Annotated in this window: 45 protein-coding genes, 2 tRNA genes and 3 pseudogenes (2 of these 50 only partly in view); 41 read left to right on the top strand and 9 right to left on the bottom strand. The window is 75.1% G+C overall.

Going from position 1 to position 57671, the window contains the following annotated elements; translation table 11 throughout:
• Positions 1–749 carry the 5' portion of an ATP-dependent DNA ligase gene (locus tag QE405_RS09475; protein WP_307200060.1) on the bottom strand. Its footprint begins 457 nt before the window's first position, so only the first 749 of its 1206 coding nucleotides appear in the window; the start codon lies at positions 747–749; its stop codon lies off the left edge, out of view.
• A 44-nt stretch (positions 750–793) separates the two neighbouring features.
• Here QE405_RS09475 and QE405_RS09470 point away from each other — a divergent pair, with 44 nt between their 5' ends.
• Positions 794–1819 carry a hypothetical protein gene (locus QE405_RS09470; RefSeq protein WP_307200058.1) on the top strand — a complete coding sequence of 342 codons (1026 nt, stop codon included), beginning with the start codon at positions 794–796 and terminating at the stop codon, positions 1817–1819.
• A 239-nt stretch (positions 1820–2058) separates the two neighbouring features.
• Here the strand turns inward: QE405_RS09470 and QE405_RS09465 are convergent.
• Positions 2059–2133: transfer RNA gene (locus QE405_RS09465), tRNA-Gln, on the bottom strand.
• Between the two features lie 77 nt (positions 2134–2210).
• Between QE405_RS09465 and glmU the strand changes: the two genes are divergently transcribed.
• The 8 genes and pseudogenes from glmU (at position 2211) to QE405_RS09425 (ending at position 14113) form a co-directional block, all read left to right on the top strand.
• Positions 2211–3719: a bifunctional UDP-N-acetylglucosamine diphosphorylase/glucosamine-1-phosphate N-acetyltransferase GlmU gene (gene glmU, locus QE405_RS09460; RefSeq protein ID WP_307200056.1), complete on the top strand. Its 1509-nt coding sequence runs from the start codon at positions 2211–2213 to the stop codon at positions 3717–3719.
• Positions 3720–3843: 124 nt separating this feature from the next.
• The gene (locus QE405_RS09455; protein WP_444939683.1) at positions 3844–4827 is read left to right on the top strand and encodes a ribose-phosphate diphosphokinase; all 984 of its coding nucleotides are present in this window, start codon (positions 3844–3846) and stop codon (positions 4825–4827) included.
• 215 nt (positions 4828–5042) lie between these two features.
• Positions 5043–7907, top strand: coding sequence for a hypothetical protein (locus tag QE405_RS09450; RefSeq protein ID WP_307200054.1), 2865 nt, complete (start codon positions 5043–5045; stop codon positions 7905–7907).
• A 5-nt stretch (positions 7908–7912) separates the two neighbouring features.
• Positions 7913–9202, top strand: coding sequence for an ABC transporter substrate-binding protein (locus QE405_RS09445; RefSeq protein ID WP_307200052.1), 1290 nt, complete (start codon positions 7913–7915; stop codon positions 9200–9202).
• Positions 9199–11250, top strand: a complete 2052-nt coding sequence (locus QE405_RS09440) for a serine/threonine-protein kinase (RefSeq protein WP_307200050.1) — start codon at positions 9199–9201, stop codon at positions 11248–11250. The genes QE405_RS09445 and QE405_RS09440 overlap by 4 nt, the downstream gene beginning before the upstream one ends.
• A 414-nt stretch (positions 11251–11664) precedes the next feature.
• Positions 11665–12327 (top strand): 50S ribosomal protein L25/general stress protein Ctc, encoded by a 663-nt coding sequence (locus tag QE405_RS09435; protein ID WP_307200048.1) that lies wholly within the window; start codon positions 11665–11667, stop codon positions 12325–12327.
• Between the two features lie 61 nt (positions 12328–12388).
• Positions 12389–12990: pseudogene (gene pth, locus QE405_RS09430) on the top strand (aminoacyl-tRNA hydrolase).
• 229 nt (positions 12991–13219) lie between these two features.
• Positions 13220–14113 (top strand): hypothetical protein, encoded by an 894-nt coding sequence (locus QE405_RS09425; RefSeq protein WP_307200046.1) that lies wholly within the window; start codon positions 13220–13222, stop codon positions 14111–14113.
• Positions 14114–14143: 30 nt separating this feature from the next.
• Here QE405_RS09425 and QE405_RS09420 read toward each other — a convergent pair whose 3' ends face one another.
• Positions 14144–14902: a TetR/AcrR family transcriptional regulator gene (locus QE405_RS09420; protein WP_307200044.1), complete on the bottom strand. Its 759-nt coding sequence runs from the start codon at positions 14900–14902 to the stop codon at positions 14144–14146.
• 327 nt (positions 14903–15229) lie between these two features.
• Between QE405_RS09420 and QE405_RS09415 the strand changes: the two are divergent.
• The 25 genes and pseudogenes from QE405_RS09415 to QE405_RS09300 all read left to right on the top strand — a co-directional run.
• A pseudogene (locus QE405_RS09415) lies at positions 15230–16180 on the top strand (sugar transferase); the annotation flags it as partial.
• Between the two features lie 55 nt (positions 16181–16235).
• Entirely contained in the window at positions 16236–16484 is a 249-nt protein-coding gene (locus tag QE405_RS20945) for a sugar transferase (protein WP_373459454.1), read from the top strand.
• Positions 16484–16987 carry a UDP-N-acetylglucosamine--LPS N-acetylglucosamine transferase gene (locus tag QE405_RS09410; protein ID WP_307200040.1) on the top strand — a complete coding sequence of 168 codons (504 nt, stop codon included), beginning with the start codon at positions 16484–16486 and terminating at the stop codon, positions 16985–16987. The genes QE405_RS20945 and QE405_RS09410 overlap by 1 nt, the downstream gene beginning before the upstream one ends.
• A complete protein-coding gene (locus QE405_RS09405; RefSeq protein WP_307200038.1) occupies positions 16984–17550 on the top strand; it encodes a glycosyltransferase in 567 nt (188 codons plus the stop codon). Before QE405_RS09410 ends, QE405_RS09405 begins: the two co-directional genes overlap by 4 nt.
• Positions 17547–18131 carry an acyltransferase gene (locus QE405_RS09400; RefSeq protein WP_307200037.1) on the top strand — a complete coding sequence of 195 codons (585 nt, stop codon included), beginning with the start codon at positions 17547–17549 and terminating at the stop codon, positions 18129–18131. Before QE405_RS09405 ends, QE405_RS09400 begins: the two co-directional genes overlap by 4 nt.
• The gene (locus tag QE405_RS09395) at positions 18128–19405 is read left to right on the top strand and encodes an O-antigen ligase family protein (protein WP_307200035.1); all 1278 of its coding nucleotides are present in this window, start codon (positions 18128–18130) and stop codon (positions 19403–19405) included. Before QE405_RS09400 ends, QE405_RS09395 begins: the two co-directional genes overlap by 4 nt.
• Positions 19398–20753, top strand: a complete 1356-nt coding sequence (locus QE405_RS09390) for a hypothetical protein (protein ID WP_307200033.1) — start codon at positions 19398–19400, stop codon at positions 20751–20753. The genes QE405_RS09395 and QE405_RS09390 overlap by 8 nt, the downstream gene beginning before the upstream one ends.
• Positions 20746–21729 (top strand): glycosyltransferase family 2 protein, encoded by a 984-nt coding sequence (locus QE405_RS09385; protein ID WP_307200030.1) that lies wholly within the window; start codon positions 20746–20748, stop codon positions 21727–21729. Before QE405_RS09390 ends, QE405_RS09385 begins: the two co-directional genes overlap by 8 nt.
• 4 nt (positions 21730–21733) lie before the next feature.
• Positions 21734–23314, top strand: coding sequence for a lipopolysaccharide biosynthesis protein (locus tag QE405_RS09380; protein WP_307200028.1), 1581 nt, complete (start codon positions 21734–21736; stop codon positions 23312–23314).
• Complete coding sequence (locus QE405_RS09375; protein WP_307200026.1) at positions 23311–24216, top strand: sulfotransferase family protein; 906 nt, start codon at positions 23311–23313, stop codon at positions 24214–24216. The genes QE405_RS09380 and QE405_RS09375 overlap by 4 nt, the downstream gene beginning before the upstream one ends.
• Positions 24217–24221: 5 nt before the next feature.
• Positions 24222–25484 (top strand): YncE family protein, encoded by a 1263-nt coding sequence (locus QE405_RS09370; protein WP_307200024.1) that lies wholly within the window; start codon positions 24222–24224, stop codon positions 25482–25484.
• 17 nt (positions 25485–25501) lie between these two features.
• The gene (locus QE405_RS09365; RefSeq protein WP_307200023.1) at positions 25502–26815 is read left to right on the top strand and encodes a hypothetical protein; all 1314 of its coding nucleotides are present in this window, start codon (positions 25502–25504) and stop codon (positions 26813–26815) included.
• Positions 26816–26846: 31 nt separating this feature from the next.
• Positions 26847–27692: a 3'(2'),5'-bisphosphate nucleotidase CysQ gene (locus QE405_RS09360; protein WP_307200021.1), complete on the top strand. Its 846-nt coding sequence runs from the start codon at positions 26847–26849 to the stop codon at positions 27690–27692.
• A 293-nt stretch (positions 27693–27985) separates the two neighbouring features.
• Positions 27986–28996: a phosphate ABC transporter permease subunit PstC gene (gene pstC / locus QE405_RS09355; protein ID WP_307200020.1), complete on the top strand. Its 1011-nt coding sequence runs from the start codon at positions 27986–27988 to the stop codon at positions 28994–28996.
• Complete coding sequence (pstA, locus tag QE405_RS09350; RefSeq protein WP_307200018.1) at positions 28993–30144, top strand: phosphate ABC transporter permease PstA; 1152 nt, start codon at positions 28993–28995, stop codon at positions 30142–30144. The genes pstC and pstA overlap by 4 nt, the downstream gene beginning before the upstream one ends.
• The gene (locus QE405_RS09345; protein WP_307200016.1) at positions 30144–31775 is read left to right on the top strand and encodes a phosphate ABC transporter substrate-binding protein PstS; all 1632 of its coding nucleotides are present in this window, start codon (positions 30144–30146) and stop codon (positions 31773–31775) included. The genes pstA and QE405_RS09345 overlap by 1 nt, the downstream gene beginning before the upstream one ends.
• Positions 31772–34351 carry a hypothetical protein gene (locus tag QE405_RS09340; protein WP_307200015.1) on the top strand — a complete coding sequence of 860 codons (2580 nt, stop codon included), beginning with the start codon at positions 31772–31774 and terminating at the stop codon, positions 34349–34351. Before QE405_RS09345 ends, QE405_RS09340 begins: the two co-directional genes overlap by 4 nt.
• A complete protein-coding gene (locus QE405_RS09335) occupies positions 34348–35256 on the top strand; it encodes a sortase (RefSeq protein ID WP_307200013.1) in 909 nt (302 codons plus the stop codon). The genes QE405_RS09340 and QE405_RS09335 overlap by 4 nt, the downstream gene beginning before the upstream one ends.
• 95 nt (positions 35257–35351) lie before the next feature.
• Positions 35352–37199, top strand: coding sequence for an Ig-like domain repeat protein (locus QE405_RS09330; RefSeq protein WP_307200011.1), 1848 nt, complete (start codon positions 35352–35354; stop codon positions 37197–37199).
• A gap of 91 nt (positions 37200–37290) precedes the next feature.
• Entirely contained in the window at positions 37291–38217 is a 927-nt protein-coding gene (locus QE405_RS09325) for a phosphate ABC transporter ATP-binding protein (RefSeq protein ID WP_307200009.1), read from the top strand.
• Positions 38214–39173, top strand: a complete 960-nt coding sequence (locus tag QE405_RS09320; protein ID WP_307200007.1) for a lytic murein transglycosylase — start codon at positions 38214–38216, stop codon at positions 39171–39173. The genes QE405_RS09325 and QE405_RS09320 overlap by 4 nt, the downstream gene beginning before the upstream one ends.
• Positions 39174–39407: 234 nt before the next feature.
• Entirely contained in the window at positions 39408–42965 is a 3558-nt protein-coding gene (mfd, locus tag QE405_RS09315; protein ID WP_307200005.1) for a transcription-repair coupling factor, read from the top strand.
• 47 nt (positions 42966–43012) lie between these two features.
• Positions 43013–43642 carry a hypothetical protein gene (locus QE405_RS09310; RefSeq protein ID WP_307200004.1) on the top strand — a complete coding sequence of 210 codons (630 nt, stop codon included), beginning with the start codon at positions 43013–43015 and terminating at the stop codon, positions 43640–43642.
• Entirely contained in the window at positions 43639–43881 is a 243-nt protein-coding gene (locus QE405_RS09305; RefSeq protein WP_307200002.1) for a hypothetical protein, read from the top strand. The genes QE405_RS09310 and QE405_RS09305 overlap by 4 nt, the downstream gene beginning before the upstream one ends.
• 47 nt (positions 43882–43928) lie before the next feature.
• The gene (locus QE405_RS09300) at positions 43929–45890 is read left to right on the top strand and encodes a beta-propeller domain-containing protein (protein ID WP_307199999.1); all 1962 of its coding nucleotides are present in this window, start codon (positions 43929–43931) and stop codon (positions 45888–45890) included.
• Positions 45891–45912: 22 nt separating this feature from the next.
• Here the strand turns inward: QE405_RS09300 and QE405_RS09295 are convergent, their stop codons facing one another.
• From QE405_RS09295 to QE405_RS09285, 3 genes are all read right to left on the bottom strand, one after another.
• The gene (locus QE405_RS09295; RefSeq protein WP_307199997.1) at positions 45913–46470 is read right to left on the bottom strand and encodes a DUF2867 domain-containing protein; all 558 of its coding nucleotides are present in this window, start codon (positions 46468–46470) and stop codon (positions 45913–45915) included.
• The gene (locus QE405_RS09290; RefSeq protein ID WP_307199995.1) at positions 46467–47129 is read right to left on the bottom strand and encodes a MazG family protein; all 663 of its coding nucleotides are present in this window, start codon (positions 47127–47129) and stop codon (positions 46467–46469) included. Before QE405_RS09290 ends, QE405_RS09295 begins: the two co-directional genes overlap by 4 nt.
• A gap of 422 nt (positions 47130–47551) precedes the next feature.
• Positions 47552–51304 (bottom strand): esterase-like activity of phytase family protein, encoded by a 3753-nt coding sequence (locus QE405_RS09285; protein WP_307199993.1) that lies wholly within the window; start codon positions 51302–51304, stop codon positions 47552–47554.
• Positions 51305–51601: 297 nt separating this feature from the next.
• Here QE405_RS09285 and eno point away from each other — a divergent pair, with 297 nt between their 5' ends.
• The 7 genes from eno (at position 51602) to QE405_RS09250 (ending at position 56262) form a co-directional block, all read left to right on the top strand.
• A complete protein-coding gene (gene eno / locus QE405_RS09280; RefSeq protein WP_307199991.1) occupies positions 51602–52879 on the top strand; it encodes a phosphopyruvate hydratase in 1278 nt (425 codons plus the stop codon).
• 70 nt (positions 52880–52949) lie between these two features.
• The gene (locus QE405_RS09275) at positions 52950–53573 is read left to right on the top strand and encodes an FtsB family cell division protein (protein ID WP_307199989.1); all 624 of its coding nucleotides are present in this window, start codon (positions 52950–52952) and stop codon (positions 53571–53573) included.
• On the top strand, positions 53570–54103 hold the full coding sequence (locus QE405_RS09270; RefSeq protein WP_307199987.1) for a DUF501 domain-containing protein: 534 nt from the start codon (positions 53570–53572) through the stop codon (positions 54101–54103). The genes QE405_RS09275 and QE405_RS09270 overlap by 4 nt, the downstream gene beginning before the upstream one ends.
• Complete coding sequence (locus tag QE405_RS09265; RefSeq protein WP_307199985.1) at positions 54100–55011, top strand: Ppx/GppA phosphatase family protein; 912 nt, start codon at positions 54100–54102, stop codon at positions 55009–55011. The genes QE405_RS09270 and QE405_RS09265 overlap by 4 nt, the downstream gene beginning before the upstream one ends.
• 61 nt (positions 55012–55072) lie before the next feature.
• Entirely contained in the window at positions 55073–55591 is a 519-nt protein-coding gene (locus QE405_RS09260) for a glycine cleavage system protein R (protein WP_307199983.1), read from the top strand.
• Complete coding sequence (locus tag QE405_RS09255) at positions 55588–56172, top strand: peptide deformylase (protein ID WP_307199981.1); 585 nt, start codon at positions 55588–55590, stop codon at positions 56170–56172. The genes QE405_RS09260 and QE405_RS09255 overlap by 4 nt, the downstream gene beginning before the upstream one ends.
• A gap of 16 nt (positions 56173–56188) precedes the next feature.
• Positions 56189–56262: transfer RNA gene (locus QE405_RS09250), tRNA-Leu, on the top strand.
• Positions 56263–56264: 2 nt separating this feature from the next.
• Here QE405_RS09250 and QE405_RS09245 read toward each other — a convergent pair.
• The 3 genes and pseudogenes from QE405_RS09245 to QE405_RS09235 all read right to left on the bottom strand — a co-directional run.
• Complete coding sequence (locus QE405_RS09245) at positions 56265–56597, bottom strand: hypothetical protein (protein ID WP_307199979.1); 333 nt, start codon at positions 56595–56597, stop codon at positions 56265–56267.
• 160 nt (positions 56598–56757) lie between these two features.
• Positions 56758–57264: pseudogene (locus QE405_RS20940) on the bottom strand (cobalamin B12-binding domain-containing protein); the annotation flags it as partial.
• Positions 57265–57289: 25 nt separating this feature from the next.
• On the bottom strand, positions 57290–57671 hold the 3' portion of the coding sequence (locus QE405_RS09235; RefSeq protein WP_307199975.1) for a PP2C family protein-serine/threonine phosphatase. Its footprint extends 974 nt past the window's final position; 382 of the gene's 1356 nt are visible here — the last part of the coding sequence; its start codon lies beyond the right edge, outside the window; it ends in the stop codon at positions 57290–57292.

Raw genomic sequence — 57671 nt, 5'->3', positions numbered from 1 at the left:
AGCAGGGGCTGCTCCGGGGTCGAGGTCTTGTGCTCGCGGTACCCCGCGACGACGACGTCGGCGGTGCGCGCGTGCTTGATCTTGAACATGGTGCGGCCGTTCTCGGTGTACGGCGCGTCGAGCGGCTTGGCGATGACGCCGTCCAGCCCGGCTCCCTCGAACTGCTCGAACCAGGCGCGGGCCTCGTCGGGGTCCGTGGTCGTGCGGACGAGGTGGCAGCCGGTGAGACCGGCGCCGGGCTGGTCGGTGGTGACGTCGGCGCGGCCGACGAGGTGCGCCAGGGCCTCCTCGAGCGCGGCGCGGCGCTCCGCGAACGGCCGCTCGACGTACGACTCGTCGCCGAGGGCGAGCAGGTCGAACGCGACGAAGCCGGCGGGCGTCGTCTCGGCGAGCATCCGCACGCGCGAGTCGGCCGGGTGGATGCGCTCCTGGAGCACCTCGAACTCGAGCCGGGGGAGACCGGTGCCGCCGGCGCCGGCGGGCGTCGCGACGTACAGCTCCCCGTCGAGGACGCACCGCTCCGGCAGCTGCGCGCGGGCGGCGGCGACCACGTCGGGGAAGTAGCGCGTCAGGGGCTTCGTGTTCCGCGACGTCAGCTCGACCTCGTCGCCGTCCTTGAAGACGAGGCAGCGGAAGCCGTCCCACTTGGGCTCGAAGGACAGGCCGCCGGGGTGCCGCGCGGGGTCGGGGACGCCGGCGACCGACTTGGCCAGCATCGGCCGCACGGGCGGCATCACCGGAAGGTCCACGGGACGACCCTATCCCCGTCGCCCGACCGCCCTATGCTGCGCGGATGGTCGCCACCGACAAGCAGGCCCCCACCCCCGCGGACCGGCTCCTCGACGCCCAGGTCGCATGGGTGCTCGACGAGCTCACCGGCGCCGACGCGGCGCAGCGCCTGCCCGCCTACGTCGACGACGTGCTCGCCGTCGCCGCCGTCGTGCGGGTCGAGCAGGTCGTCGAGCCCGAGGAGCTGGCGGCCGCGGTCCACGCGCTGACCTCCACCGTCCCCGGCAGTGCCTTCGTCAGCACGGTCGTCGAGGCCGTCGCCGACGCCGTGCACGAGGGGCCCTCGGGTCCCGTGACCCTCGACGACCTCGCGGACCGCGAGCAGCTGGTGGCGGTCCTCGACGCCCTCCTCGCGCGCACCGACGAGCTCGAGGCCCTCCTCGACGACCTGACCCGCAGCCCCGAGGCGGCGGGGCTGGCCGCGACGTTCCTGACGCGGGTCGTGGCCGAGGTCGTGCAGGCCAACCGGGCCGTCGCCGAGAAGATCCCCGGCGTCGGCTCGCTCGTCTCCTTCGGCGCCAGCGCGGCCGGCAAGGTGATGGGCGCGGCGGACCGCCAGGTCGAGCAGCTGGTCGGCGGCACCGCCGGCAAGGGCGCCGTCATCGCGATGCGGCGGCTCAACGCCGTCCTGCTCGCCACCCTGCGCGACCCCGGCACGCGCGACGCGCTCGTGGGCGTCCTCGAGACCTACGCCGACCGTCCGCTGCCGCGGCCGACCGGTGACGTCGAGGAGGTACGCCGCGTCGCCGGCACCGTCCAGGACCTCGTCATCGGCGTGCTCGCCTCCGAGCCCGCGCGGGAGCTGACGGACGGGGTGGTGCGGAGCCTCGTGGCGACGTACGGACCCCACACGCTCGCCGAGGTGCTCGACGACCTGGGCGTGGGCCGCGACGAGATCGCCGCCGTCGTCACCACCGCCGGCCCGCGGTTGCTGGCCGTCGCCCGCGAGAGCGGGGAGCTCGAGCGGATCGTGCGGGCGCGGCTCGCGCCGTTCTTCGCCTCGGACGAGGTCGCCGAGATCCTCGGCTGAGCGCTCGGGGCCAGGCCGCTGCCCGGAGGAAGAAAACGCGGACGCCGAGAAGGAAAGTGCGCGGGGCCCGTGGCCCGGAGAAGGAAAACGCGGACCGGACGGGCCCGAGGGCCGGGCGTGTCGCATCCCGAGTCCGCGCGTTCTTTTCCCGGCGAAGGACCCGGTCCGCGTTTTCTTTCCCGGCGGAGGGCCGCCCCCCGGCCCGGGCCAGGCGCGCCGGAACGCGCGACGACGAGGGGCTCCCCGGGTTGGAATCGAACCAACGAAAGACGGATTCAAAGTCCGCCCGCCCGTGCCAGCAGAGCAACCGGGGAACGCCCGCGCGCAGGGCGGGGCGAGGCACCACCTTAGGTGACCCTCGCGTCGTCCGGGCCGTCTAGGGTGTCCCCCCATGAGCCAGGTGACCGTCATCGTCCTCGCCGCCGGTGGCGGTACCCGCATGCGGTCCAAGACGATGAAGGTGCTCCACCGGGTCGGGGGGCGCACGATGGTGGGCCACGTGCTGGCCGCCACGCGGGCCGTCGCGCCCGCCCGGGTGGTCGCCGTGGTCGGCCACCAGCGCGAGGCCGTGGGCGCCCACGTGCGCGAGCTCGAGCCCGACGCGGTGCTGGCCGTCCAGGAGTCGCAGGACGGCACGGGGCACGCGGCGCGGATCGCGGTGGAGGCGCTCGGGGGCAGCGTCGACGGCACGGTCGTCGTGCTCACGGGGGACACCCCGCTGCTGCGCGGCGAGAGCCTGGCGGCGTTCGTCGCGGACCACGAGGCGGCCGAGCGGGCCGTCAGCATCCTGTCGGCCGAGATCGACGACCCGACGGGCTACGGCCGCATCGTGCGCGACGAGGAGGGCGACGTGGTCGCCATCGTCGAGCAGAAGGAGGCCGACCACGTCCAGCGCGAGATCCGGGAGATCAACTCCGGGATCCTGGCCTTCGACGGCGCGTTCCTCGGCGAGGCCCTGGCGGCGATCCGCAACGACAACGCGAAGGGCGAGTACTACCTGACCGACGCCGTCGGGATCGCCCGCGACACCGGCCTCACCGTGGGGGCCTACTGCATCGACGACGAGACGCAGACGCGCGGCGCGAACGACCGGGCCCAGCTGGCGGAGCTCGGCCGGCTCCTCAACCGCCGCATCCTCGACCACTGGATGACCGAGGTCGGCGTCACGATCATGGACCCGGACACCACCTGGATCGACAGCGACGTGGTGCTCGCGCCCGACGTGACGATCCTCCCGGGCACCCAGCTGCTGGGCGCCACCGTCGTCGCGGAGGACGCCGTCATCGGCCCCGACACGACGCTCGAGGACTGCGAGGTCGGCGCCGGCGCCCGCGTCGTGCGCACCCACGGCCAGCTGGCCGTCGTCGGGGACGGCGCGACGGTGGGTCCGTACTCCTACCTGCGGCCCGGCACCCGCCTCGGGGCGGCCGGCAAGATCGGCGCCTTCGTCGAGACCAAGAACGCCGTCATCGGCGACGGTGCCAAGGTGCCCCACCTGTCCTACGTCGGGGACGCCGAGATCGGCGACGGCACCAACATCGGCGCCGGCACGATCGTCGCGAACTACGACGGGGTCGCCAAGCACCGCACCGTCGTCGGCAAGCACGCGCGCACCGGGTCGAACAACACCTTCGTGGCGCCCGTCACGATCGGCGACGGGGCCAGCACCGGCGCGGGCACCGTGGTCCGCTCGGACGTCCCCGCGGGCGCCCTGGCCGTCTCCGCCGGACCCCAGCGCGACATCGAGGGGTGGGTGGCGCGCCGCCGCCCCGGTACGGCGCAGGCCGAGGCGGCGGCCGCAGCCCGGGGCGCGTCGGACGAGGCGGCGTACCCCGGCGCCGCGGACACCGGCCACGACGTCGGGAACGAGCCCGCGGACGGGCAGCCCCCGCTCTCCTGAGGTGACCACGGTGTGAGCACGGGCCGACCCTGAGTTGGCGTCACCGGTGGGGTGCGCGAGAATCCCCGAGGCCGACGCAGGGAAGCCGGCCGTGACGGCATCGAGCGGTAGGAGCGCATCCGGCGTGAGCGGAATGAAGCTGGTAGGCGAGAAGAACCTCATGGTCTTCAGCGGGCGGGCGCACCCCCGGCTGGCCGAGGAGGTCGCCGAGCTCGTCGGCACGGGGCTGGTGCCCTCGTCGATGTACGACTTCGCCAACTCGGAGAAGTACGTGCGCTACGAGGAGTCGGTGCGCGGCTGCGACGCGTTCGTGCTGCAGAGCCACACGGCGCCCATCAACGAGTGGATCATGGAGCACCTGATCATGGTCGACGCGCTCAAGCGCGCCTCGGCCAAGCGGATCACGGTGGTCATGCCGTTCTACGGCTACAGCCGCCAGGACAAGAAGCACCGGGGCCGCGAGCCCATCTCGGCCCGCCTCGTGGCGGACCTCTTCAAGACGGCCGGCGCCGACCGGCTCATCTCGGTCGACCTGCACGCCGACCAGATCCAGGGCTACTTCGACGGCCCCGTCGACCACCTCATGGCGCTGCCGATCCTGGCGGACTACGTCCGCGACAAGTACGGCGCGGAGTCCGAGCTCGCCGTCGTGTCGCCCGACGCGGGTCGCATCAAGGTGGCCGAGCGCTGGTCGGCCCGCCTGGGCGGGGTCCCGCTCGCGTTCATCCACAAGACGCGCCGCACGGACCGCCCCAACGAGAGCGTCGCGAACCGCGTCGTCGGCGAGGTCGAGGGCCGCACCTGCGTGCTCGTCGACGACATGATCGACACCGGCGGCACGATCGTGAAGGCCGCCGAGGCCCTCATGGAGCAGGGCGCCAAGGCCGTCATCATCGCGGCGACCCACGGCATCCTGTCCGACCCCGCGGTCGAGCGCCTCAAGAACAGCCCCGCGGTCGAGGTCATCCTCACCAACACGCTGCCGCTCGCCGAGGAGAAGAGCTTCGACAAGCTCACCGTGCTGTCCATCGCGCCGCTGCTCGCACAGGCGATCCAGGCGGTCTTCGAGGACGGCTCCGTGACGTCGATGTTCGACGGCCACGCCTGAGCGCGACGGCCCCACCGGCACCACCCGCCCCGGACCCCGGCCCGGACCAGGAGGACTCCTGGTCTAGACCGGGGTCCGAGTGGTTTGGACCACTGTCGAACTTGGGCGAAGGTACCCCCGTCGCCCCGCAGCCGACCTAGGCTGCCGGGGACACCGTCACGTCCACGGCCCCGGGGGGAGCGCCGCCCGGGGCGGAGCCTCTCGGAGGTCGCCGCATGGCACCCACGCATCGCGCACCGTCGCGCGGTCGCCTCGTCACCCCCGCCGTGCGGCGTGTCGCCCTCCTGGGGTCGGTCGCCCTGGTGGCCGCGGGCCTGGTGTCGGCGCCTCAGACGGCCCTGGCCGACGAGCCGCGCAGCCTCCGCACCATCGACGTCACGCTCACCGGCGACGGCGGCGTGGCCGGGGTGGCGAACCGGCTCGTCACCGAGAGCGACGGCGAGGTGACGACCACCGAGGAGTCGGTCGACCCCGCCGACGCCGACCTCCCGGTGCGCGTGCTCACCGCCTACCGGGCCGACGGCCGCTCCGGCACCGACCTGGCGGACCTCGCCGGGCACGACGGGCGCGTCACCATCGACGTCACCGTGCAGAACACGACCGTGCGCCCGGCGCAGGTCGCCTACTCCTCCGAGGGCCGCCAGTACGACGAGTTCGCGCTCGTCGGCAGCCCGCTCACCGTCGTGGGGGGCGTGGCCCTCGACGAGGCCACCCGGGTCGTCACCGCGGCCGCCGACGGTGACGACGTGACCAACGGCGTGCTGGGACGCGACGCGGACGGCGCCCCCGTGGTGCAGTGGGCGGCCATGCTCGCCCCGCCGCGCCTCGCGACGACCGCGACGTTCCGCCTCGTGCTCGAGGCCGAGGACTTCGCGCCGCCGACGTTCGACCTCAGCGTGCAGCCCGGCCTCGTCAGCGACCCGTCGATCGACGGCCTCGTGCAGGCGGCGTTCGTGGACCGTGCCGGCAGCGCCCGGCGTCTCCAGCAGGACACCATCACGACGATCGACGCCGTGAACCAGGTGCTGACCGGTGCCAGCACCGTGCTCACCGACATCCGTGCCGACCTGGAGAGCACCGCGAGCGGCGTCGGCGCCGATGCCGTCGGGCAGCTGCAGGGCTCCCGCGGCGACATCCCGGCCCAGATCGCGACCATCGTCGCCGACCTCGGCGCGAAGAGCGCCGAGATCGACCGCACCCTGGAGGCCGCGGGCCGCTCCGGCGCGACCGACCTCGACACTGCCCTCGGCGACCTGGGGGCGCTCGTCGGACCGTCGGACGTCGCGCCGCGCGAGCTCATCTCGGTGCGTCCGGTGGGCGGGAGCTGCGCCGTCGACGCGTCGCTGGCCGCCGGCGGCGACGCCACGCTCCGCGACCTCTTCGCCTCCGTCGGGGGCCTGCTCGCGGCGTACGCCGACGCGTCGGGCGAGTGCGCGGCACTCACCACCGAGGCGCTCACCGCCCTCGTCGGCACCCGGGCGGAGGCCGAGTCCCCGGCGACGGCCTGCCCGACCCCGGCGCAGGTGGCGGCCGGCACGCCCCGCTCCGTCACCTGCCAGCTCGCCGCCACCGGCCAGGCCCTCGAGGGCACCGCGGCCGAGCTCGCGACCCTCGCCGCCGACCTCGCCGGCCAGGTGCGCCCCGCCGGGTTCGGTGACGTGGCGACCGAGCTCGGCGACGTCCAGACCGCCGTCTCCTCGCTCAACGGGCTGCTCACCGCCCTCAGCACGGCCGGGGTGTCGACCGAGGTGGAGGAGCTGCGCACGCAGCTGACCACCGCCCTGGCCACGCTGCGCGGCGAGCTCGTCGACCTCCAGGCGCTCGTCGCCGACGGCGGCGCGCTGGCCGGCAGCATCACGACCCTCCAGCAGGTCGCCGCCGAGCAGCTCGACGGCACGGGGACCGTGCCGAGCCCGCTCGCGTCGCTCGGCTCGGGCATCGACGACCTCCTCGGCGTCGTCTGCGCGCCGCTGTGGGACGGCACCTGGACGCCCGGCAGCGGCGTCGGGGGCCTCCTCGACGAGGTGCTCGGCGGTGTCAGCGGCCTCGACCTCTGCCCGGCGACGCCGGACGGGACGTCGGTGCTCGAGACGCAGCTCGAGGAGCTGACGGCCGCGTGGACCGAGGTGCGCGGCCTCGTCGAGGGCGACGTGCCCGGCGCCCTCGCGGGCATCAACGAGCAGGTCGGCCTGCTCGGGGACGCGCTCGACGCGGTCGACGAGGCCCTCGCCGCGGGCACGGACGGCAGCGACGACGTCGTCGCCGCGGTGACCGCGCTCCAGACCGAGATCGACGCGGCGCGCACGGCCGGTGGCGGCATCGGCGCCACGGCACCGACGACGGACTGCGCGACGCTCCCCGAGCCCGGCACGTCCGCGGGCACGACCGCGCTCGACCTGCTCGCCGCCGCGTGGGCCGCGCTCGACTGCCAGAACCTGGCGCTGACGCAGGACGTCGGGGACTACTTCGATGCCGCCGACGACGCGCTCACCACGGTCGGTGGGGACCTCGACGGCAACCTCCTCGACCTGGCGGACGCCCAGGAGTCGGTCGACGGCCTGCTGCAGGAGTTCATCGCGGAGTACGCCGCGGGCCTGGAGACCGACGGCGGGGCCGTGGAGGCCTGGGGGTCGCGGGTCGCCGGCGACCTCGAGGGTCGGGCCGACCGGCGCCTGACCGGTGCGGCGGAGCTGCTGCAGGGTCGGCTCGGCGCCGCGGGCGATGCGCTGGTGGCCGACATGGGTGCCACCGGGACCGACCTCGGCGGCACCAGCACGGCGCTCGTCTCCTCGCTCGACGAGGCGCTGCGGCAGTTCGGCTCGGCCGCCTCCGGGCGCGGCATCCTCGGCGCGCTCTCGTCCAACGCCTCGTCGGCGGGCCAGTCGCAGCGCACCGTCTTCGAGGAGCTGGGCAGCACGACCGGGTTCGCGGCGGTGCGACGCCTCGACCTCCGTGACGTCGCCCGGCAGCAGCGGCAGTTCGAGCTGGGCGTCGACCGCCAGGAGGAGCTCAACACCGCCGGCGTCGACGCCGACGGCAGCGTGCTCACCGTCTACACCCTCCACGTGGTGCCGCAGTGAGGTCCGTGGCGCACGGGTCCCGGCACCGGCGTGCCGTGGCCGCGCTGGCCGCGACGCTCCTCGTGCTGCCGCTGGCGGCCTGCAGCGACGACGAGGGCGAGGACGACGCGGTCGAGGTGGAGCCGGTGCCGCCGGCCCAGGTCGCGCTCGCGGCCGAGGTCGACGGGCCGGTGCGCATCGGCGTCGTGGTGAGCTCGGTCGGCTCCGGCGCCGAGGGCACCGACGTGCTGCCGCTCGCGCAGGGCGCGATGGTCGCCCAGCGTCGCCTGGCGGACGGCGGGGTCGACGTCGAGGTGCTCGGCCGTGACGACCGCGGCACCGCCGAGGGGGCGGTGGCCGTCGTCGAGGAGCTCGTCGACGCCGGCGTCAGCGGGATCGTGCTGGGCACGTCCGGCAGCCACACGACCGCCGCGCTCGAGCGGGCCGCCGAGGCCGGCGTGCCGGTCGTCGCGCCGTACCTCGGCGGGAGCGGCCTGCCCGCGACCACCTGGAGCACGGCGCCGTCGACGAGCGCCGTCGACGCGGGGATGGGCGAGGCGCTCGCGGCGGTCGCGGCCTCCCGTCCCCTCGTGCTCACCATCGGTGACGCGGAGGAACCCCAGGTGGAAGGGGCGCGCGCCGCCACCTTCGGGGCCGACGGCGTCGGGGCCGCCGTCACGGCGGTCGCCGACGCCGTGGACGAGCGGGCGATCGACAGCGTCGTGCTGGCGGGCGCCGCGGCCGACCAGGCGCGGTTCGTCCAGGGCATCCAGACGGTGGCCGACGTGCCCGTCGTGCTCACCCCCGACGCGCTCAGCCCGGTCTTCGCGGACGTGCTCGCCGACAGCGGCGGCGTGCTGTCCGCCCCGTTCCTCACGGTGGGTCCCGACGCCGGCGACGCCACGACGCTGGCCGAGGGTGCGGCGGGGGAGAGCGCGGCGGCGTACTTCGCCGCGCTGCGGTCCCTGACCGCCGACACCGACGCGGTCGACGTGCTCGGCCGTCCGTTCGACGTCAACGGGGCCGACGCCGACCTCGCGAGCCATGACGCGGTCGTCGCCCTCGTGCGCGCCGTCGAGGCCGCCGGCAGCGGCGCCCCCGCGGACGTCGCGGGGGCACTGCCCGCGCTGTGGCTCGACCCGGGTGACGGCCTGGCCGGGCCCGCCCTGTCCTTCGCCACGCAGCAGGCCCTGCCCGACGACGCCGTGGTGGCCCTGACGTCGACGACCCAGGACCCGGGCGTCCGCAGCGTCGTCACCACCGGGGCCCCCGAGACGCAGCACCTGTACTGGCTCGCCGTCCCCACGGGGGCGTGAGGTCGGTGGAGGAGGGGAGCCCGCGGGCTCTGGGCAGCCGCTACGAGCTGCGCGAGCGGCTCGGCGCGGGAGCCATGGGCGAGGTCTGGCGCGCCGTCGACCGCACGACGGGCCAGCACGTCGCGGCGAAGCTGCTGCGCGAGACCTACGTGTACGACGCGGACATCGTCGGTCGCTTCATCCAGGAGCGCTCGATCCTGCTCAACCTGAGGCACCCGCGGATCGTGCAGGTGCGCGACCTCGTCGTCGAGGGCACCGACCTCGCGATCGTCATGGACCTCGTCGAGGGACGCGACCTGCGGCGCCACCTCCGCGAGGTCGGCACGCTGCCGGCGCGGGAGGCCGTGCTGGTCACCTGCGCCGTGCTGGACGCCCTCGCGGCCGCCCACGCGGCCAACTTCCTGCACCGCGACATCAAGCCCGACAACGTGCTGCTCGAGGGCGGCGTGCCGGGCGACGGGAGCGGCGTGCGGCTCTCCGACTTCGGCATCGCCCGCCTCGCGCAGGAGTCGACCGTGCAGGCCACCGGGCTCATCGGCACCCCGGGCTACATGCCGCCGGAGCTGTTCCAGTACGGCCGGTTCAGCCCCGCCTCCGACGTGTACGCCGCGGGCGTGCTGCTCTACGAGCTGCTCGCGGGCCGCACGCCGTTCGCCGGCAAGGGCACCGTCCACACGATCGGTAACCGCCACGTCACGGTCGAGCCGCCCGCGCTCCCGGTGCACCCGTTGCTGTGGACGGTCCTCGCCATCACCCTGGCGAAGGACCCCGCCACGAGGCTGTCGGCCGCCGCCACCGCCCAGGCGCTGCGCGACCTGCCCGACGACGCGCTCGACGCCCCGGCCCTGCCCGCCCAGTCCGAGCCGGTGTCGTGGAACACCGCGCAGCGCACCGTGGTGCGGCACCACGTCGGCCCGGCCGTCGTGGACGACGGCCGGGGGGCCACGGGCGAGGATGCCGTGGAGACGCCGGCCGGTGTCCCCACCGGAGGCACCGAGCTGCGGCCGGTGCTGCCCGGTCCGGTGCCCGCAGCGGCTGCGGCGGCCGTGTCGGCCCCTCCCGGCGCCGCGGCGGCGCCGCCGACCGTCGGCCTGCCCCCGACCGCCGGCCTGCCCCCGGCGGAGCGGTCGGCCGGTCGTCGGGCCCACGCCGCCGGGTCCCGGGTGCCGACCTGGGCCCTCGTGCTGGTCGTGGCCGTCTCGCTCGTCGTCGTCGCGGGCCTCGTCCTCCAGATCGTGCGGAGCGGCGGCGAGCCCGACCCGGGCGCCGGGACCGAGGCACGGGCCGCGCTGCCCGTGCAGCGGGAGCAGTCGCCACCCGCGTCGTACCCCAGCGGTCTCACCACGAGCCGCGCCGCGGCGTACGACCCCCAGAACCGCACGGTCGACGTCGAGCTCACGGTGACCCTGCCGACGCGTCCGGGGGAGTCGCGCGACGCGGTGACCCTGCTGACCTTCCTGCCGGCCGCGGCGTCCGGCGGCTGCCCGCGCTCGGGGGTGAGCTGGGACCCCGGCGTGGAGGCCGACCTCGCGCCGACCGACGCCGGCGTGCAGCAGGCGTGTGCCTGGCGGGTGCAGGTGCCGCTCAGCGGGTCGCAGACCACGGTGGCGGCGGAGCTGGAGCTCGACCTCGGGACGGAGGCCGACGCCCTGCAGCGGTGGGAGGAGGAGGCCCGGTCGGACCTGGACGCCGCGCTGGCCGACGCGTCCAACAACCGGCTGGCGTTCCCGCTGCAGCAGACCCGTGGGATCGAGCTGCGGGTGGACCGCGGGGCGGTCACGCAGGGGGAGTCGGTCGACGTGCTCGTCGACGTCGTGTTCGCGGGGGGCGCGGAGCCGGTCTACGACAGCGGCGCCACCGGCACGGCCGCCCTGACGGACGCCGCGCGCCAGCTCGGCGGCGGACCCCCGACCCTCCGCGCCTGTGCGGCGCTCGCGCCCCAGGCCTCGGGGGGCCTGCTCGCCGAGCAGCCCTCCGCCCGGTGCGAGGTGTCGGCCGTCCTCGGTGCGCTCGAGAGCGCTCCGGCCGTCGTGACCGTGAGCCGCTGAGGGGTACGGCGCGGGACCGTCCGTGCGGCACCGGGGGGACGAGCGCGCGGGCCGGGCGCACCGGGCGCACCGGGCGGGCCGGGCGCACCGGGCGGGCCGGGCGCACCGGGCGGGCCGGGCGCACCGGGCGGGCCGGGCGCACCGGGCGAGGAGAACGCGGAACGATCGGCTCCCGGGTTCGGCGTGTCGCGGCTCCGGGTCCGCGTTTTCTCCCACCGGGTCTCGGCCCGGTCCGCGTTTTGCCCCGCCCGCCGCGACGTCGCTACACTCCTGCGGTTGCCTCGGCGAGGGAACCTCCGGGTTCCGTGATCGACAGGGCCGGCCGGACCTCTGGTTCGCCGCGCTGTGCTGCCGTGGCGCGACCGACCTGGCACCTCGCGGTGCCGCAGACGAAGTCCGACGAGGAGTCACCCCATGTCCAGCGAGAAGATCGCCGCCGAGGTCCGCAGCGAGTTCGGCAAGGGCGCCGCGCGCCGCATCCGTCGCGAGAACAAGATCCCGGCCGTGGTCTACGGCAACGGGATCGACCCCATCCACGTGACCCTCCCGGGCCACCAGACGATGCTCGCCCTCAAGCACGGCGGCGCCAACGCGCTGCTCGAGCTCGACGTCGACGGCACCGTGCAGCTGGCGCTCACCAAGCACATCCAGGTGGACCCGCTGCGTCGCGTCATCGAGCACGTCGACTTCGTGGCCGTCAAGCGCGGCGAGAAGGTCACCGTCGACGTCCCCGTCACCGTGGTCGGCGAGGCCGCTCCGGAGACGCTCGTCGTCACGGAGAACGCCACCGTCCAGCTCGAGGCCGAGGCCACCCACATCCCCGAGGCCATCGAGGTCTCCGTCGAGGGTGCCGAGGCGGGCACGCAGATCACCGCCGCCGACCTCCAGCTCCCGTCCGGCTCGACGCTCGTCACCGAGGCCGACGTGCTCGTCGTCAACGTGACGGCTGCGGCGACCGCCGAGGAGGTCGAGGCCGAGCTGGCCGAGGCCGAGGCCGAGGTCGGCATCGAGCGCGACGAGCCGGAGGCCGACGCCGAGGGCGACGCCGACGCCGACGCGTCCACCGACGAGGAGTGATCCCCGCCGGCCCGTCACCACGGGCCGGCACCAGCACGACACGAGAGGCCGGGGTTGCCGCATGTCCGACACGTCCACCGAGGTGTGGCTGGTCGTCGGGCTGGGCAATCCCGGCCCTTCGTATGCCGGCAACCGGCACAACGTGGGCTACCTCGTCGTCGACGAGCTCGCCCAGCGGTGGGGGAGCCGGTTCCGCGCCCACAAGACGGGGCGCGCCGACGTCGTCGAGGGACGCGTCGGTGCCCCGGGGAGCCCCGGCCCCCGGGTCGTCCTCGCGAAACCGCGGTCCTACATGAACGAGGTCGGCGGCCCGGTCAAGGCGCTCACCACGTTCTACAAGATCGCGCCGGAGCGCGTCGTCGCCGCGTGCACGACGAGCTCGACATCGCCTTCGGCACCCTGCGCCTCAAGCTGGGTGGCGGCGACAACGGGCACAACGGCCTGAAGTCGATGCGGTCGTCGCTCGGCACGGGTGACTTCCACCGGGTACGTGCCGGGATCGGTCGCCCTCCGGGCCGCCAGGAGGTGGCCGACTTCGTGCTCGCGGACTACTCGCGCACGGAGCAGAAGGAGCTGCCGTTCCAGGTCGGTGACGCCGCGGACGCGGTGGAGTGCCTGGTGACGGAGGGCCTCGAGCAGGCCCAGCAACGCTTCAACCGTTGAGTATCATCGCGAGCGAGTGATCTGCGCCGCACTTTCTTTCGAGATGGTGACGCGGTAGCGGAACTCTCGTTCATCAGGTGGCCGTCCCCCGATCGGTGGCGGCTGGCTCGGTTCTCGGCGTTCAGCTGAGCCCTGCGCTCCCACCACGGGCGCGGTGCGACAGCCCGGACGGAGCCGACGGTCGGCGGAACAACCGCCGGAGGCGCGAGAACGGCAGGAGAGCACCACCGTGAGACAGAGCAGGACGACGCCACGTCGCGTCACGGAGTGGGCGGGCCTCGTCGAGCGCACGCTGCGCGGAGCGCTCGAGGTCGACCACGTCGTGGTGCTGACGCGGTCGTCGCCGGACCCCGCGCCCCCCGCCGGGAGCCCCCCCGACGCACCGCCCGTGCAGGTCCGTCCCGGAGGTGCCCCACCCGAGGCCGAGGCCGGCGACCTGCTCGTGGTGCGGCACGTCGACCCGGCGGGGCGGCCCGTCGACCTGGTGCTGCGTCGGGTCGGGCGTGACTTCACGACCCTCGAGCGGCGGCTCGCCGTCGGCATCCTGGAGGCCCTCGAGCGTGCATCCCGGGACGAGGTCCGACCCGCGCCGGCGCCGTTGCCCCAGGCCGATGTCGTCGACGCCCTCGAGCGCAGCCTCCACGACCTCGACGACATGGTCGTCGCGCCGCTCGTGGACCGTCTGGCCATGGTCGGCAACCGCTTCGCCTCGCGGCTCGACGCGGCGGCCTGGTGCCTCGGTCGCCGGACGGGTGACTGGGCCATGGAGACCGTGACGAGCAGCGTCCGCCGGCGCGAGAGCGTGGCGGGCGCCCGGGGCTGGCTGCGCCGCACCGGTGCCTCGCCGGAGATCACCTGGCGCTCGTCCCTGACCTCCACGGCCCTCGAGGGCGGTTCGGTCGTCGCGTGGCGTGGTGAGGACTCCGAGGTCGCACAGATCCTGGAGTCCTGGGGCGACCTCGAGACGCTGGTCGCGGCGGGCGGCTACGACCTCGACGCGCGTCAGTGGCTGCTCACCCTGGTCGGCGACGAGACCTCGCCCGACCTCCGCCAGGCGCAGGCCGCCCTCTCCGCGGCCGTGCAGGTCGCCCTGGGCTTCCCCCGCGCGCCGCGCCACCACTGACCGGAACGGTCAGGCTCCCCGACCGGCCCGTCAGCAGTCGAAGGCGAGCACCGACCGCAGCACGAGGCGCACGTGGTGCTCGAACGCGTCCTCGGGGTCCTCGAGGATGGCCGGCACGTGTCCGAACAGCTCGAGGCAGACGAAGCCGTGGACGGCGGCCCACACCGAGACGAGGTAGATCATCGTCGCGGGCTCGATGCCCTCGGGGGCCAGGTTGGCGGCGAGCTCGAGCACGTCGGGCCGCGCCGTCGGCAGCGCGTCGGTGTGCTCGGGGATCCGGATGCGGTCGGCCCGGAGCTCCTCGGACAGGACCTGCAGCGGCACGCTGTAGAAGGCGATCGTGTCGACGCGGAGGGCGTCCGTCTGCTGGCCGTCGCGGAACACCAGCGCGAACTCGGCCCGGTGGTCGAGGCACCAGCGTCGGTAGGCCGAGGCCAGCGTGACGGCCCGCGCGAACGCGCTCGCGCGCGAGTCGGCCTCGTCAGCGACCCGGAGCGCGGCGCCGGCCGACTCCAGCGCGTCGCGGGCGAGCGCGTCGATCAGGTCCTGACGTGACTCGAAGTAGCGGTAGATGGCCGAGGGCGTCATGCCGATCTCGCGTGCCACGGCCCGCAGCGACAGGTCGGCACCGCCCGGCGGGGGGAGCAGCAGGTCACGGGCCGCCGCCTTGATCTCCTCGATCGTGGCCATCCGGAGGCGGTCCCGGCGCGACAGCCCAGCAGCGCCGTCGGGCGCGGCCGAGGATCCGGTCGCCACCTCTCCGGGCGAGTGGTCGGTGCTGGTGTCCATCCCCCTCACCCTACGGGGCCGGGCCGGCTCCGCGCGGGGTGCCGAGCCGGTCGGTGCCCGACGAGAAAGGTAAAAGAAACACGCATCACGTTTGCGCCTCCTGTTCGTTTGGGAGAACGGTGTTCGCTGGACCGGTCTAGTCCAGTGGATCGACATCCCGAGGAAGGAGCCGCCGTGCCTCGCGCACTCGCACCGTCGGCCGACGTCGCCTCGTCGCGCCCGAGGCCGGGCCCGACCGGGACGCGCGTCGGCACGTCCCCCGCCGCAGCCGTGGCGCTGCGGCGGCGGGTCGCCCTCCCGCGATGCGCGGAGGTGGCGTCGGTCGCGATGGTGCTCGTCGGGGTCCTCGCGGCCGGGGGTGGTGCGGACGAGGTGCTCGTGCTGGGAGCCGCGTGGGCCGTCGCGCGCGGCATCGTCGGTGTGACCCGTCCCCACCCCGCGCTGTCGAGCACCGACCTGGCGGGCGTCGCGACGTCCGGGCTGGTCGCGCTGGGCGTGCTGGTGCTGGTCGACCTGGCCGTGCCCGGTGCGCAGCTGGGCGAGCCCGTGGCCCCCCTCGTCGTGCTCGTGGCGGCGGTCGTGCTGGCGCGTGCCGTCGCGGGTGTCCTCCGCGGTCGGCCCCGGGCCGTCGTGCTCGTGGACCCGGACGACCTGGACACGGTCACCACCACCGAGCACGACGTGCGCGTCGTGGGTCGGCTCCCGGTCGAGCGCCGCACGGGCCGGGTCGTGGGCAGCGCCGCGCGCTTCACCGACGCCCCGCTGGCGCACGAGGTCGCCGAGAAGCACGCCGACATCGTGCTGGTCGACCCGGGCCTCGGCCTGGGCACGGACGGCCTGCGCCGGCTGACGTGGGAGCTGCAGCCGACGGGTGTCCCGCTCGGCTTCCCGGCGCCGCCGGTGGCGCCCCACCGCATGGGCGTCGGTCGGCTGGCGGGGCGCGGGATCGTGTCCGTGGCGCCGCCCCAGGCGTCGCGGGCGCGCGCGGTCGCCAAGGGCGTCCTCGACCGTGTCGTCGCCGCGCTCGCGCTGGTGCTCGTGGCCCCGGTCCTGCTCGTCCTCGCCGTCGCGGTCCGCGCGGACAGCCCCGGCCCGGCGTTCTTCCGCCAGCTCCGCGTGGGGCGGGACGGCGTGCCCTTCGTCATGCTGAAGCTCCGCACCATGACCGTCGACGCCGAGGTCGTGCGGGCGGACGTCGTGCACCTCAACGACTCCGACGCCGTGCTCTTCAAGATCCGAGCCGACCCCCGTGTCACCCGCCTGGGGCGCGTCCTGCGCCGTACGTCGCTGGCTGGACGAGCTCCCCCAGCTCTGGAACGTCGTGCGGGGGCAGATGTCCCTCGTCGGCCCGCGCCCCGCGCTGCCGGAGGAGGTCGCGGCGTACGACGCGACGGAGCGCCGGCGCCTGCGGGTGAAGCCGGGCCTCACCGGGCTGTGGCAGGTGAGCGGCCGTTCCGACCTCTCGTGGGCGACCAGCGTCGACCTCGACCTGACCTACACCGACAACCACACCATCGCGGGTGACCTCGTCATCTGTGCGCGCACCGTCTCCGCGGTGCTGCGCGGGAAGGGAGCGTACTGATGTCCGAACTCCTCGCCGAGGCCGCGCGAGCGCGTCCCGGGGACGGACCGCGGGGGAAGGCCCTGCTGGTCAGCACCCAGGGCGGCCACCTGGCGCAGCTCCTGGCCCTCCGTCCGTGGTGGACGATCCGCGACCGCGTGTGGGTCTGCCCCGACACGCCGGACGTGCGCGACCGTCTCGCCGACGAGCGGGTCGTCACGTCCTACTCGCCGACCACGCGCAACGTCCCCAACCTCCTCCGCAACCTCGTGCTCGCGTGGCGCGTGCTGCGGCGTGAGCGGCCCGCCGTGGTCGTCAGCGCCGGCGCGGGTGTGGCCGTGCCCTTCTTCGTGCTGGCCTGGCTGCTCCGCGTCCCGACGGTGTTCGTCGAGGTCTACGACCGAGTGGACTCGCCGACGATGACGGGCCGGCTCGTGGGCCCGTTCACGACCCGTCGGGTCGTGCAGTGGGACACGCAGCTCGACGTCTACCCGGACGCCGTCGTCGTGGGACCGCTGCTGTGAGCGCGCCGCTCGTCGTCGCGATGGTGGGCACCGACCACCACCCGTTCGACCGGCTCGTCGGCTGGCTCGACCGCCTGGCCGCGACCCTGGGGCCGCGGGTGGAGGTCGTGGTGCAGCACGGCCACAGCGCACGGCCGGAGGTCGCGCGCGGTGTCGAGTTCGTCGGCCAGGCCGAGCTGACGGACCTGCTCGACCGCGCCGCGGTCGTGGTGTGCCACGGCGGTCCGGGCACGATCATGGACGCGCGACGGGCCGGGCACGTGCCCGTCTGCGTGCCGCGCGACCCGTCCCGTGGCGAGCACGTCGACGGGCACCAGGAGCGCTTCGCCGCCGTCGTCGAGGACGCCGGTGTCGTGCGGCTCGCCACCGACTTCTCCACGCTGGCCGACGGCGTCGCGGCAGCGCTCCGCGACAGCGGCCCCCAGGCGGACGCGGTCGGGATCGAGAGGGCCGCCGGTGAGTCCGCCGAGCGGTTCGCGCGCCAGATCGACCCCGTCGTGGGTCGGCGTGTCCGACGCGTGCGCTCGGTCCGGCGTGCCCTGCTGTCGCGGGTGACCCGGTGACGCGCCCGGGGCTCGTCGGGCGCGCGCTGGGCGCGCTCCGTCTCGACCTGGCCATCGCGCTGCGTCACGTGCTGCTCGACCTGCTGGCGGGGTCCGCGCTGGTGCCGCGGCCGCTGCGGTGGGCCGTCTACCGGGCGGCCGGCCTCGACGTCCAGACCGCCAACGTGTTCAGCGGTGTGCGCATCACGGGCCGGGGCCTCCGCATCGGGCGGCGCACCTTCGTCAACCACGACTGCTACCTCGACGTCGCGCGCGGCCGCGTGGAGATCGGGGAGGACTGCCACCTGGGTCCCGGCGTCATGGTGCTGACCGCCACCCACGGGCGGGACGAGGGCGGCCGGGCGGCCAAGGTCGCCGACTACCTGACGACCCGGATCGAGGACGAGGTCTGGCTGGGCGCGCGCGTCACCGTGCTGCCCGGTGCCGTCGTCGAGCGCGGCGCGGTCGTCGCCGCCGGCGCGGTCGTGCGGGGGCGCCTCGCCTCCGGTGGCACCTACGCGGGCGTCCCGGCCCGCCGGGTGGACGGCTCCCCCTCCACGGCGGTGCACGCCGTGACGACCGGGGGGACGGCCCGCCCGTGAACGAGACCGCCGAGCTCCGCCGCGCCCTGCGCCCGGTCGCCGCGCTCTTCCTGCTCTACCCGTTGTGGTGGGCGCTGGGGGTGCAGGTGCCGGCGTGGGCGCTGGTCGCGGTGCCCGTCGGGATGTGGCTGCTGCTCAACCGTCGCGTCCTCGTGCTGCCGCCCGGGTACCTGGCACTGCTGCTCTTCCTCGGCTGGGTCGGCATCTCGGCGGTGATGCTCTCGGGACCGCGCTACCTCGCGGCGTACGGGTTCCGGCTCGTGCTCTACACGGCCGTGGTCGTCATCGCCGTCGCGGTGTGGAACGTGGTGCACCGCGGCCTGCCCGGCCGCACGGTGGTGCGGTGGGTGGTGGCCCTCTGGGGCGCAGCGGTGCTGCTCGCCTATCCCGGGATCCTCGTCAACAACCTCGAGTTCACGAGCCCGCTCGAGGCGCTGCTGCGCGTCGTCGGGTTCTCCGACCCGTTCGTGACGGCGCTGACCCACCCGGAGTTCTCGGAGTACGACGGTCTCTACGGCTCGCCCCGACCGAGCCCCCTGTTCGCCTACACCAACGACTGGGGCGCGGCCGTCGGCATCGGGTTCCCGGTCGCCGTCCACGCCCTCGTCACGGCCCGCGGCCGCGGTGAGCGGCTCCTGCTGGGCGGTCTCGTGCTCGCGTCAGTCCCGCCGATCCTCGTCTCGCTCAACCGCGGGTGCTGGATCACGATCGGTGTGGCGGTGGCCTACGTGGTGGCGCGCCGCGCGGCGGCCGGGGACTTCCGGGCCCTGGCCGCGGTCGTGGTCGGCGTCGTCGGCATCGTCGGCTCGGTGCTGGCCATCGAGCCCGTTCGCCGGGTCATCGCGGCGCGGTTCGAGTACGGCAACACGAGCACCCGCGCGACCCTTTACGAGGCGTCGTGGTCGCTCGCCCTCCGCTCGCCCCTCTTCGGCTGGGGCGCGCCGCAGTCCTCGGCGGGCCTGGCGGACAGCAACGACGTCTCCATCGGGACCCACGGCCAGCTCTGGACCATCCTGGTCTCGCAGGGCATCGCCGGTGTCGTGCTCTTCATCGGTGCCGTGCTGCTCGTCTGGTGGCACGCCCGACCGCTCTCCGGCCGCGACCCCGACGTCTGGCTCCACGCCACCGGCGTCGCGCTCCTCGTGCAGATCGCGTTCTACGAGGTGCTGCCCGTCCCGCTGGCCGTCACCCTCCTCGCTCTCGCCGTCGCCGGCGTGCACCGGCGTCGTGCTCTCGACCACTCGCACACCAGAAAGGTGATCACCCATGCATGACGACACCGAGCTCGCCTCGGAGACGCGACCCGGCTCCGAGCTGCGTCGTCCGCCGAGCCTGGCCGGCGCCGTCCGCAGGCGCTGGATCCACGTGGTCGTCGGCCTCGCCGTCGGCCTCCTCCTCGGCGTCGCCGTGGCTGCGACGTCCGCGCCGGCCTACCACGCCCAGGCCACGGTCCGCGTCGGCGGCGGCCTCGTCGCGGTGGGGGACTTCACCTCCGACACGCTCTGGGCGGACGACCAGGTCGCGCTGACCCGCACCGACCCGGTCCGCCGCGCGGTCGCCGAGCGCATCGGCGACGGCACCGACCTCGACGACGTCGCGGACCGGCTGTCGGTGACGGTCGAGGAGAGCAGCAACTACCTCGTCTTCACCTGGACCGACGACACGGCCGCCCGCGCCGAGTCGCGGGCGGAGACGGCGGCCGAGGTCTACCTGGAGCAGGCCGAGGCGCAGGCCGTCGAGCGCTGGCGCGCCCACGACACGCGTCTCGCCGGCCTGCAGGACGAGACGGACCCCGAGGGCAACCGCGGCCAGCAGCTCGTCCTCGAGCGCATGCGGCTCGAGGAGACGGTGATCGACCCGGGCAGCGTGGCGAGCGAGGCCGCGGGCACGGCGGAGCAGTCGTCGCTGCCCACCGCCGCCCACGTGGTCGCCGGCGGTGCCGGCGGTCTCCTGGTCGGCATCGCCTCGGCGTACCTCGCCCAGGTCCGCAACCCGCGCCGTCCCACCCCCGCGGCGGCCCCGGCCGCCGCCGTCGCCGCGGCGGCCCCGCCGCTGCCGACCACGCCGCGCGCCAGCAAGCCGGCGACCGACGCGGCGCGCAACCGCCACGACCGCCCCCGCGAGGAGCGCGGCGAGGCGGCGACCACGCGGCGCCCGACCGGCGGTCTCGCGACCTTCTTCCGCGAGCGGGGCGGCAACGGCGGCGAGCCGCTCGACGACACGGGTCTGCCCGTGCTGGCCGAGGTGCGCGACACCCGGAGCGACGGCAGCGACGTCGTCGCCGTCGGCGTGGCCATCGCGCCGTGGCTGCTCGAGCGCGAGGCCGAGGACCCGGGGGAGGAGTTCCGCCTCGGTGTCTACGTGACGCCGGACCTCCCGGAGGACGCGGCCGAGATCGTGCGGCGCGGCCTGCGCGTCGTGGGCGCCGAGAACCGGCTGCAGGTCGAGACCGTCGACCTCGGTCGACCCACCTGGCGGGTGGACTTCGAGGCCTGCGACGCGGTCGTCGTGCTCGTCGGCTCGACGAGCTGGTCCAACGACGCCCTCCGCGTGGCGCGCCTGCACCTCGCGGCCGTCGACGTCGAGGTGCTCGGCCTGGTGCGGGTGGCGACCGATGCCTGAGGCCACCACGACCAGCCAGGTCAGCACCGCCGTCGCGGATCGGGCGCGCCCCGAGCGCTCCCTGCCGCCGGTGTCCGTCGCTATCGCGACGCGGGGCCGCACGGTGACGCTGCGGCGGGCCCTCGACGCGATCTGGGCGCAGACCTACCGGGGACGGATCGACGTCGTCGTCGTCATCGACGACGCCCGGGCGCCGGCCGACCTGGGCCTGCCCGCTCCGCTCGACCCGTCGCGGCAGTCCCTGCGGGTCGTCGTCAACGACCGGCGGCCGGGGGTCGCGGGCGCGCGGAACACGGCGCTCGCGCTCGCCGAGCACGACCTGCTCGCGACCTGCGACGACGACGACGCGTGGCTGCCGGGACGCCTCGACTGCCAGGTGCGCGCGCTCGAGGCCGACCCGGCGGTGCTCGCCGTCGGCGGCAGCGTGCGCATCGTCCGCGGCGACGTCCACACGGTGCGTCGGGCGCCCCGGCACCGCGTGCACCTCCAGGACCTGCTCGACTCCCGCGTCATGGAGCTGCACCCGTCGGCCCTGCTCTACCGCACGCGGCCGCTCCGGGTCGTCGGCGGCTGGAACGAGGACATCCCCGGCGGCTACGCCGAGGACTACGAGCTGCTGCTGCGGCTCGCGCGCGGCGGCCCCCTCGGGCTCGTCGACGACGTCGTCGCCGACGTCCACTGGAACGGTGGCTCCCACTTCTTCAGCCGGTGGCGCACGGTCTCCGCGGCGCTCGCGACCCTGCTCGGCGCGTTCCCCGAGTTCGCGGCGTCCCCCCGGGGCCGCGCGCGGATCAGCGGGCAGATCGCGTTCGCGCACGCGGCGGCCGGCGAGCGCGCCGAGGCGCGCACGTGGATGCGCCGGGCCTGGAGCGACAACCGCCGCGAGCCGCGGCTCGCGCTGACCGCCCTCGTGCTGGCCGGTGTCACGCCGGACCGCATCCAGGACGCCCTCCACGCCCGCGGGCGGGGCATCTGAGCCGATGTCCGCCCCGTCCGTCCTCTCCGGTGCCGAGCCGGTCGCGCCCGTCGCGACCGGCGGCCGGCGCGACCTCGCGCGCAGCGGCGCGGTCTCCCTGGTGGGTGCCGTGTTCGCCGCCGCGGGCGGGTTCGCGCTCACGGTGCTGGTCGGACGGCTCTTCGGTGCGCACGTCGCGGGTCTCTACTACCAGGCCGTCGCCGTCTTCATGATCCTCAACGGCGTCGCCCTCGCCGGCAGCGACACCGGCATCGTCCGGTCGGTCTCCGGCCACCGCGCCGTGGGCCACCACGTCCGCGCGTTCTCCGCGATGCGCTGGACCCTCACCCCGGTGCTCCTGTGGAGCCTCGTGGTGGCGCTGGCCCTCGGCGTCTCGGTCGAGCACGTCGTGGCCACCTTCCCCGCCGACGACCGACCGGCGGTGGCGGCGTTCCTCTGGGTGCTCGTCGGGACGCTCGTCGTCTCGGCCGTCGGCCAGGCCTCGCTCAACGGCACCCGCGCGCTCGGCTCGGTCCTGCCCTTCGTCTGGCTCTACCAGGTGGCGCTGCCCGTCACCCGCCTCGTGGGCGTCGCGCTCCTGTGGCTGCTCGAGGCCCCGGTCGAGTGGCTGCTGCTCAGCTACGCGCTGCCCCTCGTGCTCCTCGACGTCGTCGCGACCACCCTCCTGGTGCGCGGCCTGGCGCGGGCGCGCCGTACGGCGGGGGAGGTGGGCCCGGTGGAGCCCGAGGTGCCGGTGCGCGCGGAGCTGCGCGAGCTCTGGGGGTTCAACCTGCCGCGGGGCGTCGCGTCGTGCCTCGAGCTCGCCATCGTGTGGGCCGACGTCATCATCGTGGGCGTGCTGCTCGGGCCGGCCGCGGCGGGCGCCTGGGCTGCCGCGAGCCGGTTCGTCACCACGGGCACGATGGCGATGGAGGCCCTGCGCCTGCAGAGCGCCCCGGCCATGGCGGCGGCCTGGGCGCGGGGCGACCGGCGGGGCTACGACGAGGTCTACCGCGTGACGGCGGTGTGGCTGGTGCTCGTGTCCTGGCCGTTGTTCCTCGGCCTCGCGACGTGGTCGCCGCTCGTGCTCGGGCTCGTGGGCCCGGAGTTCGCGGAGGCTGCCCCGGCGCTGACCGTCATGGCGCTCGGGATGCTGGCCTACGTCGCGATGGGCAACGTGAACGCGGCGCTGCTCATGGCCGGGCGCAGCGGCGTCACCGCCGGCAACACGGCGGTCGCCCTGGCGCTCAACGTCACGCTCAACCTGGCCCTGGTGCCGTGGCTCGGTCTGGTGGGGGCCGCCGTCGCCTGGGCCAGCTGCCTGGCCCTCGACTCCGCGCTCTGCCTCCTCCGCGGGCGACGCCTGGGGCTCGGCCTGCCGGTCCGCCAGGTCGCGCTCGCCGGTGCGGCCGCCCTCGTGGCCTTCGGGCTCCCGGGGCTGGCCCTGCACCTCCTGGCCGCGCCGACCGTGGCGATGCTCGGGCTCCACGTGGTGGGCGGGCTCGTCGTCTACGGCGTGCTGCTGCAGCTCCTGCGGCGCCCGCTCGACCTCCCCGACGTCCGTTCCCTGATCCACCGACCCCGTCCGAACCGGAGAAACCGATGAGCAGTCTCGACGACACCCGTCTCGTCCGCCGAGCGAAGGACCTGGTGCCGGCGCCGGCGAAGGCCGGCGCGGCGGGCCTCGTGCGCCTCGCCGGCCAGGCGACCGCGCCCCTGCGTCCCGGGCCGGACCTCCTCGTCGTGGGCGCCAAGCGCAGCGGCACCACGTTCCTGTGGTCCTCGCTCCTGGCGCACCCCCAGGTGCTCCCGCTCGTGCCGGCGGCGCAGCACATCAAGAGCCCGCACTGGTTCACGCGGCACGCGGGCCGGCCGGAGAGCTGGTACCGGGGACACTTCCCGACGCAGCAGACGCGCCGGCGGCACGCGGCCCGCACCGGTGGCGCGTTCACCGTGGAGGCCGACCCGCTGCTCCTGCACGACCCGCGGGCCGCGGGCCGGGCGCGCGCCGTGCTGCCCGACGCCCGCGTCGTCGTGCTGCTCCGCGACCCCGTCGCGCGGGCGCACTCGCACTACCGCGAGCGCGTCAAGGCCGGCGTCGAGGGCCTGGGCTTCCCCGAGGCCCTCGCCGCCGAGGCGGGCCGCACGGCGGGCGAGCTGGACCGCCTGCGGGAGCGCCCGGCGTACTACGCCCGGGCGTGGGACTGGTACGCGTACCGCGCCCGCGGCGAGTACGCCGGCCCCGTCGCGGCCTGGACGGCCGCATACGGCGAGGACCGCGTGCTCGTGCTGCGCAGCGAGGACCTCTACGCCGACCCGACGGGCACGCTCCGCCGGGTCACCGACTTCGCCGGGATGGACCCGGTGGCGGCCGGACCCTCGTCGACCCGGCGCAACCGTGCGCCCGGGGTCGACCTCGACGGCGACGTCGCCGAGGAGCTGAGGGCTCACTACGAGCCGCACAACAAGGACCTGGCACGACAGCTGGGGACGGAGATCTGGTGGTGAGCACGATGACGAGACGATGGTGGACCGCCCTGGCTGCGCTGTGCGTGGCGCTGGGCATGCAGCTGGTGACCCCGCCGGCGCAGGCGCTGGTGTCGACGACACCGGCGCCGATGGAGCAGACGAACGGCCCCGTGTGGGCCTCGGAGATCGCCGGGGGCCGCATCTACGTGGGCGGTGCGTTCACCTCGACGCGGCCCGCGGGCGCCGCGGCGGGCACGAACGAGTCCGGGCAGGCGCACCTCGTGGCAATGGACGCCTCGACGGGTCGGCGCATCACCGGCTTCGCGCCGGTGCTGCGCAACACGTGGGACGGCTCGCCCGGGACGGTGCACGCGATGGCCCTGTCGCCGGACAAGGCGACGCTCTACGTCGGCGGCGACTTCAACGAGGTGAACGGCCAGAAGGCGGAGCACCTCGCCGCGTTCGACACCGCGACCGGCCGGTTCCTCGGCCAGGTGGGGTGGAACGGCGTCAACGGCAGCGTCCGTGCGCTCGATGTCTCGCCCGACGGCACGACCCTCTACGTCGGCGGCATCTTCAGCGCCGCCAACTGGAGCTCGCGCGACCGGCTGGCCGCGTTCGACCTGGCCGGCGGCGGGCTGACGTCGTGGCAGCCGAAGATGAGCGTCGCCGTGCCCGGCGAGGGCCTGCGTCCGACCGCCCTCGCGGTGTCGGGCGACGGCGCCAAGGTCTTCGTCGGCGGCACGTTCCAGCAGATGAACGGCGTGGCCCACCAGGGCGTCGCGGCCGTCAACGGCACCACGGGCGCCAACGCCAGCGGCTTCGGCCGCAGCTACCTGCTGGCCCCGACGAACTGGGCCACGACGCTCGAGGTCGCCGACGGCGTGCTCTACATGGGCGGCCGCGACGACCGCTCCGGCTCCTCGTCGCGCAAGGAGGGCGTGCAGGCCATCACCGTCTCGAACGGTCAGGTGCGGTGGTTCGCGCGCTGCTACGGCGACACCTTCGACGTGCTCGTGCAGGGCAGCGACGTGTACGTCGCGTCCCACGCCCACGACTGCAGCGCGGCCGGCGGGTTCGGCGAGACCAACCCGCGGACGTACGTCGCCATGCACGTGCTCGACCGCAGCACGGGTCGGGTCCGCAGCGGGTTCCAAGTGACGACGACCGGCACGACCGCCAACCAGGACTCGCTGCTGCTGTCCCGCACGCTGGCGAGCGACGGGTCGCAGGTCGTCATGGGCGGCGGCTTCGACTGGGTGCAGAACCAGCGCCAGGCGAACATCACGCGCTTCACGGCGCGCTGAGGACGGTGACCCTCGCGATGTCGTCCGCGCCGCGTGAGGTCACGGGTCGGGGCCGCGTCCCCGGCCCCGACCCGGCGTGGGCGCGCACGGCGGCGGTCGTGTGGCCGTCGGTCGACGAGCCCGGACGCACGGCGGCCCAGCCTGCCCGCCGCCGCCGGGGACCGGCCGACCCGCTGGGGCACTACCGGCTCGTGCGCTTCGAGGGCCGGGTGCGCTTCGTGGTCGCCGCGGAGCTCGGTCGGCGCGCCCGCCGGGCCGTGCTGCGCTACGGCAACGACCTCCGGTCGCCCTCGCGGCGGTGGGCGCGCCGCCTCGTCGGCTCCTGGTTCCTCCTCGGGGCGCGGGACCGCGTCGGCGACCTCGTGGAGGTGCCCGGCGACGACGACGCGCTCGGTCTCCGCACGGCCGCTGCGGCCGCCCTGGGCTGCGACGAGGAGGCGGTGCACCTCAGCTTCGCCGTCATCGACCGGGAGGGCAGCGCCCGGCCGACCGTCCTCGTCTCCGACGGGCGCGGGCACGCGCGGCTGTTCCTCAAGGTCGGGGCGGGCGCGGCACGGCGCGCCGCGCTCGAGCGCGAGCGGGACGCCACCGCCGTGGCGGCGGCCCGCAGCCACCGGGGCGACCTCGGCGTGGTCGTGCCCCGCCCCGTGCTGCTGCACCGCGCGGGTGCGGGCAGCGCGCTGGGGATGACGCCGCTGCCCGACGACGTGACGCCGGTCGACGCGCACGACCCGGCGCCGACGTGGCGCGTCCTCGACCGGCTCGTCGCGGCCGGTCCCACGACGGCCACCCGCCTCGGGGAGTCACCGTGGCTGCGGCGCCTGCTCGCCGACGCGCGCGGCCTCCGCGACGGCGAGGGCCCCCACGGGGTGCCGGTCGGTCCGGTGGTCGCGCACCTCGGCCGCCGTTCGGTCGAGATGGCCGCGGAGTACCACCGCCACCACGGCGACGCCTTCCTCCTCCACGGGCTGCGGCACGGTGACTGGTCGCCGTGGAACCTCGGCTGGACCGGCGCTGGCGCGCGCCGCCGGCTCGTCGCGTGGGACTGGGAGTTCGGCGAGGCCGAGGCGCCGGTCGCCCTCGACCGCCACAACTGGCACTTCGCCCGCGCCACGAGCGTGGACCGCGTCGCGGCCGGGACGGCTGCGGCGGACCTGCTCGAGCGCAGCGCGTCGGACCACCCGGGGGAGCTGGGCACGAGCCCGTTGACCGCCCGCCTGTTCCTCCTCGACATGGCCGTGCGCCGCGCGCTGCTGGCCGCCGCGGGGGAGCAGCGTGCCGCGGAGGCGGCGGCGGCGCTGCTCGACGTGCTCGCCGCGGACATCGACTGAGCCCGCGATCCCGGCGTTCTAGGCTGGCGGGGTGCCCCACGACTCCAGCCCGTCCGATCCGTCCCCGCGGCCCAGCGCCACCGACCCCGGGCTCGCCGGGCTCGCCGGGCTCGACGACCACCGCCTCGCCGAGCGGCTGGCGACGCTGGCGGGCGCACGGCTCGTCGACCTGCGGACGACGGCGGTGGCCGAGTCGTGGGAGACGAGCGACCTGAAGGACGCGGGCGACCGCGCCGCGCACGTGCTGCTGACGGGGTTGCTGGCCCGGCTGCGGCCGGGTGACGCCGTCCTCTCCGAGGAGGGTGCGGACGACCCGGCCCGTCTCGACGCCGACCGGGTGTGGATCGTCGACCCCCTCGACGGCACCCGCGAGTTCGGCGAGCCGCCCCGCGACGACTGGGCGGTGCACGTCGCCCTGTGGGAGCGCGGTGCCGGCGCCCCCGGCGAGGTCGGCGACCTCACCGCCGGGGCCGTCGCGCAGGCCGCGCTCGGGGAGACCTGGAGCACGGCGGACGTGCCGGTGCCCCCGCCGTACGCCGCGGGAGCGCCGCGCCTCGTCGTCAGCCGGAGCCGCCCGCCGGAGGTGAGCGACGTCGTGGCCGCCGCCATCGGCGCCACGCTGGTCCCGATGGGCTCGGCGGGCGCGAAGGTGATGGCGGTCGTGCGGGGCGTCGCGGACGTCTACGTGCACGCCGGGGGGCAGTACGAGTGGGACTCCGCGGCACCGGTCGCCGTCGCGCGGGCCGCCGGCCTGCACACGAGCCGGATCGACGGGTCGCCGCTGCGCTACAACGCGGCCGACGTCTACCTGCCCGACCTCGTCGTCTGCCGGGCCGAGCTCGCCGACGCCGTGCTGGCGGCGATCGCGGCCGGCTGAGCCCGGCCGGACCTGCCGGACCGGTCGACCCGTCCAGACCGGTCCAGACCGATCCCGTCCGGGGGTCGGTCCCCGCGGGCCGGTCCTAGTCCCTCCGGGCCATGCCCGGACCACCCGCCGTGACCCCTCCCGGGGGTCGCGGGTGGCCCCGTCGGGCTGCTGTGCCGACGGGCCGGACGGCGTTGGTCGGACGTTCACCCGAAGCGGTCGGTCCGTTGGCGGACCGCCCCCAGATTTCCCGTCGGTCCGCGGCCGTCAGGTGGCCGCCCGCACCCGATGGGGGACACCGACCCGTGACGACGGTTCCGACGCAGCACGACGAGATCGAGGCGCTCCCGCGCGCGATCTCCCGACGCCCGACGGGCGCGGACCGGGTGTTCGTGCACGGCTTCCGGGCGATCGGGGCGACGGTGCTCGTCGTCACCGGCAGCATCGGGTTGTTCCTCGCGTGGCAGGCCGTGCCCACGCTGCGGCACTACGGGCTGTCCTTCTTCACCGAGGAGGACTGGGCGCCCGAGCAGGGCACGGTCGGCATCGCCGGGATCCTCGTCGGCACGGTCTCCGTCGCGGGCGTCGCGCTGGTCATCGCCTTCCCGCTCGCCCTGCTGACGGCGCTGTTCATCGCGGAGTACGCCCCGCACTCGGTCCGGGCCACGCTCGTCTCGCTCGTCGACCTGATGGCCGCCGTCCCGAGCATCGTCTACGGGCTGTGGGGCGCCCTGCTCGTGCAGCCGTACGCCGCGGAGATCGCCCGGTGGCTCCACGGCACGCTCGGCTGGATCCCGCTCTTCGACGTCCCGAGCGCCGACCCGGACGCGGCGGTCTGGGACCAGACCCGCTACATCGCCAGCGCGTTCTGCGCGGCGATCGCCGTGGCGATGATGGTGCTGCCGATGTCGTGCGCGGTGATGCGCCAGGTGTTCAGCCAGACCCCGCAGGCCGAGAAGGAGGCCGCCCTCGCCCTCGGCGCGACGCGGTGGGGGATGGTGCGCACCGTCGTGCTGCCCTTCGGACGCGGCGGCATCGTCGGCGGCACCATGCTCGGGCTCGGGCGCGCGCTGGGCGAGACCATCGCGGTCTACCTCATCATCAGCCCCGCGTTCGACATCAAGCCGCACATCCTCGAGGTCGGCACCAACACCGTGGCCGCACTCATCGCCGCCCGTTTCGGCGACGCCAGCGCCGCCCAGCTGTCGGCCCTGCTCGCCGCCGGGTTCGCGCTCTTCCTCATCACGCTGGCGGTCAACACGCTCGCCGCGATCATCGTCAACCGCAGCCGCTCGGGACAGGGGACCGACGCATGACCACGGCCCCCGAGCTCCCCCGTCCCGCCCTCGACGAGGCCCGCCACGTCGCCGTGCCCCCGCGCACGGTGCTGCCCGCCGTCGACCCCGCCGCGCCGCCCCCGGTGCGCCGCACCGGCCTGGGGCGGGCGACGGCCGAGGAGCGCGTCGCCCGTGCGGGGGCGTGGGTCGCCGGGTTCGCGCTGGCGTGGCTGCTGACGCAGCGGGTGCTGCCGCTGGCGTCCGTCGGCTGGCTGCTCCTGCTGTGGTTCGTGCTCGGCATGGGGCTCGTCGCCGTCACGACGGCCCTCGTCGGCAACCGCAACGAGGTGGCCGACCAGCTGGTGCGCTCCGCGGTCACGGTCGGCGCCCTCGTCGTCGGCGCGGCGCTGGTCAGCGTCATGGTCTTCACGCTGGCGAAGGGGTGGCGCCCGCTCCTGCACCTCAACTTCTTCACCGACGACATGGCGGGCATCGGCCCGCGGGACGCCTTCGACCGCGGCGGCATCCTCCACGCCGTGGCCGGCTCGCTCATCCAGCTGGGCATCGCGATCGCGATCACGGTGCCGCTCGGCATCGGCACCGCGGTGTTCATGACCGAGGTCGGAGGACGGTTCGCCACGGTCGTGCGCACCGTCGTGGAGGCGATGACCGCGCTGCCCTCCATCGTGGCCGGCCTGTTCGTCTACACGGTGATGGTGGTGGCGCTCGGCTACCCCCGCTCCGGCCTGGCGGCCGGCCTGGCCATCGCCGTCATGATGCTGCCGATCATCGCCCGGGCCTCCGACGTCGTGCTCCGCGTCGTGCCGAGCGGGCTCCGGGAGGCGGGCCTGGCCCTGGGCGCCAGCCGGTGGCGCGTCGTCTGGCACGTCGTGCTGCCGACCGCGCGGCCCGGACTGGCGACGGCCCTCATCCTCGGCGTCGCCCGCGGCGTCGGCGAGACGTCACCCGTGCTGCTCACGTCCGGCGCGGCGCCCTTCCTCACGCTCGACCCGACGTCGGGGTTCATGAACTCCCTGCCGCTCTACGTCTTCAGCACGGTGCGCTCGGGCGAGCCCCAGGCCATCGCCCGCGGCTTCGCCGCGGCGAGCGTGCTGCTCGTGCTGGTGCTCGTGCTGTTCGTCACCGCCCGGCTCCTGGCCCGTGGCCCGCTCTCGAAGAGGTCCTGATGCGACTCCCCGCCCCGCCCCGACCCCGGGTGCTCCGGTACGCCGCCCTCGTGGCCACGCTCCTCCTGCTGCTGGGGACGACGTCCGGCAACGCGGCCGCCGCGCGCGCCGTGGTCTACGCCCAGATCGAGGGCACCGGCTCGACGTGGAGCCAGCTCATCGTCGAGCAGTGGATCGCGGACGTCGAGGCCACCGGCATGCGCGTCGCCTACACGGGCGGCGGCTCGTCCCTCGGCCGCAAGAACTTCGCCCAGGGCAGCACCGACTTCGCCATCTCGGAGATCCCGTACCAGGGGGTCGACGAGTTCGGGAACGCCGACACCGCGGGCAACCGGCAGTTCGCCTACCTGCCGATCGTCGCCGGCGGCACGGCCTTCACCTACCAGCTCAAGGTGGGCAACCAGCAGGTGCGCAACCTGCGGCTGTCGGGCGCCACGATCGCCAAGATCTTCACCAACCAGATCACGAGCTGGGACGACCCGGCGATCACGGCCGACAACAACGGCCGCACGTTCCCCAAGATCCCCATCACGCCCGTCGTGCGCGCCGACGGCTCGGGCACCACCGCCCAGTTCACGGCGTGGCTGGCGGCCCGGCACGGCAGCACCTGGAAGTCGCTCTTCCCCCGGGGCACGCTCACGTCCTACTTCCCGCGCGAGGGACGCGCGATCGCCCAGGCCGGCTCCGACCAGGTGATGAACACGGTCGCGAGCTCGTCGGGCAACGGCACGATCGGGTACGTCGAGTACTCCTACCCGGTCAACGAGGACTACCCGGTCGTCAAGGTGCTCAACGAGGGCGGGTACTACGTCGAGCCGACCCAGTACAACGTCGCGGTGGCCCTGACCCAGGCCCGGATCAAGACCGAGGACCCGTCGGCGTCGGACTACCTGACGCAGGACCTGCGGGGCGTCTACTCCTCGACGGACCCGCGGGCCTACCCCCTGTCGTCGTACTCCTACATGATCATCCCGGTCGGCGCGCAGGACCGGCGCATGACGACCGCGAAGCGGCAGACGCTCGTGGACTTCATGTACTACTCGCTCTGCCAGGGCCAGACCAAGGCCGGCCCCTACGGCTACTCGCCGCTCCCGCTCAACCTCGTGCAGGCGGGCTTCACCCAGCTCGCCCGGCTCGGCACGGCCGACGGGGGCGTCGAGCTCGCCAACCGCGACGTACGGTCCTGCAACAACCCCACCTTCAACGGTCGCAACCTGAACGAGAACCGGCTCGCGACGATCGCGCCCGCCCCGGCGGCCTGCGACAAGCAGGGTGCGGGACCGTGCGGCACCGACACCGGCACCGGCGAGCCCTCGACCGACGACCCCGCCGCGGGTGGTGGCGGCGGGGGAGGCGGCGGCACGGGTACGGCGGCGGGTCCGGCCGGCGCCGGCACCGGCGCGGCCCCGGTGGGGTCCGACGTGCAGCTCGACCCGACGACCGGGCAACCGGTGGCGGCCGCGGCGACGGGCGGGGGAGCCGTCTTCGCGAGCCCGCTCGAGCTGACCTCCGACCGGCCGGGGGACCGGGGACCGTTCGCGTGGCTCGTGGCGGCCGAGGTGCTCGCGCTCGTCTTCCTGCCCGCGATGATCACCGTCTGGCTCCGCCGCCGCCCGGGAGCGTCGCGGTGAGGCGGCGGCTCGCCGGCGCCCGCGCCCGGCTGCTGGCCGGCCTGCTGCTCGCCGCGGCGGTGCTCGTCGGGCTGCCGTCCGCCGACGTCCCGCCGGCCCAGGCGGCGCCGGCCACCGGTGGCTTCGAGCAGACCCGCACGCTGGAACGCACCTTCACCGACGCCGACGGCACGCGCGAGGTGGTGGACAGCCGCGAGGTCACCGTGACGGTCGACAAGACCCAGCAGCTGCGCTCGCGCGAGCGGGTGCACGTCAGCTGGTCGGGCGCGCGCCCGAGCGGTGCCCGGGCGGCGGACCCCTACGGCGAGACCGGACTGGCGCAGGAGTACCCCGTCGTCGTGCTGCAGTGCCGGGGGCTCGACGACCCCGACCTGCCCGCCGCGCAGCGGCTGTCGAGGGACACGTGCTGGACCTCGACGCGGGCCCAGCGCTCGCAGAGCCTGCCCGACCGCACCGCCGTGTGGCGCCACGACACCGCCGCGACCGAGGAGGAGCGGTCCGCCCGGGCGGGGACGACGCCGCTGCCGGACGCCGCGACCTGCGCCGCCGTCGACGGCTTCTCGACCTGGGCCACGGGGTTCACCGCCGCGGACGGCGACCGGTTCGCCTCGTGCAGCGCGGAGACCATGGCGCCGGAGGCGGCCGTCGACGGCGCGCTGCCGCCGGCCGAGGTCGCGGCGTTCACCGACGCCGACGGCCGCGGGTCGGTCGACCTCGAGGTGCGCACCGACGTCGAGAACGCCTCCCTCGGCTGCAACGCGACCACGCCCTGCTCGATCGTCGTCATCCCGATCATGGGCCTGTCGTGCGACACCGACCCCGAGTGCCGCCGCAGCGGCCGCTGGCTGGAGGGCTCCAGCAACTACGCGTCCGAGGGCGTCGACCTCGCCGTGTCGCCCGCGCTGTGGTGGTCGGCGTCGAACTGGCAGCACCGGTTCTCCGTCCCGCTGACCTTCGGCCTCGCCCCCAACGTGTGCGACGTGCTCGACCCGCGGGCACCGGTCGGGTTCTACGGGTCCGAGCTGCTCGCGCAGGCCTCGCTGCAGTGGGCCCCGGCCTACTGCCTGGAGGACGGCCGCTTCAAGTTCCAGCACAACCGGATGAGCGACGAGGCGGGCTTCGCGCTCATGGAGAGCGGCGAGGGCGCGGCGGCCCTCGTGTCCGGGCCGCACGACGCGCGTCGCGGCACCTCGACGGCCTACGGACCGACCGCCGTCACCGGGTTCGGCGTCGCCTACGTGGTCGACCGCCCCGACAACGCCGGGGCCGTCGACGAGCTGCGGCTCAACGCGCGGCTCGTCGCCAAGCTGCTGACCCAGTCCTACGTCGCCTCCGACCTCGGGCGCGGGCACCCCGGCATGGGGGACAACCCGACCTCGATCAACCAGGACCCCGAGTTCGTCGCCCTCAACCCCGACCTGGACCGGATCGCCCGGGAGGCCGCGGCCACCGTGCTCTCGATCTCGGAGTCCTCGGACGTCATCGGTGCGCTGACCGCGTACGTCGCGGCCGACCCCGACGCGGCCGCGTTCGTGCAGGGCCGGCCGGACCCCTGGGGCATGCGGGTCAACCCGTCGTACGCCGGGATGGCGCTGCCGGTGCGGGACTTCCCGCTGCTCGACACCTACGTGCCGTCCAGCGAGCAGGAGTGCCTCAAGGCCAACCCGTCCGTCTACTTCAACCAGGTCGCCGCACCCGTCACGACGCTGCGCCGGGTCGCCGAGGCCGTGCTCGACGCCTGGCCCAACGTGCAGACGCGCTGCGAGCGGTCCTCGGCGAACGACCCGTGGCGGGTGGGACGCGTCAACCGGCAGGGCCTCGGCACCCGCTTCATGCTCGGCATCGTCAGCCTCGGTGACGCCGCCCGCCTCGGGCTGTCGGTCGCCGAGCTCCAGACCCGCGAGGGCACCTTCGTCGGACCGACGACGGAGGGACTGACGAAGGCCGTCGCCCTCGCCCGCCCCGCGACGGACACCGTCGGGGTGGCGGAGGCCGCGGTCGCGCCGTACGTGGTCGACCAGCAGGCCGTGCGGCAGGCGGGTGACGCCTACCCGGGGACCCTCGTCGTGCACACGGTCGCCCGCACCCACGGGCTCCCGGCGGAGCAGGCGACGGACGTCGCACAGTTCCTGCAGGTGGCCACGACGGAGGGCCAGCGGCCGGGCCGCGGCAACGGCACGCTGCCGGAGGGGTACCTGCCCATCACCGACGCCGGGGCGACCGCCCCGCTGTGGCGCAGCGCGCAGCGCGCGGCCGAGCTGGTGGCGGCCCAGGAGGCGCCGACGGTCGCACCCCCGGTCGTCCCCGGCACCGACACCGGAGCGCCCTCGTTCCCGGCCGGGGGAGGCGTGGGCGACCTGCCCGGCGCCGTCCCGGCGGCGGACGCCCCCGCCGCTGCGGGCGCGACCGCGCCGGCCGGTGGGGCGGCGGCGGTCACGACCGCGGCCACCGCACCGGTGAGCTCGCCCTGGACGTCCAGCGCCCTGCTGCCACTGCTCCTCGTGCTGACGCTCGTCGGCGCCCTCGGGGGCGCGGTCGGGCGGGTCGTGCTCGTCGCGCGGAAGGTCCGCTCGTGAACGCCCCGGTGGTCGACCCCGTGGCGCCCGGCCCGCCGAGGACCGCCCCCGTCGGCGGGCCCGGCAGCCGGCTCGAGGTCGGCTCCTCCGCCGCGTTCACGCTCGCGCTGCTCAGCCTCACGCTGCTGCTGCACCTGCTCGTGCTCTCCGGCGTCTCCCACGCGCGCGACCAGGCGGTGCTGTACGACGCGTTCCGCGCCGACGTCGCGGGCGGCTTCGTGCCCGTCGGTCCGACCGCTCCGGTCGGCGCACCCGTCGCGCTGCTGACGATCCCCGCGATCGACGTCGCCGAGGTGGTCGTCGAGGGCACGGCGTCGGGCGACCTCCGGGCCGGCCCCGGCCACCGGCGGGACACCGTGCTCCCCGGCCAGGTGGGCGTGAGCGTCGTGCAGGGCCGGGCCGTGACGTTCGGCGGACCCTTCGCGCGGCTCGACGAGCTGGCGGTCGGCGACACCGTCGAGGTCGTCGGGGCCCAGGGCCGGCAGCGCCTCGCCGTGACGGGGCTGCGGCGGGCGGGCGACCCGCTGCCCGGGCCCCTCGCCGACGGCGAGGCCCGGCTCACGCTCGTCACGGGCGCGACGGACACGGCGCTCGGGCGGCTCAGCACGGGCGAGGTGCTCTACGTCGACACCTCCACCGTGCCCGTGGACGGCGAGGGGTTCGCGGCGCCGGGCGGTGTGCCCAGCGCCGTACCCGCGGGGGAGAAGCCCCAGCACGTCGACACGGCCGCCCTGCCGCTGCTCGCGCTGCAGCTCGGCGGGGTGTGCGTCGCGGTCGTCGCCATCGCCCTCCTCCGCCGCCGGGTGGCCGGGGCCCTCGTGTGGGTCGTGAGCGCCCCCGTCGTGCTCGCGCTCTCCTGGGCGACCGCCGACAGCGCCGCGCGGCTGCTCCCCAACCTCCTCTGACCGCTCCTCCGCAGCACCCGTTCCTCCCGTCCCACCCCACCCGAGAAGAACGCACCGCGACCGTGGTGCGCAGCTGATGACAGGAGATCCACCCGATGTTCGCTCGTCCGCTCCTCTCCACCGTGCTCGCCGGGTCGCTGGCGACCGCGGCGCTCGCGCTGGGCTCGCTCGCCCCCGCCTCGGCCGACCCCGCCGCTCCGCCCGCCGCCGGCGACATCGTCGGCGTCGGCTCCGACACCAGCCAGTTCGTGCTCGACAACCTGGCCGACGGCGCGACCGTCGCCGGGACCGCGGTGCCGGGCTACAACGCCTCCGTCACCACGGGGAAGCTCCGCAGCTTCCACGCCCTCACGGCCGGCACCAGCGCGCAGATCGTCGTGCGCCAGGGGACGCAGCCCGTCAACCGGCCCAACGGCTCGGGCCAGGGCAAGGCCACGCTCTACAACCCCTCGAACCCGAACATCGACTTCGCGCGCTCCTCCTCGGCGCTCAACGACGCCGAGGTCAACGCCGGCCTCTACGCCTACCCGTTCGCCGTCGACGGCCTCGGGCTCGCGACGGCCCGCACGACCAACGCGCCCGCCACCCTGACCTCGGCGCAGATCGTCGGGATCTACCAGGGCACGATCAAGAACTGGAGCGAGGTCGGCGGCAAGGCGGGCGCGATCGTCCCGCAGATCCCGCAGTCGGGCTCCGGCACGCGCTCCTTCTTCACCTCCGAGCTGAAGAAGCTCAACGGCGGTGTCGACGTCACGCTGGCCGCGACGGTGGTGGACGTGCAGGAGCACGACGACACCACCGTGAAGTCGAACCCCAACGCGATCGCGCCGTTCTCGACCGGTCGGGCCGAGCTGGCGGGCACCGTCACCATCGTCGGCGGGTTCTCCGCCAAGCGTGCGCTCTACAACGTCGTGCGCGCGGCCGACCGCACCCGCCTCGCGGGCGTCTTCGGCGCCGACGGCTTCGTGTGCTCGACCGACGCGCGCCCGCTCATCGAGGCCGCCGGCTTCGACCAGCTCGCCCGCGACGAGTTCGGCGGCGTGTGCGGCGAGGCGACCCAGAGCGCGACGTCGAACTTCACGACCAACGAGGTCGTCGTGACGGGCACGACGCTCACCGCGTCCTCGCCGGCGGCGGGCAGCGTGGCGTTCGCGGCCACGGTCGACGCGAAGGGCGCGGACGTCTCGGCGGGCACCGTCGAGGTCCTCGAGGGCACGACGAAGGTCGCCACGGCGCGGTTCGCGCAGGGCCGCTTCGCCACGACGATCACCGGCGTCCCCGCGGGCAGCCACACCTACACGGCGCGCTACGTGCCCGGCTCCGGCGTGCTCCAGGAGGGCTCCACCTCCGCCGCCGCCTCCGTCGTCGTCAAGGTCGCACCGGTGCTCCGGGCGGGTGTCTCGCCGAGCCGCAGCAGCTTCGGCCAGGCCCGGGTGCTGTCCGCGACCGTCACGACGCCGGACGGCGCCGCGGCCACCGGCCAGGTCCGCTTCACGTTCGGCGGCGCCCGCACGACCGTCGCCCTCGACGCGAACGGCAAGGCCACGCTGACCGCCGGGGCCTCGACGCCCGCCGGTGCCTACGCCATCAAGATGGAGTACCTCGGCAACGACGTGCTCGTCCCCGCCTCCGCGTCGGGCACGCACACCATCCAGAAGGCGACCCCGGCCATCGGGGAGACCTTCCCGTCGGCCGTCTCCACCAGCGCGTCCCGCACCCGCGGGACCGTCGTCGTCACCGTGCCCGGCGTCCAGCAGGCCATCACCGGCAGCGTGACGATCTACGCCGGCAGCAAGGTCTTCGCCCGCGGCACGGTGAGCCGGGGCGTCGCCGCCATCACCCTGCCGAAGGTCGGCCGGGGCACGCACACCCTGCGCGCCGTCTACTCCGGCGACCGCAGCGTCAACGGCCGCAGCCAGACCTTCACGGTCACGGGTCGCTGACCCACCCGCCGGACCGCCCCACCGCACATCCCGGCCCGCCGTCGTCGGACACCGTCCGACGGCGGCGGGCCACCCCGAGAGGAACCGACCCATGCGCCACGACCCCGTCGTCCCCACCGCGGCGACCGTCGACCTGTACGCCGACGACCAGGCCACCACCGTCATCCCGGCCCTGCCCGGGGAGGTGCCGGGCGGCGGGCCCGCGGCGTACCGGGTGGGCACCGGCGGCGCCGGTCCCGGCACGGGCGGGGAGCTCGAGGCGCGCGAGGTGTCGGCGTGGTTCGGCGACCGGCTCGTGCTCGACCGCGTCTCGCTCACCATGCCCGCACGGAGCGTGACCGCGCTCATCGGTCCGTCGGGGTGCGGCAAGTCGACCTTCCTGCGCATCCTCAACCGGATGCACGAGCTGGTGCCGTCCGCGGCGCTCGCCGGCGAGGTGCTCCTCGACGGCCAGGACGTCTACGACCCGCGGCGCAAGCTGACCGACGCCCGCCGGGCCATCGGGATGGTGTTCCAGAAGCCCAACCCGTTCCCCGCCATGTCGATCAGGGAGAACGTGCTCGCGGGCCTCCGCCTCACCGGCACCAAGGCGTCACGCGACGAGAAGGACGAGCTCGTCGAGAGCTCGCTCGTGCGGGCCGGCCTGTGGACCGAGGTGCGGGACCGGCTCGGTGCGCCCGGCGGCGGCCTGTCGGGCGGGCAGCAGCAGCGGCTGTGCATCGCCCGCTCGCTCGCGGTGCGGCCCGAGGTGCTGCTCATGGACGAGCCGTGCTCCGCGCTCGACCCCACCTCGACCCGGGTCATCGAGGAGACCATGACGGAGCTGGCCCGCGAGATCACCATCGTCATCGTCACGCACAACATGCAGCAGGCCCGTCGGGTCTCCCAGACCTGCGCCTTCTTCCTCGCCGCGCAGGGCACTCCCGGCGTGATCGTCGAGCACGGGGATACTGACGCCATGTTCACCACACCCCGCGACCAGCGCACGAGCGACTACGTCAACGGCCGCTTCGGGTGACCTCGCCGGGTCCGCGGCGTCCGGCGCCGCGGAGCCGGCCGACGCCGCGCACGACCGCGGCTGGGAAGGCCGCGCCGAAGAAGGCCGCGCCGAAGAAGGCCGCGGCGAAGAAGACGGCTCCGGCCAGGCGGCCTGCGCCGCGGTCGTCGGGTCGCGCGCCCACCGCCGCCCAGCGCCGACGCCGGGCGGCGCAGCGGCGTCAGCGGACACGGCGCCTCGCCGTACCCCTCCTCGTGGCGGTCCTCGGCCTCGCCCTCGTCGGCACGGCGTGGTGGCTCGGCCGGGACACCCCGGCACCGGCGCCCGAGGCGGGGACGTCCGCGCCCGGCGGGGTGGTGCCGCCCGCCTCCGACCCCGCGCCGATCGTGCCCGCCGGGCGCCCGGTCGTCCCGGTCGTGGACGCCGCCTGGACCGCCCAGGTGGCCGAGGCGACGGGCATCCCGCCGGTCGCGGTCAACGCGTACGCCGTGGCCGAGCTGCGCCTGCGCACGGAGGCGCCGTCGTGCTCGATGGGCTGGTCGACGCTCGCCGGCATCGGGTGGGTCGAGTCCCACCACGGCACGATCCACGGCAGCATCCTCGGCCTCGACGGCCGGGCCGAGCCGCCGATCGTGGGTCCGGCGCTCGACGGGACCGGGGGGTTCGCGGCGATCCCGTCCGACCCGCTGCTCGCCGCGTGGCACGGCGACCCGACGTGGGACCACGCCGTCGGTCCGCTCCAGTTCATCTCCTCGACCTGGGACCGCTGGCGCTCCGACGGCGACGGTGACGGCGTCATGGATCCCAACGACCTCGACGACGCGGCCTACGCCGCCGCCCGCTACCTCTGCCACGACGGCCACGACCTCGCGACGGGGAAGGGCTGGGCCGAGGCGGTGTTCTCCTACAACCACGACGATGCCTACGTCGCGTCGGTGTACGCGGCCGCGAGCGGGTACGCGGACGCCGCGGGCTGAGGCGCCGATCGGGCCTGGTCGAGCCCGGTCGGAAGAAAGTGCGCGGGCCGTGCGGCGCGGCGAAGGAAAACGCGGACCCGAGCCCGCGACACGCCGAGGACCCGGGCCTCCGGGTCCGCGTTCTCTTTCCCCAGGCCGACGCCCGGTCCGCGTTTTCTTTACCCCGGGCCCCCACCCACGCCCCGCCCGTCCTCGAATGGTGGCGCGCCGGGGCCCGGACTAGGCTCCTTCCTCGTGCAACTCTCCGGGCTCGCCGACGCCGTCCTGGCCGATCCGACCCTCGACGAGGCGCTCGCGGGGGCGCGGGACCGCTCCGAGCGGGTCCTCGACCTGACCGGTCCCGCCGCGGTGCGGCCGTTCGTCGTGAAGGGGCTCGCCGACCTCGGTCGCACCGTCCTCGCCGTGACCGCCACGACCCGTGACGCCGAGGAGCTCGTCGCCGCGCTGGGCGACCTGCTCGACCCGGCGACGGTCGGCTACTTCCCCAGCTGGGAGACCCTCCCGCACGAGCGGCTCAGCCCCCGCAGCGACACCGTCGGCCGCCGCCTCGCCGTGCTGCGCCGCCTCGCGCACCCGGGGGACGACGCGGCCAACGGCCCGCTGTCCGTCGTCGTGGCGCCGGTGCGCAGCGTGTTGCAGCCGCAGGTCAAGGGCCTGGGCGACCTCGTGCCCGTCGAGCTCGCCCCCGGGGCCGAGGCGTCGCTCGAGGGAGTGGTCCGCGGGCTGGAGGCGGCGGCGTACACGCGCGTCGACCTCGTCGAGAAGCGCGGGGAGTACGCCGTGCGTGGCGGCATCGTCGACGTCTTCCCCCCGACGGACGAGCACCCGCTGCGCGTCGAGTTCTGGGGCGACGAGGTGGAGGACATCCGCACCTTCTCGGTCGCCGACCAGCGCACCCTGGAGAAGGTCGAGCGGTTGTGGGCGCCGCCCTGCCGCGAGCTGCTGCTGACGCCCGAGGTGCGGGAGCGCGCCCGGGCCCTCGGTGAGCAGCACCCGCAGCTGCGCGAGCTCACCGAGAAGCTCGCCGAGGGCATCGCGGTCGAGGGCATGGAGTCGCTCGCGCCGGTGCTCGTCGACGAGCTGGAGCTGCTCCTCGACGTGCTGCCGACCGACGCCCACGTGCTCGTCCTCGACCCCGAGCGCGGCCGCCGTCGTGCGGCGGACCTCGTCGCGACGAGCGAGGAGTTCCTCGCGGCCTCCTGGGCGGCCGCGGCCGGCGGGGGCCAGGCGCCGATCGACCTGGGGGCGGCGTCGTACCGCTCCTACGCCGACGTGCGCGAGCACGCCCTGGCCCGCGGCCAGGCCTGGTGGAGCATCAGCCCGTTCGGCATCGCGGACGACGGCGCGCCCGTCGACGCCCCGGCCACGGAAGCCGCCATCGCCGGCGTGCCCAGCCGGCCGCTGTCGGTGAAGCCCGCCGAGGCCTACCGCGGCGACGTCGAGAAGGCGCTCGCCGACGTGGGGGGCTGGCTCACCCAGGGCTACCGCGTCGTCGTCGTGCACCCGGGCCACGGTCCGGCCCAGCGCACGGTCGAGGCGCTGGCGGACCGCGACGTACCGGCCCGTCTCGTCGACGCCGTCGACACCCTCCCGCCGACCGACGTCGTGACGGTGACCTGCGGCGCGCTCACCCACGGCCTCGTGGACGAGCCCAACCGCCTCGCCCTGCTCACCGGTGAGGACATCTCGGGCCAGAAGGCGTCGACGCGCGACATGCGCAAGATGCCCGCCCGCCGCAAGCGCCAGATCGACCCGCTCGAGCTCAAGGCCGGCGACTTCGTCGTGCACGAGCAGCACGGTGTCGGCCGCTTCATCGAGATGAAGCAGCGCGAGGTGCAGGGGGCGGTGCGGGAGTACCTCGTGCTCGAGTACGGCGCCTCCAAGCGGGGCGCCCCGCCGGACCGGCTCTACGTGCCGGCCGACGCCCTCGACCAGGTGACGCGCTACGTCGGCGGCGAGCAGCCGGCCCTCGACCGCCTCGGCGGCGGCGACTGGACCAAGCGCAAGGCGCGTGCCCGCAAGGCGGTCAAGGAGATCGCGGCGGAGCTCATCAAGCTGTACGCCGCGCGGCAGGCCACCCAGGGCCACGCCTTCGGCCCCGACACGCCGTGGCAGCGCGAGCTCGAGGACGCGTTCCCGTTCGCGGAGACGCCGGACCAGCTCTCGACGGTCGACGAGGTCAAGGGCGACATGGAGCGGCTGGTGCCCATGGACCGGCTGGTCTGCGGCGACGTGGGCTACGGCAAGACCGAGATCGCGGTGCGCGCCGCGTTCAAGGCGGTGCAGGACGGCAAGCAGGTCGCCGTGCTCGTGCCCACGACGCTGCTCGTGACGCAGCACTTCTCGACCTTCGCGGAGCGCATGAGCGGGTTCCCCGTCGTGCTGAAGGCGCTGAGCCGTTTCCAGTCCGACAAGGAGGCCAAGGCGGTGCTGGAGGGCCTCACCACCGGTGAGGTCGACATCGTGATCGGCACCCACCGCCTGCTCAACCCCGACATCCGGTTCAAGGACCTCGGCCTCATCATCGTCGACGAGGAGCAGCGCTTCGGCGTGGAGCACAAGGAGCAGATGAAGCGGCTCCGCACCAGCGTCGACGTGCTGGCCATGTCGGCGACGCCCATCCCGCGCACGCTCGAGATGGCGGTGACCGGCATCCGCGAGATGTCGACGATCACCACGCCCCCGGAGGAGCGGCACCCGGTGCTGACGTACGTCGGCGCGTACGAGGACCGGCAGGTCATCGCCGCCATCCGGCGGGAGCTGCTGCGCGACGGCCAGGTGTTCTACATCCACAACCGCGTGCAGTCGATCGAGAAGGCCGCCCAGCACCTGACGGAGCTGGTGCCGGAGGCACGGGTCGCCACGGCCCACGGCCAGATGAACGAGAAGCAGCTCGAGCAGGTGATGCTCGACTTCTGGGAGAAGCGCTTCGACGTGCTCGTCTGCACGACGCTGGTGGAGTCGGGCCTCGACGTCTCCAACGCCAACACGATGATCATCGAGCGCTCCGACACGCTCGGCCTCTCGCAGCTGCACCAGCTGCGCGGGCGCGTCGGCCGGTCGCGGGAGCGGGCCTACGCCTACTTCCTCTACCCGAGCGAGAAGCCGCTGACGGAGACCGCGCACGAGCGGCTCGCGACGCTGGCCCAGCACTCGGACCTCGGCGGCGGCATGGCGATCGCCATGAAGGACCTCGAGATCCGCGGCGCCGGCAACCTGCTCGGCGGGGAGCAGTCCGGCCACATCGCGGACGTCGGCTTCGACCTCTACGTGCGGCTCGTCGGCGAGGCGGTGGCCGACTTCAAGGGCGCCCCGGACGACCAGCTGGAGGAGGTGCGCATCGAGCTGCCCGTCGAGGCGCACCTGCCGCACGGCTACGTGCCGAGCGAGCGCCTGCGGCTCGAGATGTACAAGCGCCTGTCGGAGGTGCGCAGCAACGAGGACGTCGACACGATCCGCGAGGAGCTCGTCGACCGGTACGGCGAGCCCCCGGTCGAGGTGGAGAGCCTCCTCTACGTCGCGCGGTTCCGGGCGCGGGCCCGCGCGGCCGGGATCCGCGAGGTCACCTCGGCGGGCAAGAACGTGCGGTTCGCGCCCGTCTCGCTGCCCGAGTCGCGCGCCGTGCGGCTGCAGCGGCTCTACCCGAAGTCGCTGGTCAAGCCGGCCACGGACACCGTGCTGGTGCCGCGTCCGCAGACCGCCGTGGTGGCGGGCAAGCCCATCACCGGGCTGGCGCTGCTCGAGTGGGCGGCCAAGGTCATCGACACGGTGCTCGACCCGAAGGACGCGTGACCTGCGGGACGCGTGACCTGCCGGAAGGGGGCCGCTACGGTGTGAGCGTGGTCACCTCGTCCCGCGCCCGTACCGGCACCCGCGTCCTGGCCGCCGCTGCGGTGGCCCTCCTCGGTGGGGCCCTGCTTGCGGGGTGCGACGCCGACCCGCGCACGGCGGCGACCGCCGGCGACGCGACGCTGACGGTGGACCGGCTGGACGCGGCCACCGCGGCGTACTGCGACTACGTCGCCGAGGTCGGCGTCGAGGCGGTGCCGCGCGCGATCGTGCGGACCGGGCTGACGGAGCTGTGGCTCTACGACGCCGCGCTGACCGAGGCGGCCGGGCCCGACGCCCTCGACCCGCCGCCGGCGGCCGACGAGATCGCCCGCGAGATGCAGGCGGCCGGGGCGGACGCCGACGTCGCGTCCTTCACGGTGCGGCTGCTCACGGTGTCGAACGCGCTGTCCGACCCGACGGTGGGCCAGGTGGCCTCCACGACCCTCGGTGACCTCGACGTCACGGTGAACCCCGCGGTGGGCAGCTACGCCGACGGTGCCGTGGCGACCGGGGGCGACGGGGTGAGCGTGGCCGCGAGCGACACCGCGCTCGGCGCGACCTTCAGCATCGACGACCCGCCGACGCCCGAGGAGGTCGCCGCGCTGCCGGCCGCCCAGCGGTGCGGGTCGGCGGGGTGAGTCCGAAGGACGCTGCCCTGGTCCTCGCCGTTGTCTGCCTCGTGGTGGGGTGGGGACTCGTGTGGCGGGGGTGGTGGCACGACAACCGCCACCGCGACGCGAAGGAGCGCGCGGGCGAGTGGCCGCGGCACCCGTCCGTGCGGCACACGACGCCGGAGTCGCGCCGGCTGCAGCGCATCGGGCTGCCGCTCGTGGGGATCGCCATCGTGCTGCAGGTGCTCAGCGTGTTCGTGCTGTAGGACGCGGAGGTCGGAACCGAACGCCCGCGCCCCCGCGTCCCAGGGGCATGAACCGCTCGACCGACACCCTCCGCCGCGGCGGCCTGGCCGCCGTGGTCGCCGCCCCGCTGCTGCTCGCCGCTTGTACGTCGACGCCCGACGCCGCGCCGGATCCGGCGGGCCCGACGGGAGTGGCGAGCCTGGTCCGCTTCGCGGGCTGCGACGACCTGCTCGGGTACTTCCAGGAGAACGCGCTCGAGCGGGTGACGGCGTGGGGGCTCGAGGGCCTCGACGGGTTCGACGGGTTCGGCGGACTCGACGTGGTGCGTCAGGGAGCGGCCGGCTCTTGGGAGTCCGACGCGGCGCTCGACGGCGTCTCACCCCGGTCCAGCGTCATGCCCCGCGGCGGCTACGTCGGCCCCGACCACGGCACGTCGGAGGCCAACACCCAGGAGGAGGGCGTCGACGAGGCCGACATCGTCACGACCGACGGCGACGTGGTGGTCGCCATCGTCGAGGGGGTCGTGCAGGTCGTCGACGCGGCGTCGGCGGAGGCGCTCGGCTCCGTCGACCTGGGCGGCGTCGGCGCCCCGAGCGAGCTGCTCCTCCACGGCTCGACGCTGCTCGTGCTCGGGCAGCAGGGAGGCGGGGTGGTCTGGGACGACGGGGTCAGCGATCACGCGAACCCCTACGGGACGGGCCCCGCTCGCACCCTCATCACCGAGGTCGACCTCTCCGACCCGGCCTCGCCCGAGGTGGTCCGCTCGACGCGGGTCGAGGGCGAGTACCGCAGCGCGCGCCTCGTCGGCGACACCGTGCGGCTGGTCATGGTCAGCGCCCCGCCGGGTCTCGACTGGGTCGAGCCCGAGGGCACCTCCCTCGCGGCGGAGACGGAGGCGATCGAGGCCAACCGCGACCTGATCGAGGCCAGCACCATCACCGACTGGCTGCCGCAGCTCTCCGTCGACGGCGGCGACGTCGAGCCCCTCCTCGGCTGCGGCGACGTCGGCGTGCCCACCGCGTTCAGCGGCTTCACCACCGTGTCGGTCGCCGGCCTCGAGATCGGAGGCGGCGCCGCGCCCACCTCGTCCGCCGGGGTCGTGGGCTCGGGGGACATCGTCTACGCCTCGACCGAGCGCATGATCGTGGCCTCCACCCCGTGGTCCACGGTGCGCGACGACGACGATGCCGACGACGAGCCCTCGTCCGACCTGCACTCCTTCGACATCAGCGAGCCCGACGCGACGACGTACGTCGGTTCCGGCCGCGTGGAGGGGCGCCTCCTCAACCAGTTCGCGCTCGACGAGGCGTCGGGTGTCGTGCGGGTCGCGGTGACGAGGGACGGGACGCCGGGGGAGCAGTCCAGCTCCTCGCTCGTCGTGCTCGCCGAGCGCCCGGGCGAGGGGCTCGTCGAGACCGGACGCGTCGACGGGCTGGGCGTGACGGAGCAGATCCAGGCGGTGCGGTTCCTCTCGCCCGAGCTGGCCGCGGTCGTCACCTTCCGGCAGGTCGACCCGCTCTACCTCGTGGACACGAGCGACCCGGCCGCCCCGACGCTGGCGGGGGAGCTGAAGGTGCCGGGCTACTCGGCGTACCTCCACCCCCTCGACGACGGCCTCCTCCTCGGCATCGGTCAGCACGCGACCGAGGACGGCCGCACGACCGGCCTCCAGGCGTCGCTCTTCGACATCATCGACCCGACCGCGCCGCGGCAGGTCTCGACGGTGACGTGGGACGGCTTCAGCTCGGCCGTCGAGACGGACCACCGGGCGTTCCTGGTGTGGCAGGACCGGGTCTACCTGCCCGCACAGGGGTGGCGCGACGGGTACACGGAGACGGTCGAGTCGTTCGACGTCGACCCCGGGGGGCTGGAGCGCGGACCCAGCGTCAGCGTCACGGCCGAGCTCCCGGACGGCGGCGGAGTGAAGCGGGTGCTCGTCGTCGACGACCGCATCTGGTTCGCGGGTGGTTCCGCCGTCATCCGGGTCGCGGAGGGCAACCGTGCCGTCGGCGACATCGTCGACTTCTGACCCCTACCGGAGGGGAGCGGACTCAGGCGACGCCCGCCGCCACGTCCGCGGCGAGACGCCGCGCGACGCCCTCGACGACGACCTCGCGCGCGGGCAGGTCGGCGACGAGGTACCCGGCGCCCACCAGGCCCCGCGGCCGGAACCCGATCCGCACGTGCACGCGGCAGGCGCCCGGCACCCCCGACAGGGCGGTGAGCCAGACGCTCAGCCGCACCGTCCCGGGGGCGTGGACGCGGGCGTGCAGCCGGAGCCGGTACGCCGCGGGGTCGGCCTCCAGCACGGTCCAGAAGCCCGCCTCGTCGCCGGGGCGGAGCAGGCCCTCGCCGGCCGTCGGGCCCGGTGACGCCACGGGGGCCGGGGGAGGTGGGCCGAGCACGGTCCGTGCGGCGTCGTCGAGCCGGCCGCGGAAGGCCAGGGGCGCGGCGTCGGCGTACCAGCGCTCGGCCCCCGGGGCCGGCAGAGCCGCGACGACGCGCCAGGCGTCGGCCAGCGGCGCCTGCACCTGCACGTGCCGCTCGCTGACCCCCGGGCGGGGGAACAGGCGTCGGACCGGGCCGACGCGCCGGGTTGCGCCCGTCACAGCCGCACCCGTACGGCGTCGCGCAGCGCCTGCTCCGGGTCGACCCCGGCCGCGCGTGCCTCGGCGACGAGCCCGAGGAGGCGGTCGCCGATCGCGTCGGCGTCGGCGTCGGCGCGGGGAGCGCGGGGGGCCGGGTCCAGCGGCGTGCCGGCCCGCGCCGACCGGTCGAGCACCTTGTCGGCCCACAGCAGGGCGGGCAGCGTCGGGGGCAGGCCGTCGGTGGGGTCGGTGCGGGTCTTCTCGGTCGCCTTGACGGCCTCCCACGCCTCGTTGACCGCGGCGGCGTCCAGGGGACTGGTGCCGTCGCCCGGGCCGGCCGCCGGGTCCGCCGCGAACACGTGCGGGTTCCGGCGCACGAGCTTCGCCGTGAGGTCGGCGGCCACGTCGTCGATGGTGAAGGCCGTGGCGTCGGTGCGCTCGGCGGCGATCGCGGCGTGGAAGTAGACCTGCAGCAGGAGGTCGCCCAGCTCCTCGCGCAGCAGCGTGGCGTCGTCGGTGTCGAGCGCCTCGAGCACCTCGTGGGTCTCCTCGAGCAGGTAGCGCGCCAGCGACCGGTGGGTCTGCCCCGCCTTCCACGGGCACTCCCGCCGCAGCCGCGCCATCACGCCGACGAGCTCGACGAGGGCGTGGCCGGCGGCGGGCTCGGGAGCGGCATCCACGTGGCCCAGGGTAGGTCGCGTGCGAAGCGAGGAGCCAGGCCCCGGGCCTGACCCCGGAACTGGGACGCTGGTGCGCCCTGGGCCGGGTCCGGCCTGTCCCCGCCGCACATTTCGCGTGCCCGGCGGCGGAGCCCGCCCCGCCGCCCTCCGCTCGACCCGCGGACGTCATGCGAACCGCGGGCCGGGGGCGCCGTCACGCATGACGTCCTGGGTGGGCGGGTCCACACCACCGGGCGGGGGTCCGACCTTGCGAACTGGGACGTTGGTGCGCCTCGGGCCGGGTCCGGCCTGTCCCAGCCGCACATTTCGCGTGCCCGGCGCCTTGCCCCGCCGCGCCACCCACCCACCTCGCGGACGTCATGCGCACCGCCGGCGCGGGCCACCGCGCCGCATGACGTCCCGGGTGGGTGGGGGCGCGGGGGTCAGCGCGCGACCGTGCGGAACGTGAGCTGCGAGCGGGCGAACGTGCCGCCGCCGTCGAACTCGGCGCGCAGGGCGTAGGTGCCCCGCGCGAGGCGCGGCAGCGTCACCGTCGCGCGCCCGTTGCGCACCTCGGCGGTCGTGAGGTGCCGGCCGCCGTGGTAGATCCGGATGGCGCCCCGCGCCGGGATCTGGGACCCGGGCGCGGTGACGTAGAACGAGCTCGTCACCGACCGGCCCGCCGCGATGGTGCCGGGCAGCGCCTCGTCGATCCGCGTCCCCGCGGGGCGCACGACGAGGTCGATGGTGCCCGAGGAGGCGCCGTGGGTCTCGTCGCCGGCGAACACGGCGAGCGCCGTGTGGGTGCCGACCGCGAGGCCCGCCGGGATGGTGATCCGACCGACGCCGTCGACGAGCGTCACGTCCCGGCGGATGCCGCCGAGGTGCACCTGCGCCACGCCGTCGACCGGCTCGCCGCCGGTCACCTTCACGCCGACGGTGCGGGTGCGGCCGTACGGCGCGTCGACCGGCGTCGCGCCGACGTAGAGCGACGTCACGGCACCGACGCCCAGCTCCACCTCCGGCGACGTCGAGGAGGCGACGAAGCTCTCTCCGGTGGGGACGTACATCGCGGTGTAGGCGTGCGCGCCGCCGCTGACGCCCGTGAGGTCGGCGGTCGCCTGGCCGTCGACGACCGGGCCGACACCGACGAGCTCGACGCCCTCGAAGAACGCGACGTTGCCGAGCACGGGCGACTCGCTGCGCGGCGTCACCACGGCGCGCAGCTGTGCCCGGCCGGCGCCGGAGGACACGGCCGTGAGCAGCGTCGTCGACGACGTGAGCACCGTGACGTCCGTGGAGGCCGACGTCGAGCCGGCGGCGTAGGCGCCGTCGGCCGGGACGTAGGTCGCCGTGAGCGTGTGCCGGCCGGGCGGCAGCGCCGTCTGGAGGCTCGCGCGGCCGTCGACGAGCTCGGCGGATGCGACCTCGGTCTCGCCCTGGCGCACGACGACCCGACCGGTGACCGGCGTGGACGCCGCCGGGGCGACGACGACGGTGAGGTTCGCGACGTCGCGGTTGAGCGCGGCTGTGGAGAGGGTCGTCGTCGTGGTGGTCGTGACCGTCACGGTGCCGAGGTCGGACGTCGACGCCGCCAGGCCCGAGGAGGTGGCCGGGACGAACCGGGCCGCGTACGAGTGCGGGCCGAGCGCCACCCCGGTGAGGTCGAGCGTCGCCGCCCCCGCGGTCACCGGCACGGTGCCGACGACCGTCTCGCCCTCGAGGAACTCGACCTCTCCGGCGGCGCTGCCACCGGTGACCGTGGCGGAGAGCCGTACGGCGCCGGCCCCCGTCTGCTGGGCCGCGAGCGTCGTCGTCGTGCTCGCCAGCTCGGTGTCGAGCGCGCGGCCGAGGCGCAGGAGCTGGGTCTCGCCGGTGGCGTCCTTGAGGCCGTCGTTGTCGGTGACCGCGTAGACCTCGCCGTCGGCGGCGATGGTGAGGCCCTCGAGCTTCTCCTGCGTCCAGCCGTGCTGCTCGGCCAGGACCGGCAGCACGTCGACGGCCAGCTCCTTCGCGACGGGCGTGACCGTGCCGGGGGTGCCGGCGGGCAGGTCGACGGTGTAGACGCGCTTGATGCGCGCGTTCGGGCCGTTGAGCTTGTCGCGCTCGATGACGGCGACGGTGTCGGCGTCGACGGTGACGATCTCCGACAGGCCGACCCAGTCGCCGCTCGTGCTGGTCTGCTCGAGCGTGTAGCCGAACCAGGTCCACGCGCCGGTCACGGTGTCGTAGCGGCCGATCCGCGTGCTGGCCTCCGGCGTCGCCCCGCTGACGCCGGTGCCGAGCGGGCGCTGGAGCGCGACGTACAGGGTCTCGTTGGCGAACCCCTGGGCGATCGAGACGCCCTCGAGGCCCCAGTTCTTGAGTCCCGCGGTCACGTCGGAGGCCAGGCTGACGGTCTGCTGCACGACGCCGTCGGCGTCGATCCGCACGAGCGCGTTGGCCGGGCCGGTCGCCCCCTCGCTGGCCAGCCAGAACCCGCCCTGGGGACGGGCCGCGAGGCCCTCGATGTCGAGGTTCTGGGGCGTGCCGGCGGCGTTGCGCACGTCGACGACCGACGTGATCTCGGCGGGCGAGCCCGACACGTCGACCGTGTAGACGCGGCCGGGCTTGTAGGCCGAGTCGCTCGCCGTGTAGAGCACGTCGGGGTCGGTCGGGTCGGCGCTGAGCGCGCTCAGCGCACCCCACCCGATGGGCTGCGCGGGGTCGCTGCCCGGCACGTCGCCCGACACGATCGACGGGAAGGACGGCGCGTCGGCCCCCAGCTCGTAGAGGCTGACGCTGGCCCGCACGCCCGCGGCGGCGTTGTCGGTCTCCGAGGACACGGCCAGCAGGTCGCGGCCGGGGATCGGCAGGATGCCCTCGGGGCCGTTGGTGGCGGGCAGCACCTGGCGGAAGGCCGGGTTGCGCGGGTCGGTCATGTCGTAGACCGCGACGAAGTTGCTGCGCTCGGAGCCGACGAAGGCGTACGGCGTGCCGCCGACCTCGGCGAACGCGAGGCCCTCCGGCTCGGTGCCCTTGGACGACGCCTTGGCGCGGGCGTCGTTGAAGAGGCCGTGCCGCGCGGCGATCTGCTCGAAGCTGTTGCCCGCGTCCCAGACGACGTCGCCGCTCGCGGTGTCGAAGACCGTCCAGCCGCGCGTGCCGCCCTTCCAGTCGCCCTCGTTGGCGGTCGCGACGAGGCCGTCGCCGACCCAGGCGATCGCGTCGGGCTCGCGGGGCTTGTCGAGCGACCCGGTCGGGTTGAAGACCCCGTCGGAGGTGGTGTCGATGCCGCGGACGCGCGCGTTGCCGGCGGAGAACACCTTCTCGATCGTCCCGGTGGGCAGGTCGACCACGACGACGCCGTTGTTCTCCTGCAGGGTGACCGCGACCTCGTCGTCGGCGTTGATCGCGACGTACTCGGGCTCGGGGTCGACCGGGGTGTCGATGCCCGCCGCGGTGAACGCGGCCAGGGCGCTCCCGTCGGGGTTCGTGAACGGCACCGGGCGGGCCGTCCACGTCGCGGGGTCGCCGGTGAGGGCGACCGTCTGGAGGAAGCCGGCCGGGGCCTGGGGCAGCGCGGCGCCGTTGGCGTCCTCGTCCCGCTGGTTCTCCATGGCGATCGCCGCCCAGGCGCCGTCGGCGCTGATGGCGATGGAGTCGGGCTGGCCGCCCAGGTCGATGCGGCTGCGGAGGCTGCCGTCGCTGGTGCGCACGACGAGGAGCGCGCCGGAGGGCGACGTGAACGACGAGCTCGTGTCCACGACGGCGAGCAGGTGGTCGCCGACCACCGCGACCGACGTCGGCTGCACCGGGGTGCCGGCGTCGAAGAACCGGGTGAGGTCGAGGGTCCCGCGGCCGACCGGCGCGGCGGGGTCCGCGATGTCGAGCACGCCGACCCGCTGGCCCGCCGCGTCCGTGTAGTAGAGCGTGCGGCCGTCGTCGGAGACGTCGGAGATCTCGGCGACCGTCTCCGTGGTCACGGGCTCGCCGTAGGGCCGGTTGAGGTGGACGGGGTACGTCGCGGTGCGGTCGAAGTAGGAGGCGCCGTCGACCGGCGCCGTGGGCGCGGCGGGCGCCAGCGGGGCGGCCGGGCCACGCACGGCGGCCGCGGCGAGACCGGCGGAGCCCAGCTCGACGCCGGCGAGGACGGCGGCACCCAGGGCCAGGGTGACGGTGGTGCCGACGGAGCGGCGGACGGTCCGGAGGGACATGCGGGTTCCCTTTCGGGGGACGGCGTGACGACGGGGCGACGGACGGGGCCGGCGCTGGTCGCGCCGTCCCGCGCGCATCTTCGGGTCACCGGCGGGTGCGACGGTCGACGCTCGGGATGCCCCGCGGTGGCCGCTGGGTGAACGCTCGGCGACACCGTGCGGCGCGCCTCGGCACGCCTGGTCTCGCGGAGGTCGCGGCTTCGTTAGGCTGACCGGCGGTCGGCCGGGCCAACCCCGGCGGCCACCGTCCGGCCCGTCGTACGCCGACACGCGGCGTACCCCCGTCCCAGGAGCAACATGGCAAGCATCGTCGCCGTCGGCGCCCGCGAGATCCTCGACTCGCGCGGCAACCCCACCGTGGAGGTCGAGGTCCTCCTCGAGGACGGGGTGCTCGGTCGGGCAGCCGTCCCCAGCGGCGCCTCCACCGGCGCGTTCGAGGCGGTGGAGCTGCGCGACGGCGGCGACCGCTACCTCGGCAAGGGCGTCCAGGGCGCCGTCGACGGCGTGGCCGAGCGCATCGCCCCCGCCATCGTCGGCCTCGACGCCGACGACCAGCGCCTCGTCGACCAGACCATGCTCGAGCTGGACGGCACGCCCAACAAGGCCGACCTCGGCGCCAACGCGATCCTCGGCGTCTCGCTCGCCACCGCGCAGGCGGCGGCGGAGTCGGCGGGCCTCCCGCTCTACAAGTACGTCGGCGGCCCCAACGCCCACGTGCTCCCGGTGCCGATGATGAACATCCTCAACGGCGGTGCCCACGCGGACACCAACGTCGACATCCAGGAGTTCATGATCGCGCCGATCGGTGCGCCGAGCTTCTCCGAGGCCGTCCGCAGCGGCGCCGAGGTCTACCACTCGCTCAAGGCCGTGCTGAAGAAGCGGGGCCTCGCCACCGGCGTCGGCGACGAGGGCGGCTTCGCCCCGGACCTGGCGTCGAACCGCGCCGCGCTCGACCTCATCGCCGAGGCCGTCGGTGCGGCCGGCTACCAGCTGGGCACCGACATCGTGCTCGCGCTCGACGTCGCCGCCACCGAGTTCTGCACCGACGGGGTCTACACCTTCGAGGGCGCCTCGAAGTCGGCCGAGGAGATGACGGCCTACTACGCCGAGCTCGTCGCGGCCTACCCGATCGTCTCGATCGAGGACCCGCTCGACGAGGACGACTGGGCCGGCTGGAAGGCCATCACCGACAGCCTGGGCTCGAAGACGCAGCTCGTCGGCGACGACCTGTTCGTCACCAACGTGGAGCGCCTGCAGCGCGGCATCACCGGCGGCCAGGCCAATGCCCTGCTGGTGAAGGTCAACCAGATCGGCTCGCTGACGGAGACGCTCGACTCGGTCGAGCTGGCCCACCGCAACGGCTACCGCTGCATGATGAGCCACCGCTCGGGCGAGACCGAGGACGTCACCATCGCCGACCTCGCCGTCGCGACCAACTGCGGCCAGATCAAGACCGGGGCCCCGGCCCGCTCGGAGCGCGTGGCGAAGTACAACCAGCTGCTCCGCATCGAGGCGGAGCTCGGCGACGCCGCGCGCTACGCCGGCGCCGGCGCGTTCCCGCGCTACCGCGCCTGACCGACCGCAGCACCCCGCAGCACCCCGCAGCACCCGCCCACCCCGTCCCGCGCCCGAGAGGAGCAGAGCCGTGGCCGACGAGCGTCGTCGCACCACCCGCGGTTCCGGTCCCCGGGCCGGGACGGGGCCGGGCCGCGCCCGCGCGGGCGGCCGGGGCAGCACCCCGCCCGGCGGACGTCCGTCCGCGCCCCGCGCCGGCGGGACCGGACGACCGCGTCCCCGGTTCACCGGCCGGGCCGCGATCCTCGTGCTCGTGCTGGCGGTGCTCACCGTCTCCTACGCGTCGTCGCTGCGTGCCTACCTGACGCAGCGCGCCCACCTGGAGGACCTGCGGGCGCAGATCGAGGAGAAGAGCGCCAACATCGAGGCCTACGAGCGCGAGGCGCGCCGCTGGGACGACGACGGGTACGTCGCCCAGCAGGCCCGCGAGCGGCTCGACTACGTCAACCCGGGCGAGACGTCCTACGTCGTGATCGGCGAGGACGGCGAGCCCCTGGGTGGTGACGACGCCAGCCTCTCCGACCCCGTCGCGGTGCCGGCCGACGACGAGACCCCGCCCGCGTGGTGGGACACGGCCTGGGACTCGGTGGAGGCCGCGGGCGACCCGCAGGCCGCCGCCGAGGAGGAGGCCGAGCAGCAGCCGGCGGACGAGATCGCCCCGCCGCCGGAGCAGACCGAGGAAGGAACCGAGTGAGCGTCTCCGACGCCGACCGCGCCGCCATCGCCGCCCAGCTGGGGCGGGAGCCGCGGGGCATCGCGGGCATCGGGCACCGCTGCCCCTGCGGCAACCCCGACGTGGTGACCACGTTGCCGCGGCTGCCCAACGGCACCCCGTTCCCGACGACGTACTACCTGACCTGCCCCCGCGCCGCCTCCCGCATCGGGACGCTCGAGGGCGGCGGCACGATGAAGGAGATGCAGGCGCGCCTCGGCGACGACGAGGAGCTGGCCGCGGCGTACCGCGCCGCCCACGAGCGCTACCTCGCCGCCCGCGCCGAGCTGGAGCCGCAGGTGGGCGGCGTCCCGGAGATCGCCGGCATCTCGGCCGGGGGGATGCCCGACCGCGTCAAGTGCCTCCACGTGCTCGCCGGCCAGTCGCTGGCCCAGGGCCGCGGCGTCAACCCGCTCGGCGACGAGGTGCTCGACGAGCTCGGCGACTGGTGGGCCTCCGGGCCCTGCGTGACGCCCGGCGCCGACGCCCCCGAGCAGCGGGACGACGCGTGATCGCCGCCGTCGACTGCGGCACCAACACCATCAAGCTCTTCGTCGGCACGCCGCCGCACGCCGTGGTGCGCACGTCGCGGATGGTGCGTCTCGGCGAGGGCGTCGACCGCACGGGCCGGCTGGACGACGCCGCCGTGCAGCGCGCCTTCGCGGCGCTCGACGAGTACGCCGCGATCATCGCCGCCCACGACGTGGAGCGCATCCGGTTCTGCGCCACGTCGGCCACCCGCGACGCCTCCAACGCCGACGTGTTCCGCGCCGGGGTGATGGAGCGCCTCGGCGTCGAGCCGGAGGTGCTGAGCGGAGCGGAGGAGGCGGCCCTGTCCTTCGGCGGCGCGGTGGCCCACCTGCGCCACGAGCCCCGGCTCCCCGTCCTGGTCGTCGACATCGGCGGGGGTTCGACCGAGCTGGTGCGCGGCGACCGGGACGCCGAGGGCGTGCTCGCGCCGACGGGCGCGCACTCGATGGACGTCGGGTCGGTGCGCCTGCACGAGCGGCACCTGGCCGCCGACCCGCCGACCGCCGCGGAGGTGGAGCGGCTCCTCGCCGACGTCGACGCCGCGCTCGACGCGAGCCCGGTCGACGTCGCGGGTGTCGCCCAGGTCGTCTGCGTGGCCGGCACGGCCCTGACCGTGGGGGCCGGCGCGCTCGGGCTGCCGACGTTCGACCCGGTGCTGCTGGACCAGGCGGTCGTGCCGCGGGACGCCGTGCGGACCGAGGTCGAGCGCCTGCTCGCCCTGTCGGTCGAGGAGCGCCGTGGCCTGGGCTACGTGCACCCCGGTCGCGCCGACGTCATCGGTGCCGGGGCGCTCATCCTCGACCGGGTGCTCGAGCGCGCGGGCGTCGACGAGCTCACGCTGTCGGTCGCCGACATCCTCGACGGGATCGCCGCCTCGCTCGTCGACTGACGGCGGGGACGGGGGAGGGGCCCGACGTGCGGGCGGCGTCCCCGGCTGAGAGGATGCCCCGGTGACGCAGCACGCCATCACCGTCCTCGGCCACGACCGCCCCGGCATCATCGCGCAGGCCACGGCGGTCCTCGCCGACCTCGGCCTCAACATCGAGGACACCTCGATGACCCTGCTCCGCGGCCACTTCGCGATGACCCTCATCTGCGCCGGCGGCGCCACCGAGCGGCGGATCGCCGACGCGCTCGCCCCGCTCGCGGAGGACGGCTCGCTGACCGTCACGGTGCGCGAGGTGTCGGGCGAGCACGCGGCCGGTGCGGGCGGCGTGCCGCACGTGCTGACCGTCCACGGTGGCGACCGTCCCGGCATCGTGTCCGGCGTGGTGGCCGTCGTCGCCGGCGTCGGCGGCAACGTCACCGACCTCACGACCCGGCTCTCGGGGGACCTCTACGTCCTCCTCGCCGAGGTCGACCTGCCCGCGGGCGTGGACGTCGAGGCGCTCCGTGCCGCCCTGACGGACGAGGCCGCCCGGCTCGGGGTCGGCGTCACCCTGCGCGCCGCGGAGGCCGACGAGCTGTGAGCCAGACCCCCGAGGGCGCCGTGAGCCAGGTCGACGCCCGGGTCGCGGGCTGGAGCGAGACCGAGCTCGGCGTCGAGGGCCGGGTGCTCGACGTCGTGCGCGCGCCGGCCGCCGTGCTGTCCACCGACGGCGAGCGCGTCGACCCCACCGCGCCCGAGACCGTGCAGCTCGCGGCCGACCTCGTCGCCACGATGCGCGTCAGCCCGGGATGCGTCGGGCTCGCCGCCCCCCAGGTCGGCGTCGGCGTGAAGGTCTTCTGCGTCGACGTGTCCGCGCACCCCAAGACCCGCGACCACCACGGCACCTTCGTGCTGTGCAACGCCGAGGTCGTCACCTCGAGCCGCAACGAGAAGGCCCGCGAGGGCTGCATGTCGGTGCCCGACCTCACCGGTGACGTGAAGCGGCCCTCGCGCATCGTCGTGCGCGGGCAGCTCCCCGGCACCGGCGAGGAGGTCGAGGTGACCGCCAACGCCTTCGAGGCCCGGGCCCTGCAGCACGAGATCGACCACTGCGACGGCTTCCTCTTCCTCGACAAGGTCGCCGGCGCCCACGCGATCTACCAGCGCAAGACCTACCTGTAGGGTCACGCTCCGACCGGCCCCCGTGTCCCAACTGGCAGAGGAAGCCGGCTTAAACCCGGCGTGTTGTGGGTTCGAGTCCCACCGGGGGCACCTCAGGCCGCGTCGGCCAGCATGCGGCGACCCCGCGGGTAGTCCGCGACCTGCGCGGTGATGGCCGCCCAGAGCTCCTCGAGGGTCCCGGGGTCGCAGTGGCGGGCGTCGCCGACGGCGTCGAGCCACGCCCGCGTCTCGCCGACGATGCTCGGGTCGTCGGTGAGGAGCGCAGCGGCCAGCGAGCCGAGCACGTGGGGCACCTGGTCGAGCACCGTGGCGGTGCCGGATCCGCCCCGCCGCGCCACCCGCTGGCTCACCACGTCGGTGTGGGTGTCGATGGCGGCCAGCAGCGCGAAGGCCTCCCGCGCGGCGTCGGTGCGGAGCGGTGCCACGGCGGGCACCCGTCGGGGGAGGTAGGCGAGCAGGTCCCCGACGTCGGCGGGGTCGAGGGCCTGGGCCGTGATCCCGAGGCGACGGGACCGCAGTCCGCCCCGCGTCGAAGGCGGCGCCGCCGACCACCACGGGGACGCCGGAGGCGGTGGACGTCTCGACGTGGCGGCGCACGAACACCAGCGACGAGGCCAGCGACGCGCTCACCAGCGTCGCCCGCGGCTCGTGGTCGGCGATCGCCCGTTGCAGCGCCAACGTGGAGACGTCGGCGCCGAGGTAGGCCACTGCGTGACCCTCCTCCTCGAGGCGGGCCGTCAGCATGAGGGCCGGCAGGGCGTGCCACTCGCGCTCGGCGCACACGACGAGCAGCGGGGCCGTGCTCCGCGCCGTACGCCCGGCGGAGCCGCTCCGGGCCCCGCGGGTGCGGCACCGCAGGTGCTGCACGACCTGCTCGTTGACCGCCGTCGCGGCGTGCTCGCGGGCCACGCTCCACTCGTCGGCCGCCCACAGGGCGCCGACGCGCCGCTGGGCGTCCCCGACCAGGTCGGTCAGCACGCCGGCCAGCGGCGTGCCGTCCGCGAGCACGGCGTCCACGATCGCGCGCGCCCCCGCGCCGTCGTTGTGGACGACGCGGTCCCAGTAGCGGTCCTGGACGGTGGTGGTGAGCACGGGGGAGCGGCGGGGGGAGCCGGGCTCAGGCCGACACGGACGGCTGCAGCGCGACGATCGCGGCGTCGTCCCGGTCGAGGGAGTCGGGTCCCAGGAACGACGAGACGCTCATGGCCAGGCGCTCGACGACCGCGCTGCTGGGGGCGCCGCCGAGCCCGGCGAGGGCGGTGGCGATCCCGTCCTCACCGAACATGTCGATCCGTCCGCGGGCCTCGGTGATGCCGTCGGTGTAGCAGATGAGGGTGTCGCCCGGCTCGAGCCGGTGCACCGACCGGCCGAACTCCGCGTCCTCGAAGATGCCGAGGGCCGGGCCGTGGGACTCGACGTACTCCAGCGTGCCCTCGCGTCGCAGGATGATCGGCGGCGGGTGGCCGGCGTTGCTGAGGGTGACCTCGAACGAGCCGTCG

The sequence above is a fragment of the Nocardioides zeae genome (genome assembly GCF_030818655.1).
GTDB classification, from domain to species: Bacteria; Actinomycetota; Actinomycetes; order Propionibacteriales; family Nocardioidaceae; genus Nocardioides; species Nocardioides zeae_A.
Note: the sequence above shows the minus strand (reverse complement) of the source record. Positions and strands in the feature narration are given on the sequence as shown.

Bases quoted from the DNA above. Each gene is read 5' to 3' on its own strand.
- QE405_RS09390 (WP_307200033.1), top strand. From the start codon at position 19,398: ATGCATGACGACACCGAGCTCGCCTCGGAGACGCGACCCGGCTCCGAG.
- QE405_RS09450 (WP_307200054.1), top strand. From the start codon at position 5,043: ATGGCACCCACGCATCGCGCACCGTCGCGCGGTCGCCTCGTCACCCCC.
- pstA (WP_307200018.1), top strand. From the start codon at position 28,993: ATGACCACGGCCCCCGAGCTCCCCCGTCCCGCCCTCGACGAGGCCCGC.
- QE405_RS09375 (WP_307200026.1), top strand. From the start codon at position 23,311: ATGAGCAGTCTCGACGACACCCGTCTCGTCCGCCGAGCGAAGGACCTG.
- QE405_RS09365 (WP_307200023.1), top strand. From the start codon at position 25,502: ATGTCGTCCGCGCCGCGTGAGGTCACGGGTCGGGGCCGCGTCCCCGGC.
- QE405_RS09420 (WP_307200044.1), bottom strand. From the start codon at position 14,902: ATGGACACCAGCACCGACCACTCGCCCGGAGAGGTGGCGACCGGATCC.
- QE405_RS09370 (WP_307200024.1), top strand. From the start codon at position 24,222: ATGACGAGACGATGGTGGACCGCCCTGGCTGCGCTGTGCGTGGCGCTG.
- QE405_RS09325 (WP_307200009.1), top strand. From the start codon at position 37,291: ATGCGCCACGACCCCGTCGTCCCCACCGCGGCGACCGTCGACCTGTAC.
- eno (WP_307199991.1), top strand. From the start codon at position 51,602: ATGGCAAGCATCGTCGCCGTCGGCGCCCGCGAGATCCTCGACTCGCGC.
- QE405_RS20945 (WP_373459454.1), top strand. From the start codon at position 16,236: ATGTCCCTCGTCGGCCCGCGCCCCGCGCTGCCGGAGGAGGTCGCGGCG.
- QE405_RS09410 (WP_307200040.1), top strand. From the start codon at position 16,484: ATGTCCGAACTCCTCGCCGAGGCCGCGCGAGCGCGTCCCGGGGACGGA.
- QE405_RS09300 (WP_307199999.1), top strand. From the start codon at position 43,929: ATGAACCGCTCGACCGACACCCTCCGCCGCGGCGGCCTGGCCGCCGTG.
- QE405_RS09470 (WP_307200058.1), top strand. From the start codon at position 794: ATGGTCGCCACCGACAAGCAGGCCCCCACCCCCGCGGACCGGCTCCTC.
- glmU (WP_307200056.1), top strand. From the start codon at position 2,211: ATGAGCCAGGTGACCGTCATCGTCCTCGCCGCCGGTGGCGGTACCCGC.
- QE405_RS09330 (WP_307200011.1), top strand. From the start codon at position 35,352: ATGTTCGCTCGTCCGCTCCTCTCCACCGTGCTCGCCGGGTCGCTGGCG.
- QE405_RS09345 (WP_307200016.1), top strand. From the start codon at position 30,144: ATGCGACTCCCCGCCCCGCCCCGACCCCGGGTGCTCCGGTACGCCGCC.
- QE405_RS09285 (WP_307199993.1), bottom strand. From the start codon at position 51,304: ATGTCCCTCCGGACCGTCCGCCGCTCCGTCGGCACCACCGTCACCCTG.
- QE405_RS09435 (WP_307200048.1), top strand. From the start codon at position 11,665: ATGTCCAGCGAGAAGATCGCCGCCGAGGTCCGCAGCGAGTTCGGCAAG.
- QE405_RS09385 (WP_307200030.1), top strand. From the start codon at position 20,746: ATGCCTGAGGCCACCACGACCAGCCAGGTCAGCACCGCCGTCGCGGAT.
- QE405_RS09380 (WP_307200028.1), top strand. From the start codon at position 21,734: ATGTCCGCCCCGTCCGTCCTCTCCGGTGCCGAGCCGGTCGCGCCCGTC.